We start from the raw sequence: 57,671 nt of genomic DNA on the forward strand, positions 1-57,671 counted from the left end.
GCGCTGACGCGGGGGCGCTGACCCCAGTGCCACCCCGTACAGCCGAAGAGGCCCCACCCGTCCGCGGGTGGGGCCTCTTCGCGCGTCCCGGCCGGTGGAGGTGGCCGGTGAGGGGTCAGCGCGTCGTCCTGGCGAACAGCGGGCGGACGTCGACGTCCGAGCGCAGCCGCCGCCAGAGGTCGGCCTGTGACCGCAGGTCGCCACGCACCTCGTCGGTCGCGCGGAAGTAGCCCGCGGCGTCCTCGTCGGTGGGCTCCCCCGGGCCGAACACGTGCGCGTCGGCGCGTCGGGCCAGGGGCAGCGTGTCGACCGGTCCGTGCAGCGAGCGCGCCTGCTCCAGGCGGGTGGCCCGGGTGGGTGGGCGGTGGCCGTAGGAGCGGGCGCTGGCCATCAGGTCGGCCCAGGCCCACGCCACGCGGGACGCGGTCGGACCCCGGGTGGCGTGCCGGCGGCGGCGCCAGGCCTTGAGCCCACGCACCAGCCAGTAGAGCGCGGTGAGCACCAGCAGTGGCAGCAGCACGTAGAACACGAGCCACCGCAGCCACCACGGCCAGTTGGCGGGGTCGAACAGCTTCTTCGGCGGCTTCTTCAGGTTGGTGGCGTTCTGCGCCTGGTCCGGTCCTTGCAGGACGCTCGGCGGGTTGACGCCGGCGGGCGGCGGCACCAGGGCGCCGACCTTGCGGTCCTCGACCTTGGTCTGCAGCTCCTTGGGCTTCTTGTTGCGGTCGGGCAGGAAGTTGTCGGTGAGGACCGGCAGCCAGGTGCCCTGGCTGTCGCGGACCTCGACCCAGGCGTGCACGTCACGGCCGCGGACCGGCCCGCTGCCCGGGGTGATCGCCCCCATGACGACGCGCGTGGGCACACCGATGCGGTTGCCCATCAGCGCCAGCGTCGCGGCGTACTGCTCGTCGTTGCCGGCGAGCTGGGCCAGGCCCACGAACCGGGACAGCCGCCCGATGCTGTGGCCCGGCAGGTAGTAGCGCTCCACGGAGTTCTTCGTGCCGCCGTCGGTGTAGGCGCCCTCCCCCGACATGACCTTGGCGATCGCCGTGAACTGGGCCCACGGGTCGGCGGCATCGCCGCTGAAGGCGTCGAGCTTGGCATCGAGGAAGCTGGTGTCGACCTCGTTGGTGAGCGAGCTCGAGCGGATGGCCAGCGACCGCGGCATCTTCGCCTGCGTCGGCGGGACGTAGGCGGTGAAGGTGTAGGAGTCGCCCGGCTCCAGGCGGTCCGGGACCAGTGCGGTGTTGGTGTCGATGTTGAGCCACAGGCGGCTGGAGAGCGTGGCGGCACGGGAGCCCCCGAACTTCACGCCGGCGACGGTGCCGGCCGTCGGCAGCCACACGTCGCCGTAGCCGCCCTGCGGGACGCTCACCTTCACCTCGAGCCGGCGGCCCGGGCCCTTGGTCGAGATGCTCTCCCCGACCTGCTGGAACGCCGCCCCGGGGACGACCGTGCCCGTGTTGGCGCGCTCCGAGGCACCCCAGACGGCCCCGTCGTAGGAGTCGAGGGTCGCGAACCGCAGCGGGGTGCCGGCGGGCAGTCCCTCGACCTCGAGCAGCGGGGTGTCCCACAGCTCGGCCGGGTTGGGCTCGGTGTACCTGCGGAACCCGGCGAGCGGGCTGGGGAACGCCGCGACGTCGATGGGCGGCACGACGTGCGAGCGGGCCACGAGCCGGGTGGTCGGCGCCGACCCGCCCAGCAGCGGGCCCGCGAGGTACCCGGCCACCAGGGCGATGCCGACGAGGCCGGCCCCGATGCCGTACCGCGTCCGCTGGCCGGCGCCGTTCTGCAGCGGCGCGCGCGAGCGCGCGGCCCGCGCGACCATCCAGCCGATGGCCAGCACCGCGAAGACCGCACCCTGCGCGGGCAGGGAGGCCGGCTCGAGGGTGCCGAGCCCGATCCCGAGGGCGAGCAGCGCCAGCGGCGCCGGCAGCACCGCGTACGGGCCGGACCACCGGCGGGCGACCGCGTAGGTGACGCAGCCGCCGAGCAGGCCCACGAGCAGGGGCAGGGCGAGCAGGCCGCTGCCGGTGTCGACGGGGGGCAGCAGCGTCACCAGCCGCTTCCACCCGTGCACCGAGGTGTCGGCGAGGTCGAGCAGGGTCTGCCCGCTCGGCAGCACCCCGCCCACGAGGTCGCGACGCACCGCGAGCGGGCCGCCGAGGAGGAAGTAGAGGACCGTCACCACGGCGAGCGGCGCGACCAGCGGGAGCCGGCGGGCCGTGGTGACGTGCGTGGTCACCAGGCCCAGGAGGAGCCCTGCCGCCGCCGGGAGGACCCAGGAGGTGCCCGCGAAGTCGGTGCGGAAGCCCAGCAGTGCGAGGCCGACGAGCAGGACCGTGAAGCCCGCGTCGACGAGGGCTCCCTGGCCGGGTCGCCACACCCCGGCTGCCGAGGTGGCGGCGAGTCGGGCGCGGGTACTCGTCCAGGAGGGGCGGCTGCGGGTGCGCCCGGGTGCCGTCGAGTCGCGGGCGGGACCGGTCGGGTGCCCGTCCCCTGACGGGCGGCCGGAAGAGCCGGGGCGGGGCGCGCTCATACGAGGGCTCCGCTGGCGAGGACGGCGCGCAGGTCCTCGATGCGCCGGATGTTGAGGCGGACGAGCCCTCCGAGGTGCTGGACGCCGGTCTGCTGGGCGGCGTCGATGGTCAGGACGACCTTGGTGACCTCGAGCTCGAACTGCGCGAGCGCCCGCTGCGCCTCGATGAAGGGCCGCCGGGGTCCGGTGACCAGCACGACGATGGAGGTGTCGGGCGCCAGGGCCAGGGCCTCCGTGCACCGGCCGAAGACGTCGGACGACCCGAGCTCCACCCTGGCCAGCGCGTCGAGGGTGAGCGATGCCGTGGTGCGGGAGGCGGTCTGGTCGCGGCACACGACGGTGGTGTCCTGCTCGTCGCGGATGGCGCGCACGGCGACCGACGCGGCAGCGCTGATCCCGGTCTCGGCCTCGTCCTCGCCGCCGTCGTACTGCTCTGGGTCGGCGTCCACCACGAGGCACAGGTGCGAGCGCCGGGTGTCCAGGAACTGGCGCACGAGCAGGCGTCCGGCCTTGGCCGAGGAGCGCCAGTGGATGTAGCGGCGGTCGTCGCCGGGCTGGTACTCGCGCAGCGCGTGGAACGCCAGGTCCGACATCGACAGGTCCTGGGTCGTCTCGCCCTCGAGGTCGCGCAGCAGGCCGGCGCCGAGGCTCTCGAGGGAGACGGTGCGCGGGTGCACGTAGAGGTCGGTGACCTCGGTCCAGCGCTCGGTGCGCCGGACCAGGCCGAGCGGGTCGCCCTGCACGGTGCGGGCCGGCCCCACGGGGATGACGCCGCGGCGGTGGGTCGGGACCACGAAGAGCTCCTCGTGGGCCCTGCCCGACCCCAGCGGGGGAAGCGTGAAGCGGGCGGCGGAGACGCCCACGGGCAGCTCGACGAGCAGCGGCAGCATGCCGCGGCCGGACTCGTTGGTGACCGTGATCCGGCCGGTCGCCGGCTCGCCGACGCTGACGCGCACCGGCTCGAGGTCGGTGGTGACCGTGACGCGGGTGCGCCCGATCGCCAGCAGGACACAGCACAGCACCAGCACCAGGGCCGCGGCGCCGATCATCAGCCACTCGGTCCACCCGGTCCAGCGGCCGACCACCCAGCCGACGACCCCGAGCGTGAGGACCGCCCAGCCCAGCGGGGAGACCCAGCCCAGCAAGCCCGCCACCGGCGCCCACACCGGACGGGTCCGGTCGCGCAGGTCGTGCACCCGCGTCCGGAGGCCCTCGGGCACGGCGGGGGCGGTGAACCGCTCGAAACCCGTGAGGCTGGGGAGGCGCAGGGCCGGCAGCCCCGCCGACACCCGCGGCAGCCCCGCCGACACCCGCGGCAGGGGCCGCGTGCGGCGCCGGCCGCGCTGGGCACGGCGGCCGGCTTCCGGCGCAGCCTGTCGGCCCGAGCGCAGGTCGGCTCGGCGGACGGTCCGCTCCTGCTCGGCAGCGGACCCGTCGTGCGGGGACTCCGGAGTGGACCCGTCCCGCGGGGATCCGGTGGGGGTGCTCATGTCGCGTCGGGCCTCAGGCTGCCCGCTCGGCGGGCGGCGCGACCTCGCCGAGGATCTGGTTGATGACCTGGTCGACGGTGGTGTCGGCGAACTGCGCCTCCGCGGTGAGCAGCAGGCGGTGGCACAGCACCGGGTTGGAGAGCATCTTGATGTCGTCGGGGATGACGTGGGTGCGGCCCTGGCTCGCCGCCCAGGTCTTGGCGCAGCGGACGAACGCGAGGCAGCCGCGGACCGACATCCCGAGCTTGACCGACACGTGCCGCCGGGAGGCCTCGGCGATCTGGGAGACGTAGGCGAGGATCGCCTTGTCGACGTGCACCTCGTCGGCCAGGGCCGCCATGTCGGTGATGACGCTGCTCGTCACGACGGCACCGAGCCCGCCGGCACGGTCGCGGACCTTGGCGTTGGCCAGCACCGCAACGGTGGCCTCGAGGTCGGGGTAGCCCAGCGAGGTCTTCATGAGGAACCGGTCGAGCTGGGCCTCCGGCAGGCGGTAGGTGCCGGCCTGCTCGATGGGGTTCTGGGTGGCGATGACCATGAAGGGGCGCCCCGCCTCGTGGCGCACCCCGTCCACGGTGATGTGCGCCTCCTCCATGACCTCGAGCAGCGCGGACTGCGTCTTGGGCGAGGCTCGGTTGATCTCGTCGGCGAGGACGATGTTCGCGAAGATCGGGCCGGGGTGGAAGTCGAACTTCTGGGTGCTCGGGTCGTAGATCGTCACGCCGGTCACGTCGCTCGGCAGCAGGTCTGGGGTGAACTGGATGCGGGTGTTGGTGCCCTTCACCGTGCCGGCGAGTGCGCGGGCGAGCTGGGTCTTGCCGGTGCCGGGGTAGTCCTCGAGCAGGAGGTGGCCCTCGGAGAGCATGCAGGTCAGGGCGAGGCGGATCACGTGGTCCTTGCCGAGCACGGCCTTCTCGACGTTCTCCACCATCTGGGTGAACGCCTGCTCGAACCACTGGGCCTGCTCTGGGGTGACGGTCATGGGTGTGTGTTGCCTTTCGTTGCTGCTGGGGACTGACGGGGCGGGGCGGGGGGCCGTGGACAGGCCCCCTACCAGGTGATGGAGTCCTTCACCCCGTCACAGATGGCTGTCACGGTGCTGCCCGGTATGCCGTAGAAGTTGTCGCTCTCCTGGTAGGCGTTGCCGCCCATGGACATGTCGCGCCAGCCGCTGACGGTGTTGCCGTCGGCGCGGAAGGTGCAGGTCACGCCACCGTTGAAGTTGGCGGTGCGTACGGCGATCCAGCGGCACGAGGGGCTGGAGCAGGAGCCGTTGCCGGTGTTGCACGAGCGTTCGCCGCACGTCGACCCCTTGACCACCGTGACCGTGGGGTCGGCCGGGATGCTGACCCGGTCGGGTCCCACCCAGCCGGACCAGCCGGCGATGGTGTGCGCCCGGACCTCGAGGCCGTAGGTGCCGCCGGCGTCCCCGGTGAAGGAGACCTGCTGCCGGTCGGAGCTCCACGTCTGGTCGACCGCCCCGCGGACCTGCACCTGGTCGGTGGGGCGGCCGTTGTCGGGCGTGTCCCAGGTCCAGGTGATCGTCTTGCCGTTGCGGCTCCCCCGCAGGTTGGTCGGGGGCTTGGTGGCGCCGTAGGGCGTGAACTGGTCACTGCCCTGCGAGAAGGCGGACCACGAGGTGCCGTTGAAGGCGCGGACCGAGATGGACTGCGCCGTGTTGCCGGTGCCGGAGATGGTGAACTGCTTGCTGGAGCCGTTGGCGCAGGGGCAGTCGACGAAGCCGGAGCTGCCGCTGCTGCGCCACTCCAGGCGGGTGAACCCGGAGGCCCGCGAGCTGCCCAGGCCGACCGTGATGGTGGCCCCGTTGTTGGCCGAGGGGGTGCTCGCCCTCGGCTTGGCCGGCGCCTCGGGGATGCCGATGGAGCTGAACGAGGAGGTGTTGCTCTTCGGCGACTCGTTGTTGGCACCGTTGGTGGCGGTGACGACGTAGGTGTAGGTGCGCCCGTCGTAGACCACGCCGGAGTCGGTGTACTGCTGTGAGCCCGGGGAGACCTGGCCGATCTGGGTCCAGCCGCTGCCGTCCACCTGCCGGTAGACCGTGTAGTGCACGAGGGCGGGACCGTTCGGCGAGACCGGGTTCCACGACACCTGGACGTTGGTGCTGTCGTAGCCGGCGGCCGGCTGCCGCGGCTGGACGTCGGGACGCTCCACGGGGGGCGGCGTCCCGGCCGACTGCAGCTCGACGGCCGGCCCGTAGGGACCCGAACCGAGGCCGTTGGTCGCCCGGACCGAGACCTGCTGGACGTCGTTGTTGGTCAGGCCGCTCACGGTGGCCTGCTCGTTGCCGGCCACGGCCTTGACCGTCTTGACCACACCGGTCGTGGTGTCGGTGAACTTCGCCGTGTAGGACACGACGTCGCTGCCCTTCTTCGGCGGCGGGTCCCACCTCACGGTCAGCGTGCCGTCACCACGGGTGACCATGCTGACCCCGGTGACCGGGTTGGGCGCGGTGTCGGGCACGACCGGGCCGGCCTCGGCGCTGGGGTCGCTGTCGCCGATGCCGTTGACGGCGACGACGGAGAACCAGTACTGCTCACCGTCCTGGAGCCCGGCGATCGTGCACGGCGAGGCCGAGCAGGACGTCGTCGTGGCGCCCGGTCCGCGACCCGTGACGGTGTACCCGGTCACGGGGCTGCCGCCGTCGAAGCTCGGCGGCACCCAGGAGACCCGGGCCGTGCCGCCGTTCACGCGGTCGGGGACGGCGCGGACGCCGGTGGGGGCGAGGGGGCGCCCGAGCACGCTGATCGTGCCACGACCCACGGCGTTGCGGCCGGGGGCGTCGGAGACCGAGACCGTCACCGACCCCGAGCCGGACGAGTTGTCGTCAGCCGACACCGTGAGGACGCAGCCGCTGAAGCTGGACGTCAGCCCCTTGCCGCTCTCGATGCGGGCCGCGCCGATGGAGCACTGCGGCTTGTCCAGCGGCGAGTCGAGGTAGGACCGCAGGTCGACCGTGCGGGAGGACCCGGCCTCGAGCCCGGCGACCGTGAACGGGCGCACCCGCGGCGGTGGGGCGGTCGTCGCCACGGCGTTGCCCTGCTCGTCGAGGACGGGGGCGGTGGACTGGCCGCTGAGGCCGAGCACGCCGACCCTGATGTAGGAGACCTCGTCGGCGCCGCGCGCCTGGATGCGGAGCCGGCCGTTGCTGCTGGTCGGGGCGCCGGCGTCGGCCTTGAGCGTGACCCCGCGCCCCCCGTCGCCGTCCTGCCTCAGGGCGACCCCGCGCGGCTCGGGCTCCCAGCGGACGTCGAAGCGCACGTCGTCGAAGGTCATGCCCGGGGGCAGCCAGGCGTGGCACAGCGTCGGGATGTCGAGGCTGCGGGGCCGGCCTGCCGCCACGAGGCTGACCGAGAAGTCGGGGCAGCTGAGCAGCGGCACCTTGGGGCCGACCTGGACCGGGATCGAGACGTAGGCGGTGCGGAAGTCCTTCTGGTCCACGCTCTCCCGGTCGGTGACCTCGAGCATCACCGCAGCCGGGCCGACGTACCCGTGCGACGACTTCAGCGTCAGGGTGCCCTTGTCCTCGTTGGTGACGCTGAGGTCCTCAGCGGGCGAGGCGCTGAGCGTGTCGGGCGTCGTCAGGGCGATGACCCGGGACCGGGGCGACTTCACGTAGTCGCCCAGCGCGACCGTCTCGGTGGAGTCCTTGCCCATCTCGATGAGCGACCCGCTCACCACGAACGGCAGCCCGTTGTTGCCGGTCGGGACGAAGATCAGCGCCATGGCGGTCTCGCCGTCTGCGTCCCGGATGACGTAGGGCACGGTGTGGGGGTGGTCGAGCACCTTGACCCTGACCTGGTTGCCCTCGATCGTCCCCTCGGGTGACAGCAGCCGGTCGACCACCAGCGAGCTCTGGTCACCGTCGACGTCACGGTCGTTGGCCAGCACGTCGACGAGCACGGTGTCCTCGCCGGCCACGGGCTTGGCCACGTCGTCGACCGCGACGGGACGGTTCTTCCACCCCGGCACCGGCAGCACGGTGATCGCGGCCCGCGACGGGTCGAAGACGCCGTTGTCGATGCCGTAGGTCAGCACCTGCGGTCCGGCCTGCACCTTGGGGACCACGGTGCGGAAGCTGCTGGCCTCGGCGTCGACCCTCCACTTCGCGAGGGTCTGCTCGTCGTTGAGGTCCTTGTACTGGACGTCGATCGCGTCGCCACGGGCGATGAGGTCGTTCTCCGTCGGGTCGAGCGTGACGGTCTTGCCGGGGGCGGCGCGGACCTCGTCCTGCACGGCCACCGGCGGCTGCGGGTCCCCGGGGGCGACGACACCGATGCGCACGAACCCGGTGCTCTTGGCGCCGTACCGGTCGGCGACGGTGTAGTGGAGCACCTCCGTGCCGGTCGCGCGGGGGTAGGCCTCGTACTTGATGGTGGACGTGCCGATGCCGGTGACCCGCCCGAGCGACAGGTCGACGGCGCCGCCGTCCTCGCCCTCGATGCCCTGGACGGTCACGCTGTCCCCGTCGGGGTCCACCCCGGACACGGGCACCGTGACGGTCAGGGGCTCACCCGAGACGACGCTGGCCGAGAAGCTGCGCGCGACGGGTGCCTGGTTGGGATTGCTCGCCCCGGGCAGGGGCTTGACCGTGACCGAGACCCGGCCCGAGCGGGCCTTGGCCTTCTCCCCGATCGGGTACGCGGAGTACTCGATGGTGACGACCTTCTCCACGGTGACGGGCTTGGCGGCATCGGGGACGTAGCGGATGACGTTGCCGGAGGCGAAGGCGTTCTGCGGCTCACCGGCCCCGAGCACCTTGACCGTCTCGGGGTCCAGGACCAGGGGGATGCCCTCGGCCATGGAGTCGTTGTCGAGCACCGGGATGCTGACGCTGTCCTGGGCCCGGACCACGGCGGTGTCGTCCTGGATGATCGGCAGGGCCTTGGGGTCGGTCGGTCGCTGGGTGACCGTCACCTCGCCGGTGGCCGACTTCCTGCCGTCGCTCACGGTGTAGCGGACGGTGCCGGTGCGCGGCTTGGAGCCACCGGTGAACGGGTCGAGCGCCTCGATGCGCACCCACCGCCCCTGGTAGATCGACGGGCGCAGCCAGGAGCTGTCCTTGTCGACCGACACGCTGCGGGTGACCAGGACGTCGGCCCGCGGGGAGTAGTCGTTGGCCAGCACGTCGGCCATGACCGGGGTCTGGTCGCGGACCGTGGCGGCCTCGGGCACGGCGACCGGCGGGGCGTCCGGGTCGGGGTCGTCGATGAGGTCGATGCGCACCCGCCCGGGGGCGACGCCCTGTCCGACCTGCGCCGCGTACGTGAGCTCGTAGGTGCCCTTGGCGACTCCGGTGACGGTCACGACCCCGGTGTCGAGGTCGCTCTCGACCCCGAGCGCACCGGTGGGGCGGACATCGGTGGCCAGCCGCATCTTCGCGTCCGGCTCCTCGGGGTCGGCGCCGGCGATGTCGTTGCCGAGCGGCTCGATCTGCAGCGGCTTGCCGACGACACCGCGTACGACGTCGGGCTGGGTGAGGGGGGCACGGTAGCGGCCGTCCTTGTCGAGGACGGCCAGGGTGACCCGCCCCTGGGTGACGCCGCCGCGGCCGTCGTCGACGGTGTAGGGCACCGCCTGCGAACCGGCCTTCTCGCGAGCCTGCACGACGAGGCGGCCGAGGCCGTCGACGAGGCTGTCGGAGTCGGCGGGCTGCACGATGACCTGGTCGCTCTCGGGGTCGCGCCAGTCACCGACCACGGAGACGGGCAGGCGCCCGCTGGCCACGACCGGGTACGCCGTCTTCGCCAGGGTCGCCGCCCCTTCCCGCAGGAAGGGGGCGCTGTTGACCTGCTCGTCGACGATCGAGACGGTGACCGTCGCCTGCGGGTGCGCGGCGGCGGTGCCGTTGTTGACCTTGTAGGAGAAGGAGAACGACTGCACGTCGGGGTGGCTCGGCACGCTGACGTCGATGGACTGGCCGTCGCCCGCGACGGTCGCGGTGACCCCGGTAGCCGTGGGCTGGGTGACCTCGCTGGGGGCGATGGCCAGGATCGACCCGGCCGTGTCGGTGTCGTTGTCGAGGACGTGCAGCTTCGACGTGCGACCCGGGCGCACCTTGAGGTTGTCGGGCTCGGCTTTCGGCGGCTGCGGCGTCGTCGTGTCGTCGACGACGTTCTTGTCCTTGTTGTCGTTGTTGTCGTCGGTCTTGCTCGGGGGGATGACCGAGTCCCAGTTGTCGATCTTCAGCGGCTTGGAGTCCAGGTCCCAGGCGTCGCCGGTGTCGAGGTCGTTGAGGACGATGAGGTTGCGGTTGGTGCGCAGGGCCATGCCGTCACGCAGCGGGACGTCGCCCGGCTTGTCGAGGGTGCCGGCCGTGACCGTCACGCCCTGCCCGCAGTTGGCGCCGTAGTAGGCCTTGGCCGTCTGGGCCCAGGCCGCGTGGAGGCAGTCGCCGAGCCGGACCGGTCGCGACACCTTGGGCCGCTCCGCCCCCGGGCCCACCTGGCTCGGGAGGCGGACCCCGGCCTGGCCGGGCTCCCCACCGAGGCCGACGACCTTGAGCTCGGTCGTGGTCTCCAGGGCCACCGACCCGGCGTCCGGGCCGGGCTGCTGCAGCGCGGCGTACGCCATGCCCCCCAGCCGGTCGGCGCCACCGGCGACGGGCTTGTCGAGGCCCTGGGCGAAGACCTGGTCCGCCACCGGGTTGTAGACGACCCAGCGCTTGCCGACCGCCGTGATGTCGACGGCGCTCGACTCCAGCTTGATCTTGTCGGTCACCGGCGTGCCGAAGGAACCGCCCACGACCGGGACGGAGACGACCTTGCCGGTGGCCGCCGACACGACGTGCACGCCACCGGAGGTGTCGACGGCCATCGCGGCGACGGCGCCCGCGGTGGCCAGGGGCTTGGCCGAGGTCGACAGCGAGAGCCCGGACAGGGGCGCGGCGGGGTCGACCCGCTGGGCCCAGACCTTGCCGGTCCTGGGGTCGACCATGGCGAGGGTGCCGCCGCGCAGGTCGCCGGTGCCCGGCACGAACTCGGCGCCGACCGGCTTGGCCTTCTGCGGCAGCTGGACGGGGGACGTGGAGTCGATGCGACCGGTCAGCGGGTCGATGGGGACGAGCTGGTTGCCCGAGGTGAGGATGCCCCCGACCGCCGCCCCGTCCTGGAGCACGTCGAGCCCCGCGCCCGGCGTGACGTTGGCCTGGATGCCGGCGTCGAACTGCCGCGCCGCCTTGTTCATCCGCGCGAACTGGCTGTAGTTGGTCGCCGAGACCCAGACGCCGCCGTCGTTGAGGTCGGCCTCGTGGACGGTCTCGCCCTTGGACTGGACCGCGAAGAAGGCGAGGCTGGACGCCGCCACGGCGACGACGACCCCCGACGCCACTCCTGTGCGCCGGCGCGAGACCGATCTCATGTGCTTGGTGCCCCCGTGCTGCTGGTGGTGCTCGTGGTGGTCGTGCCCGTGGTGGTGCCGGTCGTGCTGGTCACCGCGCTGGTCGTGGTCGTGGTGCTCACCCAGCTGGTGCCGACTCCGGGTCCTCGTGGTCGAGCGCATCGAGCAGCGCGAGGTCGGCCTCCGTCACCAGACGGGTCGACAGCGCGTGCTCGACCAGGCGTGCCTTGCGGTTGCTGGCGAGCTTCCCCGGCCCACCGTGCAGTCCACGAGTACCAGCATCCGCGAGCTTTTGACAGACATTGTCCAGTTTTCGGTTGAACTTCGTGACCTTCCAGCCCAGCCGCGCCGCCGCGTCGCCGGACGACGGGATCTGGCCGGGAGCGGAGTACGAGCGCCGGAGCAGCCCTTCGCACAGGGCGACCATGAGCAGCTTCTGGTCGGGGGTGAACGTGACCCGCCCGACCGTGGTCTCCCCGGTGCTCTCGTCCTCGGCGACGTCCTCGGTGCCCGTGGCGGTGAAGGCGGGGGTGTCGACGATGACGTCGAAGTCGTAGGTCGTGGGGCCGGCGGTGAACCACACCGTGAACCGCTCGAGCGCCAGCGGGATCCGCGCGCCGGGGTTGAGCCAGGCCTGGAAGAGCCCCTTCTTGTCCGCGACGGTGGCGGTCAGCGTGGTGCCGACGTTGGTCAGCCACCACAGGCCGCCGTCCTCGACCACCTGCAGGAAGCTGCGGTGCAGGAAGGGGTTGTCGTCGATCTCCACGTCGCCGGTGCGCCCGATGGTCAGCGGCGTCCCCGGCTGCGCGACGAACTCCTCCCCGCAGAACTCCACCGTGACGCTGCCGGTCCTGGTCGCCGTGCTCACTTGGCCCTCCCGCACTGGGGTGTCGAGTAGTCGGAGGTCGGCCCCTCGCGGCTCACCTTGACCTGGCCGCAGACCTGGGTGCCCTTGCGGGCCTTGACGGTGAAGGTGGAGACGTCGAGGGGAGCCCCGTCGATGGCGGTGGCGAGCACCGAGGTCCCGGACCCGGTGCGCAGGAAGAACCGGTCGACCTTCTCGGGCGAGAGGTACTGCCAGGTGAACTTCACGCCGCCTGCGACGCCGACCGCCTCGATCGTCGGGGTGCTGGGGACGGAGAGCGCGAGGTCGCCGCTCTGGCTCGCGACCGTGGTCGGGGCGTCCTGGGGGTCCTCGCCCCCGCGGCCGAGGAGGGTGGAGACACCCACCACCACAGCCACCACGGCGACGGCGATCGCGGCGAAGGTCACCGCGGGGTTCCGTGCCGCCGCGGGTGCCGGTGCGTCCGCCCCGACCTGGCGGGCCGCGAGCCGGTCGCGGCTGACGGTGCCCCCCGCGTCGGCCATGCCTGCACCAGGGCGCTCGTACGCGGTGTGCGTGCCTGCCGCGACCGCGCCCTGGGCGCCGGTCACGGCCGTCGTGCCGCCGACCGATCGGGGCGGGCGCGGTGGGACGGGCGGGGCCTGGCCCTGGACGGCCTGGGGAGCCCGCACGCGGGTGCGGTCGTCCTCGGCCCCGGGCGCCGGGGCGCTCTGGTCGGCGAGCGTGGTCTGCCCCTGCTCGTCGAGGACGACGATGGCGGTGCGGGAGAACCGCTGTTCCTGCTCGATCTCCTGCAGGGCCCGGGCGAACTGCAGCGCCGTCTGCGGCCGGGCGGCAGGGTCCTTGGCCATCGCCTGCGCCAGCAGCCGCTCGAGCGAGACGGGCACGTCGGCCCGGCCGGTCGGCGGCACGGGGGCGGTGCGGATCCGCGGCATGAGGCCGTAGGCGGAGTTGTCGCCACCGGGGACCTCGAACGGCGAGCGCCCCACGAGCAGCTGCCACAGCGTCGCGGCCAGGGAGTAGACGTCGGCCCGGGCGTCGCCGTTGGACTGGCCGAAGAGCACCTCCGGCGGCGCCCACGGCACGCTGACGCCCACGTCGTCATCGTCGTCGTCGGCCGCGCCGTGGCCGAGCTGCCCGGCGATGCCGAAGTCGGTGAGGCCGGGGGCGCCGTACTGGCTGACCAGCACGTTGGCCGGCTTGATGTCGCGGTGGGTGATGCCCGCACGGTGGGCGGTCTCGACCGCGCTCGCGAGCTGGATACCTGTCCGCAGCACGTCCTCGACGCTGAGGCGCTCGGTGCGCGAGCGCACCGCGAGGTTCGGCGGCGGGTAGTACTTCATGACCAGGTAGGGACGGCCGTCCACGGACGTGCCCGAGCGGAACACCTGGACGATGTAGGGGTGGTCGGCGAGCTGGGCCATGGTGTCGGCCTCGTCGCGGAACTGCCGGCGGATCGAGTCCGTGAGCCCCTCGCCCTTGAGCACCTTGACGGCGACGCGCATCCGCGGCATCTGCTGCTCGTAGAGGTAGACGTCGGCGTAGCCGCCCGACCCCACGAGCTCGCGGAAGACCAGCCCGTCCAGCTCCGGCGGGGCCGTCACCGTCACGAGGGCACCTCGTAGGTGAAGGTGGCCTCGTCGGCCAGGCCCACCACGGTCCCGGGCTCGATGACCTGGCTGTCGCTGGGCCGCAGGCGGACGGCCTGCTGCCCGGGCAGCGTGACCGTGGTGCCGTTGGTCGAGCCGAGGTCGCGTACCAGCACGTGCCAGCCCTCGAGGACGATCTCGACATGGTTGCGCGAGATGTCGTTCTCCCGGCTCACGACCCGCACCAGGTGGGGTCGCTGGGCAGGCGGCAGGTCGGCGTTGACCTTGGGCGCACGGCCGAGGAGCACACCGCGGTCGAGGGTCACGACGTCGCCGGTCGAGAGGCGGATCGTGCCGAGCGGCGGCCTGGGCGTCTGGAACGGCTGCTGCGGCGGGATGTCGCGGTCGCAGACCCGGCAGGTGCCCGCGTGCGGCGGGCTGGGGTGGCCGGCGGGGCACAGCACCGCCAGGACGATGGGTCCGCGGGGTATGGAGCCGGTGGCGGTCACCGGGAGGCTCGCCCGGTCGACGGTCGCCGACTCCACTTCGGGCGCGGGGGCCGGCTCGGGCTCCGGGGTGGCGGGCTGAGGCTCTGACCGGGGCACGGACAGAGGCTGGGGCGCGGGGGGAGCAGACGCCGGTACCGGTGAGGGCGTGGTGGGCGCGGGCGCGCTCGGCGCGGCCGGCCCACCGCTCGGGGTGGCGCGGCGCCCGGGCATCTCGGTGGCGGGCGAGGCGGCAGGAGCGCCCCAGCCCTGGACGGCCGCGGGCGGGCTGACCGGTGCAGCGGCGGGCGGCGGCTCGACCGGCGCCGGTGCCGGCGCGGGCGGGGTGACCGGGAGCTGGGTGGTCGGGGTCGCGGGACGGCCCACGTCCTCGGCCGGGGCGACGTTGCTGCCCCCGCGGCGCCAGGGGACCGACTCGATGAGCCCGCTGCCCGCACCGGGCGATGCTGGGGCGGGCGCGGCCGGCGCACCCGCGGGACCGGCGGGCGAGGCGGGACCCGGAGGCGTGGCTGGCGCAGTACCGGTCGGTCGTCCCTGCTGGGTGTGCTGCGGTGGGGGGAGCGTGTGGTCCGAGGGTCGCCCGCCCGGGAGGTCGGCGGCCGTCTCGTCGGCCTTCGCGACAGCCGGATCGGCCGCGCGCTCGACGCCTGCGGCCTCCTCCATCGGGACGCGCCCGATCGGCGGCTCCTGGAGGGTGCCGGTGTCGTGGTTGGGCAGGAACGGCGGCGCCCCGGTCGAGCCCGGCGCCCCGAACAGGTAGTCGTAGCCGGGCACGTCCTGGACGGCCAGCCCGTCGGCGTCAGCCGCAGCGGCAGCGGCGTCGGCAGGCGGGGGGCCGCCTCGGCGCAGGCGTGCGGGCAGCTGCCAGCCCTTGACCGCACCGGGCGAGCCGAGCTCGCCGTCGGGCAGGACCTCCGCGGCCGGCGCTGGCAGCGGCTCTCCGGAGTGCAGCACGAGCTCGGTGGTCCCGTCCGGTGCGTCCTCGTCGGCCCAGGGGCCGCGGCGCGCCGCGTGGATCTCCACGTCGCCGTCCGGACCCGGCACCACGGCGTACGCGGTGCCGCGGGCGACGACGCGCACGGGGTCGCCGTCCTGGACGGCCACGAAGTCGGGGGTGGTGCGGACGCCGTCGCGGGTCAGCGCGTCGAGCAGCTCGTCGAGCTCACCCGACCCGGCCGCCTCACGGGCGCGCACGACGACGTCGTCGGAATCGGTGCCCCGCACGAGGGCGAAGACGCCACCGGCCGAGATGGCGGACCATCCCGGCTGGTCGGGGGCGTGGAAACGGACGTCCGTCACGTCGCAGGCCCCCTGACCTCGCGGCGCGGGGCGGTGTCGACGTCGAGGTCGTCGTCGTCCTCGCGGCGGTCGAGGGCGACGACCACGACGGTGACGTTGTCGCGACCACCGGCGTCGACGGCGGCGTCGACCAGCGCGACCGCTGCCTGCTCGGGGTCGTCGTGGGCGGCGACGACGGCACCGATCTCGTCGTCACCGAGCTCGCCGTTGAGGCCGTCGGAGCAGACGAGGAACCGCTCCCCCACCTGCGGCGGGAACACCCACAGGTCGACGGCGGGCATGGTGTCTGCACCCAGCGAGCGCGTGACGACGTTGCGCAGCGGGTGGCGGGCGGCCTCGGCCTCGGTGATGAGCCCGGCGTCGACGAGCTCGCGCACCTCGGAGTGGTCGACGGTCACCGGCTGCAGGCGCCCGTCGACGAACCGGTAGACGCGCGAGTCGCCCACGTTGAAGACGGCCCAGTGGGTCGAGCCCCCCGCACTGACGACGGCGATGCCGGCCGCCGTGGTCCCCATACCGGTCTGCTCGGGGTGACGTGCCACGGACCGCAGGATGCGGGCATTGGCCTCGGTGAGCGCGGCGACGACGTCGTCCCGCACGAGGACGGTGCGCTCGGACAGCCCGCGCAGGCACTCGACGACGATCGCGCTCGCCACCTCGCCCGCCGCGTGGCCACCCATGCCGTCGGCGACGGCGAAGACCGCACCCTCGGTCGTCAGGTCGTCCTCGTTGTGGTCGCGGACCCGGCCCACGTCGGTCGCCGAGCCGACGCGCAGCGTCAGCCCGGACAGCTGCACCTGCCGGGTGGTCACCGGGTCACCCGGACGGTCTGCATGAGCTCCTGGATGGTGGCGTACTCGTCGGCGACCTCGGGGCCACCCACCGAGCCGGTCACCTGGATCAGGTCGACCACCTGGCCGCGGCGCGCGCCGGCGAACAGGTGCGCCTGGACGACGTCACCGACCTGGTCGTCGGTCCACGACACGTTGACGCCGACGAAGGGCACGGTGTCGATCTCGACCTCGAAGGGCTCGTCCATCTCGCCGTCGGGCCGCTCGCCCACGAACGCCTTGAGCTCGGCGAGCGCCCGGCCGATGGTGAACTCCGCCGAGCGGGTGAACCCGCGGACGACGAGGTTGGGGGCGAACGCGCCGACCTGCTCCGCGCGCCGGGCCGCGAGCAGCGTGCCGGGGACCCGCACCGGCGACCACCCGTCGGGGATGTCGACGGTGACCGAGGGCGGGCCGGGGAACTGCTCGCTCGGGTACTTCAGGGTGGGCATCGGGACCTTTCGGGGGTGCTCGGTGGCCATCGACCTCGCCGGCGACCGCTCCGGCAAGGCTAGGCGCGGCGCAGGCCGGTTCCCATGGGGAGCACTCCCCATCACCCACCCTGCCGACACGGCCGGGCCAAGGCTCCCACACGTGGGCAAACCGGGAAACCTCGACAGACCGGTCAGACCGGGAACCTCAGTCGGCGACACCCTGCAGCGCCGCCAGCGTGGCCGGCACGTCGTCCACGACCACCGCGTCGACGCCGGCCCCCACCAGCTCGGTGGCCACCTGCGCGTCCGGGCACCACGCGACCACCTCGAGACCCGCGTCGTGGGCCACCTGCACCGCGTACTCCGCGGAGCGGAACGTCGGCGAGTGGTCCATGGGGTTGGGCCCGAAGGAGGACCAGTGGGCGGCGACACCGTCGACGCCGAGGTGGGCCGCCGCGGGGATGGCCTTGCGCAGCGGGAACCCGATCCAGGTCAGCAGCGCCCGCGGCACGTCGGGGGCCACCTCGTGCAGGACGAGCAGGGCCGCGGGGTCGAACGACGACACGAGCAGCGGCCGGCGCGCCACCTCGGCGGCGACCACGGGTGCGAGCAGGGCCGCGGTGGTCGAGGACGGCGGGCGGACCGCGTCCTCCAAGGAGGTCTTGAGGTCGAGGTTGACCCCGGTGCCCTCGGGGAGCGCGTCGAGGACCTCGGCCAGCGTCACCGCACCGAGCTCACGTGCGCGGTCGAGGGTGAGGTCGGCGACGAACTCGGCGTCACCGACCGTCGGGTGGTGCCCGACGACCAGCTCGTCGTCACCGGTCCGCCGCACGTCCAGCTCCACCCAGCGCAGCCCGCTGCCGGCGGCGGCGACGATCGACCCGAGCGAGTTCTCCGCGTGCCCGTCGACGGTGTCGCGGCCGAGCCCCCGGTGGCCCAGGACCGTGGGCCTCCCCCCGAAGACCCTCACGCGTCGCCGGCCGCGGCCGACTCGGGCTGCTGCGCCCACCACTGCCGCAGCGCGGCCTCGGCGGCCTCACGGCCGATGGGGCCCTGGTCCAGCCGGACCTCCAACAGGAAGGAGTAGGCGCGCCCCAGGACGGGTCCGGGGCGGATGCCGAGGACCTCGGCGATCTCGTTGCCGTTGAGCTCGGGACGCACCCTGGCCAGCTCCTCGGCCTCCTGCAGCGCCCCGATGCGCACCTCGAGGGCGTCGTACGTGGCTGATAGCCGCGCCGCCTTCCTCGCGTTGCGGGTCGTGGAGTCCGACCGGGTCAGGCGGTGCAGCCGGGGAAGCAGGGGTCCGGCGTCGGTGATGTAGCGACGTACGGCCGAGTCGGTCCACTGCCCGTCGCCGTACCCGTGGAACCGCAGGTGCAGCTCGGTGAGCCGGGCGACGGCCTTGACCGTCTCCTTGTCGAAGCGCAGTGCCTTGAGGCGCTTGGACGCCAGCTTGGCGCCGACGACCTCGTGGTGGTGGAAGGAGACGCCTCCGCCGTCCTCGAACCGCCGCGTCGCGGGCTTGCCGATGTCGTGCAGCAGGGCGGCCAGGCGCAGCCACAGGTCCGGCCCCGGCACCGACTCCGGCGGGCCGCCGGCCGGGCCCTCGAGGGCGATGGCCTGGTCGAGCACGGTGAGCGAGTGCTCGTAGACGTCCTTGTGCCGGTGGTGCTCGTCGATCTCGAGCCGCAGGGCGGGCAGCTCGGGCAGCACGTGGTCGGCCAGCCCGGTGTCCACGAGCAGCCGCAGGCCGGGGCGCGGCGCGGGGGCGAGCAGCAGCTTGGTCAGCTCGTCACGCACCCGCTCGGCCGAGAGGATCCCGATCGAGCCGGCCATCTGCACCATCGCGGCGCGCACCTCCGGCGCCACCTCGACGCCGAGCTGCGCGGTGAACCGGCAGGCGCGCATCATCCGCAGCGGGTCGTCACCGAACGACAGCTCCGGCGCTCCCGGGGTCCGCAGCCGTCGGGCGGCGAGGTCGGCCAGCCCGGCATACGGGTCGACGAACTCCATCGACGGCAGCCGCAGCGCCATCGCGTTGACGGTGAAGTCGCGGCGGACGAGGTCGTCCTCGAGGTTGTCGCCGAAGGCGACCACGGGCTTGCGCGTCTCGCCGTCGTAGGCGTCGGCCCGGTAGGTCGTGACCTCGACGGTGTGCTCGCCGCGCCGGGCGCCGATCGTGCCGAACTCGCGGCCGATGTCCCAGTGCGCGTCCGCCCAGGGCCGCAGGATGGCCTGCGTCTCGTCGGGGGTCGCGCTGGTCGTGAAGTCGAGGTCCGGGGAGGTGCGGCCGAGGAACGCGTCGCGCACCGGGCCGCCGACCAGGGCGAGCTCGTGGCCGGCCGCGGCGAAGAGGCCGCCGAGCTCGGTGAGCAGCGGGACGACCGGCGCGAGGTGGGCGGTGGCCTGTCGCATGAGCTCGGGCAGCAGGGCCGGTGCGGGGTCGGCCTGCGGCTCGCGGGGATCAGCGGTGGACACGAGGGACAAGCCTAGGCGCTCGTTAGAGTGGCCGGGTGAGCTCCCCTGCGCGTGACCCCGAGCGGCTGGTTCCCAGCCGCCCGAGGCTGCCCGCGGTGGAGGAGCGCTCCGCCGGGGGCATCGTCGTCGACATCCACGACGGGGTCGCGCGGATCGCCGTCATCGCCCGCCGCAACCGGGCCGGCCGCGTCGAGTGGTGCCTGCCCAAGGGCCACCGGGAGGGTTCGGAGACCCTGCCCGAGACCGCCGCGCGGGAGGTCGCCGAGGAGACCGGTATCGAGGGCCGCGTGCTCACCGAGCTCGGCACCATCGACTACTGGTTCGCCACCCACGACCACCGCGTGCACAAGTTCGTCCACCACTACCTCCTCGAGGCCACCGGGGGCCGGCTCACCATCGACAACGACCCCGACCACGAGGCCATCGACGTCGCCTGGCTGCCCCTGCGCGAGGCCCATGAGCACCTCACCTTCCCCAACGAGCGCCGCATCGCCCGACAGGCCTGGCACCGTCTGGCCGGAGACGGGTGATGGCCCGGTCCCCCGTATGCCGCGTGCTCGCCGCGGCAGTGCTCGTGCTGCCCGCTCTCGCGGCCGGCTCCGCGACCGGCTCGGTCCCGGGGGCGTCGGCCGACCCGGCGCCCACCGGCGGTGCGGCAGCCGCGGTGCCGGAGATCCGCCCTGCCGCCGACGCCGCCGGCACCACCCTGCAGCTCACCGGCCTGAGCCCTGCCGTCGTCACCCCGGGCGACACGCTGACCGTGAGCGGGACCATCCGCAACGACGGGACCAGGGCGCTGAGCCGACCCCTCGTGCGCATCGTCGCCGGCTCCTACCCCGCCGCCCCCAACGCCCGCCAGGCCGTCCGCGACTGGGCGGCCTCCACCGGCCCGGCGCAGGGCTCGGTCGTCGGCCAGGCGCGGCTGGCCGGCACCGTCGCGCCGGGCACGTCGGCGGCGTTCCGGGTCAAGGTCACCGGTCTCGCCGCGCTGCGCACCGAGGCGACGTACGGCGCGCTGCCCCTGAGCGTGGAGTCGGGGACCGCCGCGGTGCGCACGTTCGCCGGCTACCAGCGGATCAAGCAGTACCAGCCGATGTCGGTGGCGTTCGCGGTCCCGTTGACCCTCGACCCCGACCCCGACCTCTTCGGTGCCACCGGCGTCGCCCGTGAGACGGCCTGGGGCTCGGCCCTCGAGCCCTCGTCCCGGCTGAGCCGGGTGCTGGACGCCACCCAGGACGCCGCGGTGACCTGGGCCGTGGACCCGTCGCTCACCCCGAGCCTGCTGCCCGCCCCGTCCGACGTGGGGGCCACCGGCACCCGGGAGAACGCCCTGCGCACCGCCACCGAGCTGCGGATCACCTCGGCGTCGGCGCAGCACACGCCGTGGGTGCTGCCCGACACCGACGCAGACCTCGGTGCCGTTGCCGGCCAGGGCAGTGCCGAGGGCCTCTTCGAGTCGCTCATCGAGCGCTCCGCCGACGTGGCCGAGCAGCTGCACGGCCGCGCCGACATCGCCTGGCCCGCCGACGGCACCTACACCGTGCGGGCGGAGACCGGGCTGCGCCGGCTGTTCCGGGTGCCTGCGCTGGCCGCCCAGGTGGCCTCCACCAGCGCCCTGCCGCAGGGGCTCGCCGGCCAGACGCCGGGAGCGGCCCAGCGCAGCACCACCGGCCTTCCGCTGCTCGCCTACGACGACTCCCTGAGCACGTTGCTCGGGCACACGCGCTCCGCGCAGGAGGGCCTGCTGAGCACCCAGCAGTTCGTCGCGGAGTCGGCGGCCCTGCTCAACGAGCTCCCCGGCACCTCGGGCCGGGCCGTTTTCGTCACCGCACCGCGGTCGTTCAACCCCGATCCCGCCACGGCCAAGCGGTTCCTCGCGACCGTGTCCGCGATCCCGTGGCTGTCCCCCACCTCCACCGAGGCGGAGCTGGAGGCGGCGCGCCGTACCGCCCCCACACAGGCCGCCCCCGTCACCCGGCCCACCACGCCCGCGGAGGGTGCCACGCGGCCGGTGCTCACCGCCACGCGCATCAGCGACCTCGAGCGCACGTTGCGCACCGTGCGCGGCGTCGCCCAGATCCGCGACGACGGCGACCTCTTCGCCCGCACGTGGACCCGTGCCGCCGAGCAGCTCGCCTCGACCCGGTGGCGCTCGGCCCCCACCGCCTGGAACACCCTCAGCGGCCGCGTGACCACCGCCGCGCGCCAGACGACGACCGCCGTGAAGGTCAGTGCCGGCACCATCAACTTCCTCGCCGACTCCGGCCGCCTCCAGATCACCGTCACCAACGACCTCGACCTGCCGGTGGAGAACGTCAAGCTCACCGTGGAGGCGTCCAACCCACGCCTGCGCATCGACAGCCAGCCCTCGGTGCTGCGCATCGGCCCGCACAGCCGGGCCACCGTCAGTGTCAGCGTCACCGCCCTGGCCGCCGGCCTCGTGCCGCTGCGCACCACCCTGACCACCCCCGACGGCACCGTGGTCGGGCAGGGCGCCGACGTGATGGTGCGCGTGACCCCCACCGGCAACTGGGTGTACGCCGCGCTGGGTGGCCTCGCGGCGCTCGTCCTGGCCCTCGGTATCGTGCGCACCGTCCGGCGCCGGCCGGGCCGCGACGACCACCCCACCCCCGACACCCACCCCGTGGAGGCTTCCGGATGAGCGACACCGCGCCGGAGGGGAGGGCCGAGCACGAAGCCGAGGCCCCCGAGGGCAGCCTCGCCCGGTCCAGCGCAGTGATGGCGGCCGGCACGATCGTGTCGCGCCTGCTCGGGTTCGCCCGGGCCGCGCTGCTCGCCTCGGCGGTCGGCATCGGCCTCGCCGCCGACACGTTCCAGGTGGCCAACACCCTGCCCAACCAGTTCTACCTGCTGCTCGCGGGCGGGGTGCTCAACGCCGTCCTGGTCCCGCAGATCACCAAGGCCTCGACCCACGCCGACGGCGGCGACCGGTTCGTCAACCGCCTCATCACCCTGTCGCTGGCCCTGCTGCTCGGCGCGACCCTGGTCGTCACCGCCGCCGCCCCGCTGCTGGTGCGGCTGTTCTCCCAGAACTGGAGCTCGACCGCCCTCGGGCTTGCCACCGCCTTCGCGCTCATCTGCCTGCCCCAGGTCTTCTTCTACGGGCTCTACACGCTGCTCGGCCAGGTCCTCAACGCGCGCGGCAAGTTCGCGGCCTACATGTGGGCCCCGGTGCTGGCCAACCTCGTCGCCATCGTCGGGCTCGTCTTCTTCCGCCTGGCCCACGCCAAGAACATCCCGGTCGCGGACTGGACCCCGTCCATGGTCTGGCTGCTCGCCGGCACGGCCACCCTCGGCGTGGTGGCCCAGGCCGTGGCGCTGTGGCTGCCGCTGCGCAGGATCGGGTTCCGGTACCGGCCCGTGTGGGGCTTCCGTGGCGTCGGCCTCGGTTCCGCCTCGCGCGTCGCGGTGTGGACGTTCGCCGCCGTCGCCGTGAGCCAGCTCGGGTTCATCGTGACGTCCAAGGTGATGACCCGCGCGGGAGACCTGCTCGACGAGCGCCACGAGGTCGGGGCCGGCATCGCGGCCTACGGCTTCGCCTTCCTGCTCTTCATGCTCCCCCACTCGCTGTTCACCGTCAGCCTCGTCACCGCCCTGTTCACGCGGCTGTCGCAGTCGGCGCACCGCGGCGACGACGCGGAGGTCGTCTCCGACCTCGGGCGCGGCCTGCGGATGCCGGCCGTCCTGCTCCTGCCCGCCACCGTGGCCGTGACCGTGCTCGGCCCCCAGGTCGCGCGGGTGGCCTTCCCCGGCAACTCCCACGAGCAGACCCTGGCCATCGCCGGTGTCATGGTCGCGATGATGACCGGGCTCGTGCCCTTCGGCTGGCTCTACCTCGTGCAGCGCGTCTTCTACGCCTACGAGGACGCGAAGACGCCGTTCCGCCTCCAGGTGCTCGTGACCGTCGTCGCCTCGGCCGTCAACCTCACGGCCCTGCTCGCGGCCCCGGGGCGCGCCGGCGTCATCGTCGGCCTGGGGCAGACCGTGAGCAACCTCGTCGCCGCGCTGGTGGGGTTCGCCCTGCTGCGCCGCCGGCTGGGCTCCCTGCACCTGTCCCCGGCCGTGCGCGTCTACGTGCGGCTCGCCGTGGCCTCCCTCGTCGCGGCCGTGCCGACCCTCGTCCTGCTCTGGCTGCTCGGCCGCCTGGGCGTCGAGGCCGAGCGCTGGTCGGGCGCCGCGGTCGAGCTCGCCCTCGGCGGCGCGGTCTTCGTGGCCGTCGCCCTCGGGGTGGCCCACGCCCTGCGCGTCGAGGAGGTCGGGCAGCTGCTGGACCCCGTGACGCGACGGCTGCGTCGTCGCCCGGCCTGAGGCCAGACCCTAGGATGACAGCGCAGCGCAGCGGCGACTCACCAGGAGGCAGTGTGCACGGGGTTGGGCCTTCGACGGTGCTGGGCGGCCGGTATGCCGTGCAGCGCCGGCTCGAGCAGCTGCCGAGGGCCGAGCGGTGGTCCGCGCACGACCTCACCCTCGAGCGCGACGTCGTCGTGGTCTGCTTCGGTGAGGACGAGGGCCACGCCGCCGCGACGCTCGACGCCGCACGCCGTGCAGCCGGCCTCGACAACCACCGCCTCGTGCGGGTCCTGGACGTCGGCCGCTCCGAGGGCATCTCGTTCTTCGTCGAGGAGGCCATCCCCGAGGCCCACACCCTCGCCCAGGTCCTCGAGCAGGGCGGGCTGCCCGCCGAGGAGGCGCGCCGCATCGCCGGAGAGTCCGCCACCGGCCTCGAGGCCGCTCGGGCGCGCGGGCTGCACCACCTGCGCCTGACCCCCCACTCGGTCCTGCGCGCGTCCGACGGCACCATCAAGGTGCGCGGCGTCGCGACCGCCGCCGCGATGGCCTCCGAGGAGGACGTCCCCTCCGCCGAGGCCGCCCGGCTCGACGCCGTGGGCGTCGTCGCCATCACGTATGCCGCCCTGACCAGCCGCTGGCCCCTGCCCGGCGCCGTACCCGGCCTGGAGCAGGCCCCGCACGTGGTCGGTGGGGTCCCCGCCCCGTCGGAGATCGCGGCCGGCGTCCCGGGTGACCTCGACGCGCTGTGCCGCCTCACGCTCAACGACGACCAGGGCCCGCTCACCCCGGGCGACTTCGCCGCCCAGATCGCGCCCTGGGCCCCGACCCAGGTCGTCGGGCTCGGGGGCAGCGCACCGCGGGAGGCCGACGACGGCCTCGCCCGCACGGTGGCGCTTCCCGTCGCCGGCCTCGAGCGCAGCGGGCTGCGACCCGACCGAGGTGACAGCCAGGCATCCCCCTCCACGGCAGCAGCAGGTGCAGCGGCGGGTGCGGGCGCACCGTACGACCAGGCCACCCAGGTGGTCCCCGCCCCGGGCGGGGCCCCGGGTCCCGGTCACCCCACCCCGGGCACGGCACAGCCGGGCGAGGAGCACGCCGAGGGCGGTGCGGGCGCTGGTGCCGCCGCCACGGCAGCCGCCGTCGGGACGGCCATAGGTGCCGCAGGGCACGCCGCCGGCCACGCCGCGGGGGCCGCAGCCCACCGCGTCGGGTCGTTCGCGAAGGCGGCCGCCGACAAGGCCGCCGAGCGCCGCGCCGCCCGCGAGGCCGCCGAGCGCCGCGCCGAGCAGCACCGGATCAGCCTCGACGAGGCGTTCGTCGACGGCGCCGACCCGCTCGACCCGCCGCTGCCGATGCTGCCGCCGGAGACGGCCGAGGCCCCGACCCGCGACCAGTCCAAGATCGTGCTGGCGATCATGGCGGCGTTCCTCGTGATCGTCACCGTGTTCGGCTTCTGGGGTGCCTCCCGGATCGGCTCGAAGTCCAACTTCGGCCTCGGCACCAACACCCCCCGCAACACGGTGACCGTCACGGCGCCCACGGCCACCGTGGCCCCGAGCTCCGGCACCAGCTCGCCGAGCTCCAGCGGCAGCGCCGGGGAGCCCTTCGCGATCCTCAGCGCCACCGGCTTCGACCCCGAGGGTGACAACGCGGAGCGCAACAGCGAGGCGCCGCGGGTCTTCGACGGCAAGCCCGACACGTTCTGGAGCTCCGAGGGCTACGCCAGCGCCAACCTCGGCGGCCTGAAGAAGGGGGTGGGTGTCCGCGTCGACCTCGGCCAGGTCCACAAGATCTCGGAGGTCGACCTGGTCCTGCCCGACGTCTCGGACGTCACCGTGTTCGTCGGCCAGGACCGCACCCGCGACAACACCACCGTCATCGGCACCTCGCAGGGCAAGAAGGGGGAGATCTCGCTCAAGGCCGACAAGCCGGTCGACGGCCAGTACGTGTTCGTCTGGTTCACCTCGGTGTCGAAGGTGTCCGACGGCCGGTTCCGCGCCACGCTGGCCGAGGTCACCGTCCGCTAGCCGTCCGCGGCGAGCAGGCGGCACACCCATGAACCCCCGGCCACTGCAGGAGCGTGACGACCGCGAGCTCGTCAGGCTGCACGTCGAGGGCGACCCCGATGCGTTCGGCGAGCTCTTCCGGCGCCACCGCGACCGCATGTGGGCGGTGGCCCTGCGCACCACCGGCAACCGCGAGCTCGCCTCCGACTGCGTCCAGGACGCCTTCATCTCGGCGTTCCGCCGCGCCGGCTCCTACCGCGGTGAGGCCGCGGTGACGACCTGGCTGCACCGCATCGTCGTCAACGCCTGCCTCGACCGCCTGCGCCGTGACAAGCCGACCTCCCAGCTGCCCGAGCGCGAGCTGTCCGACGGCCGGGACGCGCACTCCTCGGTGGACACCCGTCTCGACGTGCGGGAGGCGCTCGACCGGCTGCCGGAGGGCCAGCGCCTCGCCCTCGTCCTGGTCGACATGCACGGCCTGTCGGTCGCCGAGGCGGCGGCGGTGCTCGACGTGGCGGAGGGCACCGTGAAGTCGCGGTGCAGCCGCGGCCGAGAGGCTCTCGCGGCGATGCTGCGGGAACGATCGGGGCAGCCGTGACGTCCTACCCATGGAGCCACCGCCGAGCCCACCGGCCGGCCCCGTCCTCATCCCCCGTCCCGCCGAGGAGGTTGTCGTGGTGAGCACCCCGGCCGTGCCGCCTCGAGGACCCGACGACCCCGGGCGCGACCCCGACCTGGACGACCCCACGGGCGTCCGCGCCCTGCTGGCCGGCCTGGGCGACCCCGGTCCGATGCCCGCCGACCTCGTCGACCGCATCAACGCCTCGATCGCCGCGGAGCAGGCGGCCCGCGAGCGCGGTGACGCGACCGTGGTCCCCCTGCACCGTCCCCTGCCCGGATGGCAGCGCTACGGCCTGGTCGCCGCAGCGGTCGCGGGTCTCGCCGTCGGCGTCCCCGCCCTGCTCGGCGCGGGGCCGCAGGACGTCATGGCCTCCCTCAGCCGCTCCTCCAACGACTCCGCGGGGGCGGCGAGCTCGGCACAGGAGCTCCAGCCGCCCATCGCCTCCTTCACCCCGCCCGTGCCCGGATCCTCCGGCACCGCCGGCTCGGGCGGTCGGGCGAGCAGCCCCGTCGGGCAGGTCACCATGCTGGCCACCGGCACGGGGTACACGGCCTCGCACCTCGCGGAGCAGGCCCGCACCACGATGCTCGGGCCGTTCGACGGGTCGTCGTCGAGCTCGATGACCGGCCCCGCGTCCGGTGCCCAGGACGCGGAGGGCCTGCGCGAGTGCCTCACCGCGATGGGGGTCCCCGCGTGGATGCCGGCCGTCGGCGACGTGGCGACGTACGACGGCGGCAGGGCCGTCGTCGTCGTGGTCAGCAGCGACACCGGGCAGGACGTCTACGCCGTACCCACCTGGTGCGACGCCACGCACGCCCGGGCCCTCGCCGGCCCCGTGCCGATCCGCTGACCCGCACCGGCCTGCCGCACGCCGGTCCGGAACATCCAGGCCCTACGATCGGTTGCAGACATCAGCACCGTATGTAGCGGTGCACCGCCTTCCCGACCACAAGGGGCTGTAGCCGCGTGAGCACCACCGCACCTGCCGACATCCGCAGTCTGATCATCATCGGCTCCGGGCCGGCCGGGTACACCGCTGCCGTGTACGCCGCCCGGGCCAACCTCCAGCCGCTGCTCTTCGAGGGCGCCGTCACCGCTGGTGGCGCGCTGATGAACACCACCGAGGTCGAGAACTTCCCCGGCTTCCGCGACGGCATCATGGGGCCCGACCTCATGGACAACATGCGTGCGCAGGCCGAGCGGTTCGGCGCCGAGATCATCACCGACGACGTCGAGTCGGTCGACCTCGCGGGCGACGTCAAGACCGTGGTCGACGCCGAGGGCAACACCTACCGCGCCCGCGCGGTCATCCTCGCGATGGGCTCGGCCTACCGCGAGCTCGGGCTCCCCGACGAGAAGCGCCTCTCCGGGCACGGCGTGAGCTGGTGTGCGACCTGTGACGGCTTCTTCTTCCGCGACCAGGACATCGTGGTCGTCGGGGGCGGCGACTCCGCCGTCGAGGAGGCCACGTTCCTCACCAAGTTCGCCCGGACCGTGACCATCGTCCACCGCCGCGACGAGCTGCGCGCCTCCAAGATCATGGCCGAGCGCGCCCTGTCCAACGACAAGATCCGCTTCGCCTGGAACTCCGCCGTCGACGCCATCCACGGCGAGGACAAGCTCACCGGCGTCACGCTGCGCGACACGGTCACCGGCGAGACCCGCGAGCTGCCCGTCACGGGACTGTTCGTCGCCATCGGCCACGACCCGCGCAACGAGCTGGTCAAGGGTGTTGTCGACCTCGACGACGAGGGCTACGTGCTCGTCCAGGGCCGCAGCACCCTCACCAACCTGGCCGGTGTCTTCGCCGCCGGCGACCTGGTCGACCACACCTACCGCCAGGCCATCACCGCGGCCGGCTCCGGCTGTGCCGCGGCGCTGGACGCCGAGCGGTTCCTCGCCGACCTCGAGGCGGCCGGGGCGCCGTTCGAGGACGCGGCACCGCTGCAGGAGCCTGCCGGCATCTACTGAGCCCTGTCAGCCCCGCTGCCACGCTGGCAGCACCCACTTCACCGCACCACTTCCCCAGCACCACCTCAACCAGCAGCACCACCGAAAGGAGCCCCCGAGTGGGAGCCATCAAGGACACCACGGACGCCACCTTCGAGGCGGACGTCCTCAAGAACGACAAGCCCGTCCTCGTCGACTTCTGGGCGCCCTGGTGCGGCCCGTGCCGTGCGGTCGCCCCCGTCCTGGAGGAGCTCGCCGCCGCGCACGCGGACAAGATCGACATCGTCAAGCTCAACACCGACGAGAACGTCCAGGTGAGCTCGCGCTACGGCATCACCGGCATCCCGACGCTCAACGTCTACGTCAACGGTGAGGTCGTCAAGACCCTCGTCGGCGCGATGCCCAAGCCCAAGCTCGTCCGCGAGCTGGCCGACTACCTCGGCTGACCGACTTGTCCATGCCGTGCGTGCCGGTCGTCCCTCGGGGCGGCCGGCACGCACGTATGAGCGCTGGGCCACCCCCATCCACCTGACGTGCTGCGGTTGGATGAACCGGGGAGCCTGACCTAGGCTCGTCCTCTGCACGCGCGCAGGGCCGCCGCGTGAGAACCCCCTGACCTGCACGAACGTCCCTGTCCCCCTTGGAGGCTGCGTGTCCGACAGCAAGAACGGTCTGCTCGGCCTCGGCAGCCGCGGCGCCGCCGTCCTCGACGTGCGCACGCGCCTGGCTGCCCTCGCCTCGGACGACCTGCCAGAGCTGCGCGGACTGCTCGACGCCCCTGTGGACGACGCTGTGGACAACCCGCACGAGGTGTACGACGTGGCGCTCGAGCGTGCGGTGCGCGCCTTCCAGCAGCACAAGGGCCTCATCGTCGACGGGGTCGTCGGCGTCGAGACCTTCGGTGCCATCGACGGGGCCCGCTGGACCCTCGGTGACCGCATCCTCGTGCACACCCCGGGCCACCTGCAGCGCGGCGAGGACGTCGCCAGCCTCCAGGAGCGGCTCAACACCCTCGGCTTCGCCGCCGGCCGCGCCGACGGGCGCTTCGGCCCGGAGACCGAGCGGGCGGTGCGCGGCTTCCAGCGCGCCTACGGCCTGCCCGGGGACGGGTCGGTGGGCCCCGAGACGCTGCGCGCGTTCGAGGACCTGCGCCGCTCGGTGTCGGGTGGCTCGTCGACGGTGCTGCGCGAGCGTGAGCGCGTACGCCGCGCCGGCCACAACCTCAGCGGCCGCACCGTCGTGCTCGACCCCGGTCACGGCGGCAGCGACAGCGGTGCCGCCGCCCACGGGCTGGTCGAGTCCGACCTGGTCATGGACCTCGCCCGGAGGATCGAGGGGCGGCTCACCGCCATCGGTGTCGCGGTGGTCTACACCCGCACCCCGCACGGGAGCCCCAGCGAGGAGGAGCGGGCAGCCACCGCCAACGGCGCCGGCGCCGACCTGCTGCTCTCGCTGCACTGCGACTCCCACGACGCCGCCGACGCCAGCGGTGTCGCCACCTTCTTCTTCGGCCGCGACCGCCGGACCTCGTGGTCGGCGATCGGCGAGCACCTGGCCGACCTCGTGCTGCGCGAGATCGTCGCCCGCACCGGACTGGCCAACTGCCGCTCGCACGGACGGTCCTGGGCTCTGCTCCAGCAGACCACGATGCCCGCCGTGCGCATCGAGGCCGGGTACCTCTCCCACCCCGAGGACGCCGCGCGCCTGGCCGACCCCGCCTTCCGCGACACCATCGCCGAGGCCGTCCTGGTCAGCCTGCAGCGCCTCTACCTCGGCGACGACGACACGGCCACGACCGGCGTCCTGCAGCTCGGTGACCTGCGGGCCTACCTCGCTGCGCACTCCTGAGGCTGCCCACTCCTGAGCCGCTGTCGCATGGGGCTTCCGTCCCCTCCCGGAGGCAGGCGTGCCGTCACTACTGGCGTCCGAATCACCGTGCGGCGCAACGGTTTCCAGCATGTGAGCTGAGCCCTCGTGGCTGGTGGTCCCGACCGCGCTGACTGACGCCGCAGCGTCACGGAGCCCGATGTTTCACGGGAAACGTCGGGTCAGGCGCTGCGGTCGACGCCCAGCAGGTCGACGATGCGGTTGAGGTCCTCGACCGAGGCGAACTCCACCGTGAGCTTGCCCTTGCGCTGGCCCAGGGCGATGTTGACGCGGGTGTCGAAGCGGTCCGAGAGCCGAGCGGCCAGGTCGTCCAGCTGCGGGTGGCGGTTGCCGGCCCGGGGCCGCCGCGGTGCCGGGCGCTCCTGGTCCTCGCCGAGCGCGACGATCTCCTCGACGCTGCGCACCGAGAGCCCCTCTGCCACGATCCGCTGGGCCAGGCGCTCCATGGCCGCCCCGTCCTCGAGGGACAGCAGGGCCCGCGCGTGACCGGCTGACAGGACGCCGGCTGCGACGCGACGGGCCACCAGCGGCGGGAGCTTGAGCAGTCGCAGAGTGTTGGAGATCTGCGGACGCGACCGGCCGATGCGGCCGGCGAGCTCGTCGTGCGTGCAGCCGAAGTCCTCGAGCAGCTGCTGGTAGGCCGCGGCCTCCTCGAGCGCGTTGAGCTGGCTGCGGTGGAGGTTCTCCAGGAGGGCGTCACGGAGGAGGTCGTCGTCGTCGGTCTCCTTGACGATCGCGGGGATCGTCGACTTGCCCGCCTCCTGCGAGGCGCGCCACCGACGCTCACCCATGATGAGCTCGTAGCGCACGCCTTCGGGCGCACTGTCGAGGTCATCAGGCCCCTGACCTGCGGGAATGGGGCGCACCACGATCGGCTGAAGCACCCCGATCTCGCGGATCGAGTGCACCAACTCGGCCATGTCGTCCTCGTCGAACACGGCCCGGGGCTGCTTCGGGTTGGGCCGGATCGACAAGATCGGCAGGTCGCCGTACGACGCACCGGGGACCGGGGCGAGCTCCTCGCGATCCGAGGCGGCTTCGTCATCGTTGGACCCGCCGGCGTCGACGGCGGCATTCGCGCCGTCCGCGCCGCCCGCGGTGACAGCGTCTGCTGCGGGAACCACCTGGGTCTCGCCGGTGCCGTCAGCGGGGATGTCGGCGGTGCCGTCGGCGCTGCCATCGGTGTCAGCTGGCGGCTCTGGCGTAGCGGGCTGAATGCGCTGGTCTGGGAAGAACACGTCCACCGGGCGACCCGACGCAGAGGTGGGGGCGTTGGGGATGAGGGCACCCAGGCCCCGGCCGAGGGCGCGGCGCTTCTCGCTCATGTGGTCGTCCTTCTCGTCTCTGCGTGGTCGGTGGTGGGGAAGGCTGGGCTGTTCAGGCGCCTGCAGGCGCGACGCCACGGTCGGCGAGCTCTGCGGCGGCACCGAGGTAGGACAGGGCGCCGCTGGAGTTCGGGTCGTAGGTCATCACGGTCTGGCCGTGGCTCGGCGCCTCGGAGATGCGCACCGAGCGAGGGACGGTGTTGCGCAGCACCTGCTCGGGGAAGTGGTTGCGCACCTCCTCGGCGACCTGCGCCGACAGGCGGGTGCGACCGTCGTACATCGTGAGCAGGATGGTGGACACGTGCAACGTCGGGTTGAGGTGGTTGCGGATCAGCTCGATGTTCTTCAGGAGCTGTGAGAGGCCCTCCAGCGCGTAGTACTCGCACTGGATGGGGATGAACACCTCCTGCGCCGCGACGAAGGCGTTGACGGTGAGCAGGCCCAGGCTCGGGGGGCAGTCGACCAGCACGTAGTCGGGGGCCGGCACGTCGGACGTCGCCGTGTGCTGCAGGTAGGCCGTGATCGCGCGCTGTAGCCGCGTCTCACGAGCCACCAACGACACCAGCTCGATCTCCGCGCCGGCCAGGTCGATCGTCGCCGGGGCGCACCACAGCCCGGGGATGTCCGGACACTCCTGCACCACGTCCGCCATGGGGGTGCCGTCCACGAGCACGTCGTAGATGCTCGGCACCTCCGCGTGGTGGTCGATCCCCAGGGCAGTGCTGGCGTTTCCCTGCGGGTCGATGTCGATGACCAGCACGGTGAGACCGGCTTGGGCCAGCGCCGCTGCCACGTTCACCGTGGTGGTCGTCTTGCCCACGCCACCCTTCTGGTTGGCCACGGTGAGCACCCGCGTCGCCGTCGGCTTGGGGAAGACCCGACCGGTCAGGGCGATGCGCTTCCGCGCGTCCTCCGCCACGGCGCGAGCCAAGGGAGTGTCATGGTCTGCAGTCGGCAGGGACGAAGCGAGCTCCTCGCGCTCCTCCGTTTCACGTGAAACGACCGCAGCGAGCGCATCAGCCGCGGCGTCGACGTCGATGCTGTGACCATCGTGAGCATCGCGGTCGTCGCCGTCGCCGTCGTGGCTGTCGTCAGTGTCTCCGTCAGGCGCAGTTTCACGTGAAACGGTCTCCGCTACCGGTTCGGGGCCGGGCCATCCCACCGGTGCCTCGGTGGTGCCGGGGCGACGGGGCCACCCCAGCCCCGGATGGATCTCCAGCGGGGCGGAAGTCACGCGGTCACCTCGTTGGCCATGGGCATCATCCAACCCTACGCGGACCATCCGTCACAAACCGGTGAGCACGCCGGAGCGGGCGAACCCGACTGCTGCTGGGCGGTGGTCAGCGTCGCTTCCGCCGGTCCTTCTTCTGACGGCCCACTCCTGCGCCCACGGTGATCTCCAGGGTCAGCGTGGCCACCTCGAGGAGGTCGGCTCCGTGCTGGCGGACGGTCGCGCCGGTCATCCCCAGTCGCCGCAGCACCGCCGTCGCCGCATCGAGCTCCGCCTGCGCGCTGCATCCCTTGAGGGCCACCAAGGTGCCGCCCTCAGTCAGGAGGGGGAACGTCCAGCGGGCCAGCTTGTCGATGCGAGCCACCGCGCGGGCAGTCGCCCAGGGCAGCCGCAGCACCCCGTCGAACTCCTCGGCCCGGCCCCGGTGCACCGTGCAGTTGTCCAGTCCCAGCTCCGCGATGGTGTCGCTGAGCCACGTGGTGCGGCGCAGCATGGGTTCGACGAGGTGGAGCTCGAGGTCTGGTCGGGCAATGGCGAGGGCGAGACCCGGAAGCCCGGCTCCCGAGCCGACGTCGACGACCGCGGCGCCATGGGGGAAGGAGTCCTGTGCCACGGCACAGTTCAGGATGTGGCGCTCCCACAGGATGGGTACCTCGCGCGGACCGATCAGCCCGTGCGAGACCCCCGTGTCGGCCAGGATCTCGGAGAACCGCTCGCCCAGTCCCAGTCGCGCACCGAAGACCGCGGCTGCGGCCGACGGGGCCACGGGTGCCGGTACGGGAGTCTGGGTGATGGGGCTGCCGGCGTCAGGGCTGCCGGCGTCGGGGCCGTCGGCGGGGAGGGTCATGGCCACCTCGGGGGTCGGTCACCGTCACGCGCTCTGCGCCGGCGTCTGCGGGAGATCAGCCTAGGGCCTCGTAGGCACGGCGCTGTACCCGACGACGACCGCCCTGACGAGCGATATGACGAAGGGCGCAGGACCAGTGGTCCTGCGCCCTTCGGGCTGGCACCAGCAGGTGCCGTTTCACGTGAAACAGGTCAGGCGGGCAGCACCACGACGAAGCGACGCGGCTCCACGCCGTCGGACTCTGAGGAGAGGCCGGCGGCCAGCACCTCGTCGTGCACGACCTTGCGCTCGAAAGCGGTCATCGGCTCCAACGAGGCCTTCTCACCCGTGGCGCGCACATCGGCAATGGCCTTCTGCGCGATGGTGACCAGGGACGCGCGACGCTCGGCGCGGTGACCCGCGACATCCAGCATCAGGCGGGAGCGCTCACCGGTCGCCGACTGCACAGCGAGCCGGGTGAGCTCCTGCAGCGCGTCGAGCACCTTGCCGTCCTGGCCCACGAGGCGACGGGGCACCCGGCCCTCCTCGGAGTCGACGATGGACACGGCAGCACGATCGCCGTCCACGTCCACGTCGATGTCGCCGTCGAGGTCGGCGATGTCCAGCAGCGTCTCCAGGAAGTCGGCCGCCACCTCGCCCTCGCGCTCGAGGTCGGCGGTCTTGGCCGGTCGCCGGCGCACGGCTCCCTCGCGGGGAGCGTCGGCCCCTGCCTCGTCGCCGTCCGTGGCGAGGTCCGTGTCGAGGTCCTCGGCGTCGGCGTCGAGGGTCTCGGCGCCCATCGGCTCCGTGGCTGCGGCGTCCTCCTCGGTGTTGTCCACCGTCTCGGAGACGAGGGTGTCGTCGGTGGCGGCGGGCGGCGGCTCGCTGCTGGTCGGGGCGGCGTCGGCGATCTGGTCGCCGTCCACGGCGGTGTGGTGCTGCTCAGTCATGGTGATGGCTCTCAGTTGTCGGTCAGTTGTCGGTGGTCGACGTGGTCTCGGTGGCCGGGCGCGAGGTGGTCGAGCCGGAAGTGCTCGTCCGCGGCTTGGCCTGGCCGCCCTTCTTCTTCTTGTTGCGGGTGGGCTGCTGACGCTGGCCTGTGGGCTTGGGTGCTTCCTCAGTGTCCGACTTGTCGCTCTTGTCCAGTCCCTTGACCGTGAACTCCTGGACCGGCTTCCCGCGCTTGGCCCGGCGCTGCTGCATGGCCTTCTCCGCCGGCGAGCCGGGCGCCGGCATGCGGCGGATCACGTAGAACTGCTGGCACATGGACCACACGTTGGTGGTGAGCCAGTAGAGCAGGACACCGATGGGGAAGTTGACGCCGGAGATCGCGAAGAACAGGGGCATCAGGTAGAGCAGCATCTTCTGCTGCTTGGCGAACGGGTTGTCGAGCGCCGACGCCGGCATGTTCTTCATCATCAGCTGGCGCTGGGTGGTGAACGTGCTGGCGGACATCAGGACGATGAGCAGGACCGTGACGATCTTGGTGGTCAGGGTGTCCGCGCCCATGAACTTGTCGGACAGCTGCGCCCCGAAGAGCGTGGACTGCTCGGCCTGGCCGGCCAGCGTCCGTGTGATCGGGCCGATCGGCGGCGTCTCCCCGGAGGCGATCTTCTGCAGGCCGTTGAGCACGCGGAAGAGGCCGAAGAAGAACGGCGACTGCAGCAGGATCGGCAGGCACGAGCTGAACGGGTTGGTCCCGGTCCGCTTGTACAGGTCCATCGTCTCCTGCGTCATGGCCTGACGGGAGTCGGGGTCGGTCTTGCCCTTGTACTTGGCCTGGATCTTCTGCATCTCCGGCTGGATGAGCTGCATCCGCCTCGAGGCGTGGATCTGCTTGACGAACAGCGGGATCATCGCTGCCCGCATGACGACGACGAGGCCGATGATGGACAGCACCCACGCGACACCGGACGCTCCGGGGATCCCGATCGCGGTGAACAGGGAGTGCCATCCCCACAGGATCCACGAGACGATCCATTCGAACGGGTAGATCAGGTCACTGAAGCTCATGCTGTCCTCAATCTGGTGGCGCGACGTCGGGGCGACGCCTCACCGGTGGTTCCGGTTGCTCGGCGTACGCCGAGCGGCCGGGAGGGAGGTGGCCCTACCGCTGGTGGGCGGCCGGGGCGGGCGGTGCGGGATGGGTCTGTGGGGTCGCCCTGGTCGTGCTGTCGGAGGTGCTGTGCGGAGTGCGCTCCGGGACGTGGTCCACGCCGCCCGGGGTCCAGGGATGACACCTGCCCAACCGCTTCAGTGCCAGCCAGGTTCCCTTGACGGGACCGAAGCGGCGCAGGGCGGTCACGGCATACGCCGAGCAGGACGGGTAGTAACGGCAGGTCGGGGGCCGCATCGGGGACACGAAGCGCTGGTAGAGCACGATCGCGCCGATGACCGGGGCGGTGACCACCCGCCCCACCGCGCTCACGGCTGCCTCACCGGGACGGTGGAGGGCTGAGCTGCAGCTGCAAGGGCGCTCACCTTGGCGGTCACCCGCGGCAGGAGGCGGTCCAGCTCGATGGCCAGCTCGGCCGAGGTGGCCGACGCCGCGGTGGGGTTGGTCCGCACGACGACGTCGACCCCGTCCGGCACCTGGGCGATCCTCGCCGCGACCAGGGCCCGCAGGCGGCGCTTCGTGCGGTTGCGCACCACGGCGTTGCCCACCCGCTTGGAGACGACAAAACCGACCCGCGGCGGGAGTCCCGCACGCGCGTCGGTCTGGCCGGCGTGGACCACGATCAGCGTGGAGCCTGCTCGGGCTCCCCTGGGTCCCCTCAGGGCCGCCGCGAAGTCCGAGCTCGCACGGAGCCGGTGCCCCGCGGGCAGCACTGGGTTCGCCTCAGGCGGAGAGCTCGGAGCGGCCCTTGGCGCGACGAGCCGAGAGGATGGCGCGACCCGCACGGGTACGCATCCGCAGGCGGAAGCCGTGGGTCTTGGCCCGGCGGCGGTTGTTCGGCTGGAAAGTACGCTTGCTCACGAGGGATCTCCGTTACTGGTCAGGCGGGCGCCTGCTGAGTGCTGGTCTGCGGCCCCCCAGCCGCAATCGGAAACCCGCGACCGGGGCCACCGAGGTGGCATCCGGGGGATTCACGGGCATGCGAAAACGGCCGACAGGCCTGCTCCACGGTACGCGAGCGCCATCCACAGGGTCAAACCAGCGGGGGGCCCGTGGCGCAGGCAGGCGCGATACCCTCCACTAGCACCGCCTCGCGGCGCCCGCACGCCGGACACGCCGCCCGATGCGAAACATTTGGCAGTTCGGGACCCGATTTTCGGGGTTTGGCTTGCTCCACGGCACCTCGCCTTGTTAGCGTCCACCCTCGTCCCATTCCCATACCCACAGGTTGTGGATAAGTGTGTGGACAAGGCACCATGACCCTGCGACAGGGCAGCGACCGCGGACACCGTCGAAAGGGATGTGGGACCAGTGAGTGATGCCGATCTGGACTTTGCTCAGATCTGGCAGAACACCATCTCCACCCTCGACGCCGACGGGCTCCCCGCGCGTGAACGCGCCTTCCTCGCCCTGGCCCGCCTCTCCGGTCTCCTTGACGGCACCGCCCTGGTCAAGGTGCCCAACGACTACACCAAGGACGTCGTCGAGCAGCGGGTGCGCGACGCCGTGACCCGGGCGCTGTCCAGCCAGCTCGGCGAGCCCGTCCACCTCGCCGTGTCGGTCGACCCGTCGCTCGACGAGGACCACTACGCCGAGGACACGGTCGGCCTCGTCGAGGAGCCCCGCGGCACCGGCGGCCACGCCTTCGACGACACCGCCTTCTCGGTCGACCGCGACGGGCCGGCGCCCGTCAACCACTCGTCCGACCACCCGGGCGGCCACTCGTCGAACCACTCGGGCACGGTCCCCGCCCCCCACCTGGCGCAGCCCCCGACCGCGCCCCCGCAGCGACGTCCGCGCGACGAGGTCCCGAGCATCACCGACGAGTCGGCCACCAGGCTGAACCCGAAGTACACCTTCGACACCTTCGTCATCGGGGCCAGCAACCGGTTCGCCCACGCGGCTGCGGTCGCGGTCGCCGAGGCGCCGGCCAAGGCGTACAACCCCCTGTTCGTCTACGGCGAGTCCGGACTGGGCAAGACCCACCTGCTGCACGCGATCGGGCACTACGCGCGCAACCTGTACCCGCACGTCAAGGTGCGCTACGTGAACTCCGAGGAGTTCACCAACGACTTCATCAACAGCATCCGCGACGACAAGGCGAGCAACTTCCAGCGCCGCTACCGCGACGTCGACGTGCTGCTCATCGACGACATCCAGTTCCTGCAGGGCAAGGTGCAGACGCAGGAGGAGTTCTTCCACACGTTCAACACCCTGCACAACGCCAACAAGCAGGTCGTGATCACCAGTGACCTGCCGCCCAAGCTGCTGTCCGGCTTCGAGGAGCGGATGCGCAGCCGGTTCGAGTGGGGCCTGCTCACCGACGTGCAGCCGCCCGACCTCGAGACCCGCATCGCCATCCTGCGCAAGAAGGCGATCCAGGAGCGGATGAGCGCCCCGGACGAGGTGCTGGAGTTCATCGCGAGCCGCATCTCGACCAACATCCGCGAGCTCGAGGGCGCGCTCATCCGCGTGACGGCCTTCGCGAGCCTCAACCGCCAGAGCGTCGACATGGGCCTGGCCGAGATCGTGCTCAAGGACCTCATCCCCAACGAGCAGGGCAGCCAGATCACCAGCGCGACGATCATGGCGCAGACGGCGGCGTACTTCGGCCTCACCATCGAGGACCTCTGCGGCACCTCCCGCTCCCGGGTGCTGGTGACGGCCCGCCAGATCGCGATGTACCTGTGCCGTGAGCTGACCGACCTGTCGCTGCCGAAGATCGGCCAGCAGTTCGGCGGCCGTGACCACACCACGGTGATGCACGCCGACAAGAAGATCCGCCAGCTCATGGCCGAGCGGCGTGCGATCTACAACCAGGTCACCGAGCTCACCAACCGGATCAAGCAGCAGTCCCGCTGACCGCCGGCGCGGGCTGTGGTCAGTCGCGACGGGGTACGACCGGTGACGGCTGGTCGGCGCCGGCTCCTTGCGTCCTCGTGACGCAGACCCCCTACGCCGTTGTCCACAGGACCATCCACAGCTGTGCGTTCGCGTTCACCACTCTGTTACTCGACGGCCGCGGTGTCGGCCCGGTGCAGATTCGGACGGTACGCAGCACGACGGGGTCCGCGGCGGGGCACGGGCCGGCGACGAATACGGACAATCGACGCACAACCCCCGTGGTCCACACCTGTGGACAACTCTGTGGGTATGTGCGCCGCGTCCACCGCCATCCCTCGAACGGATGATCTTTCTGCACACCCGTGGACAACCTGTGGACAACCCGTGCACGACACCCCGTCAGGGTGGGGACGAGCTCGGCGTGTCGTGTGGAGCGCCTGTGGGCGCCCAGGCGCCGTCCACAGCGCGACGGGACGCTTCCCACGGCTCCTCCCCGCGTCGTGCACAGCCCTCCGAGTCCGCTGACCTGCACCGATGCGCGTGGTCCACAGGATCCACACCCCCTACAACGATGACTACCCCTCTCAACTCATGGATCCAGCCCCGAGGACCAACCCTGCCGACAGCCCTGCCTGAATGACAGGAAATGACAGGCCGAGCAATCCGACGATCCGGGTTGGCCGCACCCACACCGGGCACTAGGGTCAGTCCGCAATCACATTTGTGGGGTTCGAGGACGCGGCACGGCCGCACGCGAAGGGCAGGTACGACGGTGAAGTTCCGGGTCGAACGTGAGGTCCTCGCCGACGCCGTGACCTGGGTGGCCCGTGGGCTGCCGGCACGTCCTCCGGTTCCCGTGCTGGCCGGAGTGCTCATCGTCGCCGACGAGGAGGGCACGCTGACCCTGTCGGCGTTCGACTACGAGGTCTCGGCCAAGATCACCGTCGCGGCCGACGTCGCCGAGGGCGGCACCGTCCTGGTGCTGGGTCGCCTGCTCGCCGACATCTCCCGCAACCTGCCCAACAAGCCGGTCGACGTCGCCACCGACGGCAACAAGGTCGCGGTCACCTGCGGGTCCTCGCGCTTCAGCCTCATGCAGATGCCGGCCGACGACTACCCCACGCTGCCCACCTCGCCCACCGCGACCGGCCACGTCGACGGTGCCCTGTTCACCCAGGCCGTCGCCCAGGTCTCCATCGCCGCCGACCGCGGCGACACCCTGCCGATCCTCACCGGCGTCCGGGTCGAGATCAACGGTGACACGATGACCCTCCTCGCGACCGACCGCTACCGCCTGGCGATGCGCGAGCTCAACTGGAACCCCAACGCCACCGACGCCACCCACCTGGCGCTGGTCCCGGCCCGCACGCTGTCCGAGACCGCCAAGGCGCTCGGCGCCTCCGGCTCGATCGAGATCGCCCTCGGCTCGTCGGCCGGTGGTGACGGGCTCGTCGGCTTCGAGGCCGGCCAGCGCCGCACCACGACCCGGCTGCTCGACGGCGAGTACCCCAAGGTCACCTCGATCTTCCCCACCAGCGTCGACACCGAGGCGGTCATCAAGACCTCCGAGCTGGTCGAGGCGGTCAAGCGCGTGGCCCTGGTGGCCGAGCGCAACACCCCGGTGCGCCTGCGGTTCACCGACGGCCAGGTCGCGATCGAGGCCGGCACCGGCGACGACGCCCAGGCGTCCGAGGCCGTCGAGTCGACCCTCACCGGGCCCGAGATCGAGATCGCGTTCAACCCCCAGTTCCTCCTCGACGGCCTCGGCGCCGTCGGCACCGAGTACTCGCGGCTGTCGTTCACCCAGCCCTCCCGGCCGGCCGTGCTCTCGGGCCAGGCCGAGCAGGACGGCGAGGCCGACACCTCCTACCGCTACGTGCTCATGCCGGTTCGCTTCGCGAGCTGACCACAGCCGGGCGTAGCCTGAGCCTGCGCCCGGCGCGGTCTGCCGCGCGCAGGGTTGTCGTCGCGGTGATGCCGGACGGCCCCGGCCCACCCCCTGCGGGATCCCCCTACGAAAGGCGTCGTCACATGCAGCTCGGTCTGATCGGCCTCGGCAAGATGGGCGGCAACATGCGCGAGCGCATCCGCCGCGCGGGCCACGAGGTGGTGGGCTTCGACAACAACCCCGCCGTCTCCGACGTCAAGACCCTCGCCGCGCTGGTCAAGAAGCTCGACGCCCCCCGGACCGTCTGGGTCATGGTCCCCTCGGGCCAGCCGACGCGCGCCACGGTGGCCAAGCTGGCCGAGCTCCTCGACAAGGGCGACATGGTGATCGACGGCGGCAACAGCCGCTTCACCGACGACTTCGAGAACGAGGCGCTGCTCAGGACCAAGGGCATCGGCTACCTCGACTGCGGTGTCAGCGGCGGCATCTGGGGCCTGGAGAACGGCTACGGCCTCATGGTCGGCGGGTCCGCGGCCAACGTGAAGAAGGCCATGCCGATCTTCGACGCGCTGCGCCCCGAGGGTCCGCGCGAGGAGGGCTTCGTCCACGCGGGCAAGGTCGGCGCCGGCCACTACACGAAGATGGTCCACAACGGCATCGAGTACGGCCTCATGGCGGCCTACGCCGAGGGGTACGAGCTGCTCGAGGCCAAGGACATCGTCACCGACGTGCCGGGTGCGTTCAAGGCCTGGACCCGCGGCACCGTCGTGCGCTCCTGGCTGCTCGACCTGCTGGTCGACGCGCTGGAGAAGAACCCGCACCTCGAGGACGTCTCCGGCTACACCGTCGACTCTGGTGAGGGCCGCTGGACGGTCGAGGAGGCCATCGCCAACTCGGTGCCCATGCCCGTCATCTCGGCGTCGCTGTTCTCCCGGTTCGCCTCGCGCCAGCAGGAGTCCCCCACGATGCAGGCTGTGGCCGCGCTGCGTGGGGGGTTCGGCGGCCACCAGGTGATGTCGGTCGCCGAGGGCGAGAAGCTGCGCGCCGAGGGTGCCCCCAAGCACGAGAAGGCAGTGGCCGCCAAGGTCACGCCCAAGGAGAAGCCCACCAAGAGCGCGGCGAAGGCTGCCGCCAAGGGTCGCAAGGCCGCTGCGGCCGGTCCGTCCTCCGGCAGCGGCTCCACCGGTGGCTCGGGCGCGACCTCGGGGTCGGGGTCGACCCGCAAGCGCGCGAAGTGACCGCCGGCCCCGGCGCCGGCTGAACGGCAGGGTCAGTGCACGTCCGTCACCTGACCGTCTCCGACTTCCGCAGCTACCCGGCGGCCGAGCTGCCGCTCGAGCCCGGGGTGACGACGCTGGTCGGGCTCAACGGCCAGGGCAAGACCAACCTCGTCGAGGCGATCGGCTACCTCGCCACGCTCTCGAGCCACCGGGTCGCCACCGACCAGCCGCTGGTGCGGTTCGGGGCCGAGCAGGCGGTGATCCGGGGCGCGGTGGTGCGCGACGGCCGCGAGACCCTGGTCGAGCTCGAGATCAACCCCGGCCGGGCCAACCGGGCCAGGCTGGGCCGGGCACCGGCCGGGCGGCCCCGCGACGTGCTCGGCACCCTGCGGACCGTCCTCTTCGCTCCCGAGGACCTGGCCCTGGTCAAGGGCGACCCCTCCGAGCGCCGCAAGTTCCTCGACGACCTGCTCGTGTCGAGACAACCGCGGTGGGCCAGCGTGCGCGGCGACTACGACAAGGTCCTCAAGCAGCGCAACGCCCTGCTCAAGTCGGCCGCGCCCGTGCTCCGCCGTGGCCAGCGGCGCACCCCGCGTCCGGGCGACGGGCCGGTCGAGGACGCCCGCGCCTCGGCGCTGCACACCCTCGACATCTGGAACGAGCACCTCGCCTCCGTCGGGTCGCAGCTGCTCTACGCGCGGCTGCGGCTGCTGCGTGACCTCGGGCCCTACCTCGCCAAGGCGTATGACGAGGTCAGCGCCGGGCAGTCCGACGCGCGGGTGTCCTACAAGAGCTCGCTGCGCGAGGCGGCGTCCGCGTCCATCGCCGCTGGTGAGGTGCCGGACATCGACCAGCTCCGGACCGAGATCCTGGCCACCCTCGCCGAGCTGCGTGACCGCGAGGTCGAGCGCGGCATGTCGCTGGCCGGTCCCCACCGCGACGACCTCGTGCTGTCCCTCGGCGACCTGCCGGCCAAGGGCTATGCCAGCCACGGCGAGAGCTGGTCGTTCGCGCTGGGACTCAAGCTCGCGGCATACCAGCTGCTGCGGCACGACCTCGGCGACGACCCCGTGCTCATCCTCGACGACGTCTTCGCCGAGCTCGACTCGGGCCGCCGCGAGCGGCTCGCCGCGATGGTGGCCGACTGCGACCAGGTCCTCATCACCGCGGCGGTCGACGCCGACGTGCCGACCACGCTGACCGGGCGCACGTATGCCGTGAGCCTGGGTGAGGTGGCGCTGCGTGGCTGACGAGCGCGACGAGGGTGCCGAGGCCGGGCTCCCCAGCGACGAGGAGGGCGCCACCGACGACACGTCCGAGGACTCGTCCGCGCTCTCGCCGGGGGGATCGCCGGACGTCTCGGTCGACGAGCTGGTGGCTGCGGCGGAGGACGCGGCGGCTGCCGCGCTGCAGAGGGCGCGGGCCGCTGCGGGCGAGAAGGGGCTGCGCCCGGGCCTGAAGCCGATGCGCCGGCGACGGCCGGGTGAGCCGGCGAAGGTCCGCCGCGACGGCCGTGACCCGCTGCTGCTCGGCGACCAGCTCGACCGGCTGCTCAGCGACCGCGGCTGGAAGGTCGACGTCGCGGTCGGCTCGGTCATGGGCCGGTGGGCGCAGATCGTCGGTGACGAGGTGGCCCAGCACTGCACGCCGGTGACGTTCGAGCTCGGGGTGCTGACCGTGCGGGCGGACTCCACCGCCTGGACCACGCAGCTGCGCCTGCTGGAGGCCTCGATCATGGGCCGCCTGGAGAACGAGGTGGGCAAGGGCACCGTCGCTTCGCTCAAGATCGTCGGACCGAGCGCGCCCTCGTGGTCCAAGGGCCCGCGGCGCAGCCAGGGCCCCGGCCCGCGCGACACCTACGGCTGACCGGCTGCCGGTGAGCAGTCGGCCGGTGCCGACCGGCCGCTGTCCCTAGGATCGAGGGATGACGGCCGACGACGACCGCTCGCTGACCCGCGACCACTTCGACCACGTGGTCCGCGTGACCACGCGGTGGTCGGACAACGACATGTACGGCCACCTCAACAACGCCGTCTACTACGAGCTGTTCGACTCGGCCATCAACGGCTGGCTCATCAGCGGGGCCCAGGTCGACGTCCTGGCGCTGCCGGAGCTGGGGGTCGTCGCCGAGTCGGGCTGCCGCTTCTTCCGCGAGCTGGAGTACCCGCACGCGCTGGACGTCGGGGTGCGCGTCGAACGGCTGGGCCGCAGCAGCATCACCTACGCACTGGGCCTGTTCGGTGCCGACACCGAGCAGGTGGCGGCCCTCGGGCACTGGGTCCACGTCTACATCGACCGCACGACCCGCGGGACGGTCCCGATCCCGACCGCGGTGCGTGAGCTGCTCGAGGACGCCGTGCAGGACCGCGGGTGAGGATCACCGGTGCCGTCCTCGAGGAGGTCGGCCGGCCCGGGCCCTGGGCGACCACCCGCCCGCTCACGGTGGGTGGGCTCGACCTCGCGAAGCCCGGTCCGGGTGAGGTCCTCGTGGCCGTCGAGGCGGCCGGGGTGTGCCACTCCGACCTCTCGGTGGTCGACGGCAACCGGCCGCGCCCCGTCCCGATGCTGCTCGGCCACGAGGCGGCCGGCCGGGTGCTCGAGCTCGGCCCGGGGGTCACCGACCTGGCCCCGGGCAGTCGCGTGGTCATGACCTTCCTGCCCCGGTGCGGCGAGTGCGCGAACTGCGCCACGGGCGGCCGGGTGCCCTGCGTCGCCGGCTCGGCGAGCAACTCCGCGGGCGAGCTGCTCGGCGGCGGCCGACGCCTCTCCCGGGACGGCTCCCCCGTGCACCACCACCTCGGCGTGTCCGGGTTCGCCACCCACGCGGTGGTCGACACGCGTTCGGTCGTGGCCGTGCCCGACGACGTCCCCCCGGACGTCGCGGCCGTGCTCGGCTGCGCCGTGCTCACCGGCGGTGGCGCCCTGCTCAACGCCGCTCCCCCGGCACCCGGGGAGTCCGTGCTGGTCGTGGGGCTCGGCGGCGTGGGTATGGCGGCGCTGCTCACCGCCGTTGCACTGGGCACGGGTCCGGTGACCGCCGTCGACGGTGTCGCCGCCAAGCGTGAGCTCGCCCTGGAGCTCGGGGCCGCGCAGGCGCTCGACCCCGCACAGCTCGCCGCCACCGGCCTGCGGGCCGAGGTCGTCGTCGAGGCGGCCGGCAGCGCGCCTGCCTTCGAGGCGGCCCTCGCGGCGACGGCCCCGGGTGGTCGCACGGTGACGGTGGGGCTGCCGCACCCCGACGCCCGCGCCAGCGTCTCGCCGCTGCAGCTCGTCGCCGAGGCCCGGACGGTCATCGGCAGCTACCTCGGGTCGGCCGTGCCGGCGCGCGACATCCCCGTCCTGGCGCAGTGGTGGCGCGAGGGGCGGCTCCCGGTCGAGGCGCTGGTCTCCTCGCGCATCGCCCTGGACGACCTCAACCACGCGATGGACGAGCTGGCTGCCGGCCGCGCCGTACGCCAGGTCGTCGAGCTGTGACGCGGGAGGTGGGTGGCTCTGCCGGCCTGCGCCTCCGCCTGCGGCGCACCGGTGGCCTGGCTGGCGCACCCCTGACCAGGACCCTTGACGTGGGCGAGCTGCCCGACAGTGACGCCGAGCAGTGGTGCGCGATCCTGGCCGGCGACGGTCCGCGCGGGCTGGAGCCGGTCGTCCCGGGGCGCACCGTCCCGGACTCGTACGCCTACCACCTGGCCTCCCCACCCGAGGGCGAGGAGGTCACCCTCGCCGAGCACGACCTGTCCGGGCCGGTGCGCGACCTGTTCGAGCGGACCCTCTCGGAGTGAGCGCCCCAGACCCGGTCGCCAAACGCGAGAATCCGGCGCTGAGGGGCGGGGTGACGTATGGGGAGTCGGACAGGGGGACTTTTTTGGCTCGAATCCCGGCTCACGGGCCTCCAGAGGGCTGCCTGACACCGCTGACCGGTAGACTGTGAGGTGAAATCGCGGCCAGCTGGTCTCCAGACTGGTCGCGTGTCATGAGCAGGGTGCAGCGACGTGCCGGGGCCACCCCGAGCGGCGTGCCCCACCGGAGAAGGAGCACCGTGTCCGAGTCTGACCAGACACCGCACGAGAGCACGCCCATCCCCGAGACCTCCGAGAACCTCACCGCCGAGCAGGCCGAGGCTGCCCGCCTGCGTGCCGAGGCCGAGCTCGCCGGGGTCCCCGAGGGTGTCGACTACGACGCGAGCGCGATCACCGTGCTCGAGGGGCTCGAGGCCGTGCGCAAGCGCCCGGGCATGTACATCGGGTCGACCGGTGAGCGGGGCCTGCACCACCTGGTCTGGGAGATCGTCGACAACTCCGTCGACGAGGCGCTCGCCGGCTACGCCGACACCATCGACGTCACCCTCCTCGCCGACGGCGGCGTGCGCGTGACCGACAACGGCCGCGGCATCCCCACGGGCATGAACGACGCGTACGGCGTGTCCACCGTCGAGCTCGTGCTCACCCAGCTGCACGCCGGCGGCAAGTTCGGTGGCGGCGGCTACAAGGTGTCCGGTGGCCTGCACGGCGTGGGCTCCTCGGTCGTCAACGCCCTGTCGACCCGGCTCGACGCCGAGGTCTGCCAGAAGGGCCACGCCTTCCGGATGTCCTTCGACCACGGTGTCGCCACGGCGCCGCTGGAGCAGATGGAGGCCTCGGACCGCACCGGCACCACGATCACCTTCTGGGCGGACGGCGACATCTTCGAGACCACCCAGTACGACTTCGAGACGATCCGCGCGCGGTTCCAGCAGATGGCGTTCCTCAACAAGGGCCTGACCATCAACCTCGTCGACGAGCGCGTCCAGGAGACCGAGGCCGAGGAGGCCGAGACGGTCGACGCCGCGGAGAAGAAGCCGCGGCAGGTCAGCTACACCTACGCCAACGGCCTGGTCGACTACGTCACCCACCTGGTCGGGTCCAAGAAGGCCGAGCCGGTCCACGCGGAGATCATCTCGATCGAGTCCGAGGACACCGAGCGCCAGCTCAGCCTCGAGCTCGCGATGCAGTGGACCACCGCCTACTCCGAGTCGGTCCACACCTACGCCAACACCATCAACACCCACGAGGGCGGCACCCACGAGGAGGGCTTCCGCGCGGCGATGACCAAGCTCATCAACGACTTCGCGCGCAAGCAGAACATCCTCAAGGACAAGGACGACAACCTCACCGGCGACGACATCCGCGAGGGCCTGACCGCCGTCGTGTCGGTCAAGCTCGGCGAGCCGCAGTTCGAGGGCCAGACCAAGACCAAGCTCGGCAACTCCGAGGTCAAGGGGTTCGTCCAGCGCGCCATGACCGACGAGTTCGGCCACTGGCTGGAGGCGCACCCCAGCGAGGGGCGCGACATCGTCCGCAAGTCGGTGCAGGCGGCCGCCGCCCGCATGGCGGCGCGCAAGGCCCGCGAGGCCACCCGTCGCAAGGGCCTGCTCGAGTCCGGTGGCCTGCCGGGCAAGCTGCGTGACTGCCAGAGCAAGGACCCCTCGATCTCCGAGGTGTTCATCGTCGAGGGTGACTCCGCCGGCGGCTCGGCCGTGCGTGGTCGCAACCCGCACAACCAGGCGATCCTCCCGATCCGCGGCAAGATCCTCAACGTCGAGAAGGCGCGCATCGACAAGGTGCTCGCCAACAACGAGGTCCAGGCGCTCATCTCGGCGTTCGGCACCGGCATCGGCGAGGACTTCGACAAGTCCAAGGCGCGCTACCACAAGATCGTGCTCATGGCCGACGCCGACGTCGACGGCCTGCACATCCGCACGCTGCTGCTGACGCTGCTCTTCCGGTTCATGCGCCCCCTCATCGAGGAGGGCTACGTCTACCTCGCGCAGCCGCCGCTCTACCGCCTCAAGTGGAGCAACCACGCCCACGAGTTCGCCTACTCCGACCGTGAGCGCGACGCCATGGTCCAGGCCGGGCAGTCCCAGGGCTGGCGCCTGCCGAAGGACGCGGGCATCCAGCGCTACAAGGGTCTCGGCGAGATGGACTACCAGGAGCTGTGGGAGACCACGATGGACCCCGACCACCGGGTGCTCCTGCAGGTGACCCTCGACGACGCCGCCGCGGCCGACGAGATCTTCGCCGTGCTGATGGGCGAGGATGTCGAGAGCCGTCGCGGCTTCATCCAGCGCAACGCGCGCGACGTCCGGTTCCTGGACATCTAGGTACGAGGCAAGGCCGGCAGGTTTCACGTGGAACCCGGCCAGAGCCACACCTCCGAATCGTTGAAGTGCTGATCTTCTGAAGTGCATTGAGGGACAAGGGAATTCATGACTGAGATACCGCCCGTCGAGTACGACCGGACCGAGGCGATCGACCTCAACGCGGAGATGCAGCGCAGCTACATCGACTACGCCATGACGGTCATCGTCAGCCGCGCGCTGCCCGATGTCCGTGACGGCCTCAAGCCGGTGCACCGCCGCGTCGTCTATGCCATGTACGACGGCGGCTACCGCCCCGACCGCGGCTACAACAAGTGCAGCCGCGTCGTCGGTGAGGTGATGGGCCAGTACCACCCGCACGGTGACTCCTCGATCTACGACGCCCTCGTCCGCCTCGTGCAGGACTGGTCGCTGCGCTACCCGCTCGTCGACGGGCAGGGCAACTTCGGCTCCCCGGGCGACGACCCGGCCGCCGCCCCGCGGTACACCGAGTGCCGGATGGCGCAGCTGGCCATGGAGATGGTCCGCGACATCCACGAGGACACCGTCGACTTCCGCGACAACTACGACGGCAAGACACAGGAGCCGTCCGTCCTGCCGAGCCGCTTTCCCAACCTGCTCGTCAACGGCAGCTCCGGCATCGCCGTCGGCATGGCGACCAACATCCCGCCGCACAACCTGCGTGAGGTCGCCGACGCCGCCCAGTGGTACCTCGCCAACCCCGAGGCCGACCGTGAGCAGTTCCTCGACGCGGTCCTGGCCCGCATCTCCGGCCCCGACTTCCCCACGGGCGCGCTCATCCTCGGCCGCAAGGGCATCGAGGACGCCTACCGCACCGGGCGAGGCTCGGTCATCATGCGCGCGGTCGTGGAGGTCGAGGAGATCCAGGGCCGGCAGTGCCTCGTCGTCACCGAGCTGCCCTACCAGGTCAACCCCGACACCCTGGCCCAGAAGATCGCCGAGCTGACCAAGGAGGGTCGCCTGTCGGGCATCGCCGACATCCGCGACGAGACCTCCGGCCGCACCGGCCAGCGCCTGGTCATCGTGCTCAAGCGCGACGCCGTGGCCAAGGTCGTGCTCAACAACCTCTACAAGCACACCCAGCTGCAGACCAACTTCGGCGCCAACATGTTGGCCCTGGTCGACGGCGTGCCGCGCACGCTGCCGATCGACGCGTTCATCCGCCACTGGGTCGAGCACCAGGTCGAGGTCATCCAGCGCCGGACGCGGTTCCGCCTGCGCAAGGCCGAGAACGAGATCCACATCCTGCGTGGCCTGCTCAAGGCGCTCGACGCCCTCGACGAGGTCATCGCCCTCATCCGCCGGTCGCAGACCGTGGAGGCGGCGCGTGACGGCCTCATCGAGCTGTTGGAGATCGACGAGATCCAGGCCCGCGCCATCCTCGAGATGCAGCTGCGCCGACTGGCCGCCCTCGAGCGCCAGAAGATCATCGACGAGCACGACCGCCTCGAGGCGCTCATCAAGGACTACGAGGACATCCTCGCCAAGCCCGAGCGCCAGCGGAACATCGTGTCCGAGGAGCTCGGTGAGCTCGTCGACAAGTACGGCGACGACCGCCGCACCCGGATCGAGCTCATCGACGGCGACATGTCGATGGAGGACCTCATCCCCGAGGAGGACGTGGTCGTCACCATCACGCGCGGCGGCTACGCCAAGCGCACCCGCGTCGACGCGTACCGGTCGCAGGGCCGTGGCGGCAAGGGCGTCCGCGGCGCCTCCCTGCGCGGTGACGACATGGTCGACCACTTCTTCACCACGACGTCCCACCACTGGCTGCTCTTCTTCACCAACCTGGGTCGGGTCTACCGGGTCAAGGCCTACGAGCTGCCCGACTCCGGTCGTGACGCCAAGGGCCAGCACGTCGCCAACCTGCTCGCGTTCCAGCCGGACGAGAAGATCGCCCAGGTCCTCGACGTCCGCGACTACGAGCAGCAGCCCTACCTCGTGCTCGCGACCAAGAACGGCCTGGTCAAGAAGACGCGCCTCGCCGACTACGACTCCCCCCGCAGCGGTGGCCTGATCGCGGTCAACCTGCGCGACGGCGACGAGCTCGTGGCCGCCGACCTCGCCTCGCAGACCGACGACCTGCTGCTCGTCTCGCGCAAGGCCCAGTCGGTGCGCTTCCATGCCACCGACGAGCAGCTGCGCCCGATGGGCCGCGCCACCAGTGGCGTGACCGGTATGCGGTTCCGCGGCGACGACTCGCTGCTGTCGCTCAGCGTCATCCACGAGGGCGAGGACCCCGACGTGTTCGTGGTCTTCGAGAACGGCATGGCCAAGCGCAGCCCGTCCTCTGACTGGAACGCCAAGGGCCGTGGTGGCCTGGGTGTCGCGGTCGCGAAGATCACCGAGCGCAACGGCGACCTCGTCGGTGCCCTGACGGTCGACGAGGACGACGAGGTGCTGGTCATCTTCGAGAAGGGCAACATCGTCCGGTCGCGCGTCGACGGGGTCCGCCTCACGGGCCGCAACACCATGGGTGTGCAGTTCGCCAAGGCGGGCAAGGGCGACTCGGTCGTGGCGGTGGCCAGGAACCCCGAGCGTTCCGAGGATGAGAGCGACCTGAGCACGGACGGGAGTGCCGCAGGCGACTCAGCGGTCACCGATGCCGTACCGTCGTCCGTGAACGAGCAGGTCGTCGACGGCGCTGAGGGTGATCAGACTCCCCCGGCCCCCGAGGCGACCGAGACCGACTCCACCGGAGGTAACGAGTGAGCACGGCAGGCCACACGAGCACGTCGTCGCGTCCGGGAGGACCGGAGGCTGGGCGGATGAACCGCGGCGCCGAGCAGGTCGGCACGGTTCGCCCGGGAGCGCCCGCGCGCCCGGCCGGGGCTGCTGCCGCCGCCGGCCGCGCCCGTCGGGTCAAACTCACCGTCTCGCGGGTCGACCCCTGGTCGGCGATGAAGATGTCGTTCCTCATCTCCGTGGCCCTCGGCATCGCCGGCGTGGTCATGGTCGCCGTGCTCTGGATGATCCTGTCGGGCATGGGGGTCTTCTCCGAGGTCAACCGCCTGGTGGGCACGATCTTCAACGACAGCGAGAACCCGTTCGACATCATGGACTTCCTCGGCTTCGGTCGGGTGCTGTCCCTGAGCATCGTCATCGGGGTCATCGACGTCATCCTGCTGACCGCCCTGTCGACCCTCGGCGCGTTCCTCTACAACATCTGCTCGGCCCTCGTGGGCGGCCTCCAGCTGACCCTCACCGACGACTGAGAAGCGGCCCCGCGCCGTACCTCGACCGCCCGTCCTCCGACTCCGGAGGGCGGGCGGTATCCGTTTTGGTGGGCAGCCCTACCGTCATGTAACCTCGGGTCTCGCGCCACCACCGTGGCGCAGCGGAGATTGGGCTCACGGGCCTATAGCTCAGACGGTTAGAGCGCTTCCCTGATAAGGAAGAGGCCACAGGTTCAAGTCCTGTTAGGCCCACCAATCCCGATCCCCGCGGGTTCTCTGCGAGGGAAGGCGGACCACCGATGAAGAAGCTCCTGTTTCTCGTCGTGACCGCAGTCGGCGCTGCCGCGATCCAGAAGAAGCTCAAGGCCCAGCAGGCCGAGAAGGACCTCTGGGCCCAGGCGACCGACTCCCCTTCCTGACACAGGAACCTGGGGTCGACTCCCCACTCGGGGGCCATGGCGCAATTGGTAGCGCACCTGCTTTGCAAGCAGGGGGTTAGGGGTTCGAGTCCCCTTGGCTCCACCAGTTCTCGACAGGCCCTTTCCGCTCGTCGGAGAGGGCCTTTTGTTTGCTCGAGACGGTCAGGGAGCGAGCAGGGCGAGGGGCACGCGGCAGCTGACGCCGACGTCGTTGAGCCGATCCAGCAGTGGGGTCCCCTCGACGGTGGGCAGCCGCATCGGCCTGGGGTGACCGGCGGCGAGGGAGCGGGCGTAGTCGTCCCGCGCCGTGACGAGCCGTTGCCAGTCCTCGACCCAGCGGGAGCTTGGCGGGTCGGACGCGAGGACGGACGGACCCAACGAGCGCAGGGCGACGACCATCTCGGTGACGGCGTCGTTCTGGGCGTTGATCGCCCCGACCCGCTGCTGGATCGACGCTGAGGTGCCCACGGCTGCGGCTGCCGTCGCGTCACGCATGGCGGCGCAGTGCGAGGTGGCCGTCCGGACGATCGCAGACCGCTCGATGACGGCAGGGTTGTCGACGTGGGCGAACGACCAGAGCTGCAGGAGCACGACCGCGACCACCCCGCCGGCGACGACGACCGCCACCCGGGCGGCCCAGACCCGCCATCGCGCGCCGGAGCCGCCCACGGGTGGGGCTACCCGTCGACCTCGACGGTCGGCGCGCCGGCGGCGTTGGTCTGGACCGACTTGATGCCGTTCTCGGCCGCGGCCTTGGACTCGTACGCCTCACCCGTCGCGATGACCTGGCCGTTGCTGGCCTTGAGGCGGAAGCGGTACTTCCCGGCCTTGTCCTTGTAGAGCTCGAACTTCCCTGCCATGACGCACCTCCGTGAGTGGACCCGCCAGAACGCTTGGCAGCCTAAGGGCGGTGATCCGCCTCGTACAGAGCCGTTGGTGGGAGAAGCTGGCCAGCCCTACGCGGAGGTGCGCTGCTCGGCGAGGCGCTTCAGGGAGGTCATGGCGTCGAGCGTCTGCTTCGGCAGCTGGCGCTTGATGACCGGCCCGAAGGCACGGCCGAAGCCCTTGGTGGCGATGTCGATGGTGTGGGTCAGGGTCGTCCCCACCCCGTCGGAGGCCGCGACGAAGTCGACGGTGACGTCCATCATCCGGTCGGTGAACTTCATGGCGAAGTGACGGTCGGGCTCGCGGGCGACGATCTGTCCGTCCATGACACCGGTGCGCCGACCGTCGGCGTAGTGGTAGCGCAGCCGGGTGCCGACGTCGTTGGTCCCCGGGTCGAGCTTGTCGATGCCGGTGCACCGGGACAGCCACGTCGGCGTCTGGCTCACGTCGTCGACGATGGCGAAGATCGCAGAGGGTGGAGCGCTGACGGAGAGGGTGTGGGCGAAGCGAGGCATGACATCTCCGAACGCCGGGGAGCGGGGGGTGGGCACACCGTACTCCCGCCCCCGAGGTCGAGGGACCGCTTCGCGACGGGGCTCAGGGACCGGTCCGGGACACCTCGAGCGCGACGGACAGGCTGGGTGGGGCCGGGAGCGGGCGACGTGGTTCACGGACGCCGGTCGGGCCGCCGTCGGACCCGGGCCCGGACCCGGACCACAGGCCGACGAAGCGGCGACCGCGGAGACGACGGTGCCGGTACACGGCGTACACGGTCGCGCCGCCCTGGCCCGGTGCCATGGCGCGGACCCGGGCGACCGCCTCGCTCGCGTCGCCGGCGGCCACCCGGCACGTGCCCCGGCCGCGCCCGCGCGAGTCGCGCTGGGTCACCTCGAACGTCCTCATCCCGCAAGGGTGCTCTCGCGGTGGCGGTGGTGACAAGACCCGGTGCAGCGCAGCCGGGACCGCCCTCGCCTACGCTGGCTCCGGCCGCCGCGACGACAGGAGAGCGCATGCCATCGCCACAGCCCGACGCCCAGGACGTGCGTCGCCTGGTGCCCCGCACCGACGCCGTCCTGGCCGACCCGGAGGTGCAGGCGGCGGTGGCTCGCCTGGGGCGCGACACGGTGCGAGCAGCGGTGAACGGGGCCCAGGGACGGGCGAGGGCAGGACAGATCGCCCCCGACGAGGTCGTCGAGGCGGCCCTCGCCGCCCTCCCCGCTCGCGCGACCACGCTGACCCCGGTCATCAACGCGACTGGTGTCGTCATCCACACCAACCTGGGCCGGGCACCGCTGTCTGAGGCGGCGGTCGAGGCGATGGCCGCGGCCGCCGGCACGGTCGACGTCGAGCTGGACCTGCGCACGGGCAAGCGGTCGAAGCGCGGCCGCGGGACCCTGGCCGCCCTGCTCGAGGTGCTGCCCGAGGCCGGCGGGGCGCTGGTGGTCAACAACGGTGCCGCGGCCCTGGTGCTCGCCACGACGGCCCTGGCCGCGGGGCGTGAGGTCGTCGTCAGCCGCGGCGAGATGGTCGAGATCGGTGACGGGTTCCGGCTCCCCGACCTCATCGCCAGCACCGGTGCCCGCCTGCGCGAGGTCGGCACGACGAACCGGACCACGCTGGCCGACTACGCCGCCGCCGTGGGTCCCGACACCGGCTGCATCCTCAAGGTCCACCCCAGCAACTTCCGGGTCGAGGGTTTCACGGCGTCCGCGTCGGTCGTCGACCTCGCCGGGCTCGGCGTCCCGGTCGTGCACGACATCGGCAGTGGCCTGCTGAGGCCGCACCCGCTGCTGCCCGACGAGCCGGACGCCGCGTCGGCGCTCGCGGAGGGTGCTGCCATCGTGACCTGCAGCGGCGACAAGCTGCTCGGCGGTCCCCAGGCCGGCCTCGTCCTCGGCGACGCCGCCACGGTGGAGACGCTGCGCCGACACCCCCTCGCCCGGGCGCTGCGCGCAGACAAGACCACCCTGGCCGGGCTCGAGGCCACCGTGCGCGGGCCCCGTCCGCCCGTCTGGGACGCCCTCGAGGCCGACCCGGACCGGCTTCGCGCACGGTGCGCCGCGCTGGTCGCCACCCTGCCGACCGGGTCGGGGGCAACGGTGGTGGCCGCCGACGGCGTCGTCGGTGGCGGCGGTGCCCCCGGGAGACCCCTGCCCGGCTGGGCCGTGGCCCTACCCGAGGCGTGTGCCGAGCTGCTGCGCGGGCTGGACGAGCCGGTGCTCGCGCGGGTCGAGCGCGGCCGGTGCCTCGTCGACCCGCGCTGCGTCCCCGAGTCCCTCGACAGGACACTCACCGAGGCCGTGCGCGAGGTACTCGGCCGCCTCGCCTGAGCGCGGCGCCGAGCCCGGCCCCGCGCACCGGGCCCCAACGCACGCGGCCCCAACGCACCCGGCCCCGCGCACCGGGGCGGTGCGTCAGGCCGTGATCGTCCCGCCCTCGAACGTGCAGGTGAGCTTGCCGTCCACGGTCGTGGTGTCCGTGACCGGGTAGCCGTAGCTGCCGGCGGCCCCGCCCTGCGCCTTCCACTCGGTGAGCACCGCACCGAGCACCCGGAAGGGCTTGTCGAGGGCCCAGAGCTCACCTTGCTGGAAGTCCTGGTGCCAGCCGCCGCGGACCTGTCCGGAGACCCGGTTGCCCTTGGGGTACCCGAGCTCGCCGGTCTCGCGGCCACCGGCGACCCACGAGGTGAGGGCGTCGCCGTAGATGCACTTGGTGGACGTGCTGGCCGAGTCGATGACGATGCCGCGCTGGAACTCCTGGCGCCAGCCGCCGTCCGTCATGCCGGAGATGCGGTTGGTCGTCGGGTAGCCGAGGACGCCGGTCTCGCGTCCGGTGCCCTTCCACGCCGTGAACGCGTCGCCGTAGATCGTCTTGACCGGCGTGCTCGCCGAGTCGATGACGACGCCCTTCTGGAACTCCTGGCGCCAGCCGCCGTCGGTCATGCCCGAGATGCGGTTGGTCGTCGGGTAGCCGAGGAGACCGCTCTCGCTACCGGTGCCGGTCCACTGCGTGTACGCCGTGCCGTAGACGATCTTCGTCGTGGTGTCCGGGGAGTCGGTGATGGCGCCGTGCTCGTAGGTCTGGACCCAGCCGCCGTTGACGCGCCCGGTCAGCCACTCGCTCGTGGGGTACCCGAGCAGGCCACGGGGGCCGTCGACGGACGCCCACACCGACTTCACCGAGTTGGGCACGCCGTGCGCCCCCGTCGTCTTGGTGTGGTAGATCGAGCCGCCCTGGTAGACGACGTAGGTGCCACGGCCGTCGCCCACGAGGACCCCGGGCGTGGTCGACGCCTTGAGGTAGGAGCCCTGCGCGCCCATGTCGCGTTCCTTCTGGGAGATCGCCCCCCAGCCCGGCAGGCACGGCGCGCTGTGCTCGGCGGTGCGGTCGTCCACCAGCGAGGTGGTGGTGCAGGAGGCCCACTTGTACGGCGCGACGCAGCTCACCACGCGGCAGTGGACGCCGCCGCTGCACTTGACCTGGGTGTTGCACTGGCCGTAGCGGAACGCGTTGCAGCACACGCGTCGCTGGTCGCAGGTCCGGCTCGACCCGGTGCCGCACGAGCAGCTCCAGCACTTGCTGTCGCAGATGCCGTCGGTGCAGCCGGTCGAGCACTTCGAGCACGACGCGTTGCAGTCGACGATGTAGCGGTAGCCCGCACCGCACCACGAGGAGTCGGCGGCCTTCCACCAGCCAGCGGCGAAGCTGCCGGGCGGGCAGGCGTTGACGCCCTTGTTGACCGTGCAGCAGAACACGGTCCAGCCGCTGCTGGCGGTGTTGCCGGGGCCGCAGATCGTGGCGTAGGCCGGCTGCGGGCGCAGGACGTAGTTCTTGGGGCTGGTGGCCAGGGCCGACCCGGCGACGGCGGCACCGACGAACAGGTCGCGGCGGGAGACGGGCCGCAGCCGGCGCGACAACGAGGACACGAAGCCGGCCATCCCCCCGGGTCCGGCGTTGAGGTCGTCGAGGGTGCTCACGGGTGGCCTCCCAGTCGGGCCAGCGTCGCCCGGTCGGTGATGTGCAGCGAGTTGACGAGCGTCATGGCCCGCGGGACGGACGCCATGCGCCGGGCATGGCTGCCGAGCACGGTGAACAGGCAGAACGCCCGGCCGCCGTGGCTGAAGAACTGCTGGCTGGCGCTCATGCCGGGCAGCGGCCGCTGGAGCCGGTTCGGCGCGAAGTGCGACGGGGCGAGCCGGGGCAGTCCCTGCTTCTCGAACAACCCCTGGTCGGCGACCTCGGACCCGTAGTCGACCAGCGCCACGAACACGTCGTCGGGCCCGAGCAGGTCGACGACCCCGGTCCCGAAGTCTCCGCGGAGCTCGGGCAGCGGCCGGGTGCAGGCGTGCAGCACCGGTCGGGTGACGTCCTGGTCCTCGACCACCCCTCTCGCGCGGGCGTCCGGCGCCACAGGAGTCGCCCCGGGGCGCCGGGTCACGGCGACGTGCCACCCCCGCGGCGCGTCGGCCTTGAGGCCATAGGTGTCTGCCATCTGTTCAGCTCCCAACTGCGACGGCCAGGAGCGCGGCTGCCGCGACCCCCAGCGTCACCCTAGCGACGATTCGTGCGGATCTGGCCCATCTCTCGACGCGGCCGAAGACGGTGTGCAGGGCGGCGCGGTCGGCCACACCACCCATGAGGAGCGACGGCAGGGCCCGGACGACCCCGAAGGTCGCCCCGATCGCCAGCCCCACGCGCAGGTCGCCACCGAGCGCGGCGAGGAGCACGACGGCGTACGTCGTGGCACTGGTGATGATCGTGACGAGGCCGAACCCGAGCTGTGCCCCGAAGCCCACGCCGTACACCCAGCCGCGGTAGCGGGTGAGCCACTGCTCGTCGACCTGCCGCCGCCACGACGGCAGGTCGAGCCGGCCACGCTGGGAGTCGAAGCCCAGCCCCACGAGGAGCAGCACGGCGACGAGGGCCAGCGACCACGACGAGCTGCGTACCGGGTCGGGCACGAGGCCGCCGAGCAGCGAGGCGAGGGCGCCGAGGGCGAGTCCCCCGACGGCCGAGCCGAGGAGGTATGCCGCGGTGGTCACCCACCAGCGGGAGGCACGGGCCCGCTCACCGAGCGGGCTGATGCTGGACAGCATCGACTCGCCTCAAGGGGACCAGGTCGCCCGCACGGCCGCGACGGTGGCCATGGGCAGGCCGAGCGCGAGCGCGAGGGTGGCGACGGACACGGGACCGGTCAGTGCTGGTGGTGGTCGGACGCCGAGGTGTGCTCGTGCTCGTGACCGTGGTCGTGCCCATCGTGCGCGTGCTCGTCGTGGTGGTGCGCGTGGTCGTGACCGTGCTCGTCGGTCGCAGGACCGGCGAGGTCGGGCGAGGTGTACAGGCTCGGGTCGCCCGGGCGGATCCCAGCCGCGAGCAGCTCGTCATCCATGCGCGGCACGCTGTCGCGCTCCCCGCGGCCCAGGGCCTCGCCGACCAGCTG

49 protein-coding genes and 2 tRNA genes (1 of these 51 only partly in view) are annotated in these 57,671 nt (G+C 72.4%); 24 read left to right on the top strand and 27 right to left on the bottom strand.

The features are described from left to right. Window positions 1-115 precede the first annotated feature (115 nt). The 11 genes from ASG70_RS04980 to ASG70_RS05030 form a co-directional block, all read right to left on the bottom strand. The gene (locus tag ASG70_RS04980; RefSeq protein ID WP_082590141.1) at window positions 116-2,539 is read right to left on the bottom strand and encodes a transglutaminase-like domain-containing protein; all 2,424 of its coding nucleotides are present in this window, start codon (window positions 2,537-2,539) and stop codon (window positions 116-118) included. Next, window positions 2,536-4,029, bottom strand: a complete 1,494-nt coding sequence (locus tag ASG70_RS04985) for a DUF58 domain-containing protein (RefSeq protein WP_056882774.1) — start codon at window positions 4,027-4,029, stop codon at window positions 2,536-2,538. The genes ASG70_RS04980 and ASG70_RS04985 overlap by 4 nt, the downstream gene beginning before the upstream one ends. Window positions 4,030-4,042: 13 nt before the next feature. Then, window positions 4,043-5,011, bottom strand: a complete 969-nt coding sequence (locus tag ASG70_RS04990) for a MoxR family ATPase (protein WP_056882775.1) — start codon at window positions 5,009-5,011, stop codon at window positions 4,043-4,045. A gap of 68 nt (window positions 5,012-5,079) precedes the next feature. Further along, complete coding sequence (locus ASG70_RS04995; RefSeq protein WP_056882776.1) at window positions 5,080-11,547, bottom strand: Ig-like domain-containing protein; 6,468 nt, start codon at window positions 11,545-11,547, stop codon at window positions 5,080-5,082. Continuing rightward, window positions 11,504-12,253, bottom strand: coding sequence for a hypothetical protein (locus tag ASG70_RS05000; protein WP_056882777.1), 750 nt, complete (start codon window positions 12,251-12,253; stop codon window positions 11,504-11,506). Before ASG70_RS05000 ends, ASG70_RS04995 begins: the two co-directional genes overlap by 44 nt. Then, window positions 12,250-13,839, bottom strand: coding sequence for a serine/threonine-protein kinase (locus ASG70_RS05005; protein ID WP_056882778.1), 1,590 nt, complete (start codon window positions 13,837-13,839; stop codon window positions 12,250-12,252). The genes ASG70_RS05000 and ASG70_RS05005 overlap by 4 nt, the downstream gene beginning before the upstream one ends. Continuing rightward, window positions 13,836-15,623 carry an FHA domain-containing protein gene (locus ASG70_RS05010; protein WP_056882779.1) on the bottom strand — a complete coding sequence of 596 codons (1,788 nt, stop codon included), beginning with the start codon at window positions 15,621-15,623 and terminating at the stop codon, window positions 13,836-13,838. Before ASG70_RS05010 ends, ASG70_RS05005 begins: the two co-directional genes overlap by 4 nt. Beyond that, window positions 15,620-16,435, bottom strand: coding sequence for a PP2C family serine/threonine-protein phosphatase (locus ASG70_RS05015; RefSeq protein WP_056882780.1), 816 nt, complete (start codon window positions 16,433-16,435; stop codon window positions 15,620-15,622). The genes ASG70_RS05010 and ASG70_RS05015 overlap by 4 nt, the downstream gene beginning before the upstream one ends. Beyond that, window positions 16,432-16,905: a hypothetical protein gene (locus ASG70_RS05020; RefSeq protein WP_156399826.1), complete on the bottom strand. Its 474-nt coding sequence runs from the start codon at window positions 16,903-16,905 to the stop codon at window positions 16,432-16,434. Before ASG70_RS05020 ends, ASG70_RS05015 begins: the two co-directional genes overlap by 4 nt. Before the next feature lie 187 nt (window positions 16,906-17,092). Next, window positions 17,093-17,857: a glycerophosphodiester phosphodiesterase gene (locus ASG70_RS05025; RefSeq protein WP_056883212.1), complete on the bottom strand. Its 765-nt coding sequence runs from the start codon at window positions 17,855-17,857 to the stop codon at window positions 17,093-17,095. Further along, window positions 17,854-19,302 (bottom strand): CCA tRNA nucleotidyltransferase, encoded by a 1,449-nt coding sequence (locus ASG70_RS05030; RefSeq protein WP_056883213.1) that lies wholly within the window; start codon window positions 19,300-19,302, stop codon window positions 17,854-17,856. Before ASG70_RS05030 ends, ASG70_RS05025 begins: the two co-directional genes overlap by 4 nt. A gap of 98 nt (window positions 19,303-19,400) precedes the next feature. Between ASG70_RS05030 and ASG70_RS05035 the strand changes: the two genes are divergently transcribed. From ASG70_RS05035 to ASG70_RS05075, 9 genes are all read left to right on the top strand, one after another. Then, a complete protein-coding gene (locus ASG70_RS05035) occupies window positions 19,401-19,895 on the top strand; it encodes an NUDIX hydrolase (RefSeq protein ID WP_056882782.1) in 495 nt (164 codons plus the stop codon). A gap of 23 nt (window positions 19,896-19,918) precedes the next feature. Continuing rightward, on the top strand, window positions 19,919-22,027 hold the full coding sequence (locus ASG70_RS05040; protein ID WP_056882783.1) for a DUF6049 family protein: 2,109 nt from the start codon (window positions 19,919-19,921) through the stop codon (window positions 22,025-22,027). After that, window positions 22,024-23,694: a murein biosynthesis integral membrane protein MurJ gene (gene murJ, locus ASG70_RS05045; RefSeq protein WP_056882784.1), complete on the top strand. Its 1,671-nt coding sequence runs from the start codon at window positions 22,024-22,026 to the stop codon at window positions 23,692-23,694. The genes ASG70_RS05040 and murJ overlap by 4 nt, the downstream gene beginning before the upstream one ends. 53 nt (window positions 23,695-23,747) lie before the next feature. After that, window positions 23,748-25,703 (top strand): protein kinase family protein, encoded by a 1,956-nt coding sequence (locus ASG70_RS05050; protein WP_156399828.1) that lies wholly within the window; start codon window positions 23,748-23,750, stop codon window positions 25,701-25,703. 28 nt (window positions 25,704-25,731) lie between these two features. After that, window positions 25,732-26,280, top strand: coding sequence for an RNA polymerase sigma factor SigM (gene sigM / locus ASG70_RS05055; protein ID WP_056882786.1), 549 nt, complete (start codon window positions 25,732-25,734; stop codon window positions 26,278-26,280). A gap of 79 nt (window positions 26,281-26,359) precedes the next feature. Then, complete coding sequence (locus ASG70_RS05060) at window positions 26,360-27,154, top strand: hypothetical protein (RefSeq protein WP_235531348.1); 795 nt, start codon at window positions 26,360-26,362, stop codon at window positions 27,152-27,154. 116 nt (window positions 27,155-27,270) lie between these two features. After that, window positions 27,271-28,275, top strand: a complete 1,005-nt coding sequence (gene trxB / locus ASG70_RS05065; protein WP_056882788.1) for a thioredoxin-disulfide reductase — start codon at window positions 27,271-27,273, stop codon at window positions 28,273-28,275. Between the two features lie 98 nt (window positions 28,276-28,373). After that, complete coding sequence (gene trxA / locus ASG70_RS05070) at window positions 28,374-28,700, top strand: thioredoxin (protein ID WP_056882789.1); 327 nt, start codon at window positions 28,374-28,376, stop codon at window positions 28,698-28,700. A 205-nt stretch (window positions 28,701-28,905) separates the two neighbouring features. Beyond that, a complete protein-coding gene (locus ASG70_RS05075; protein WP_200949200.1) occupies window positions 28,906-30,102 on the top strand; it encodes an N-acetylmuramoyl-L-alanine amidase in 1,197 nt (398 codons plus the stop codon). A gap of 200 nt (window positions 30,103-30,302) precedes the next feature. Here the strand turns inward: ASG70_RS05075 and ASG70_RS05080 are convergent, their stop codons facing one another. The 8 genes from ASG70_RS05080 to rpmH form a co-directional block, all read right to left on the bottom strand. Next, window positions 30,303-31,466 carry a ParB/RepB/Spo0J family partition protein gene (locus ASG70_RS05080; protein WP_056882790.1) on the bottom strand — a complete coding sequence of 388 codons (1,164 nt, stop codon included), beginning with the start codon at window positions 31,464-31,466 and terminating at the stop codon, window positions 30,303-30,305. 52 nt (window positions 31,467-31,518) lie between these two features. Continuing rightward, entirely contained in the window at window positions 31,519-32,628 is a 1,110-nt protein-coding gene (locus ASG70_RS05085) for a ParA family protein (RefSeq protein ID WP_369818884.1), read from the bottom strand. 178 nt (window positions 32,629-32,806) lie between these two features. Then, complete coding sequence (gene rsmG, locus ASG70_RS05090) at window positions 32,807-33,544, bottom strand: 16S rRNA (guanine(527)-N(7))-methyltransferase RsmG (RefSeq protein ID WP_082590143.1); 738 nt, start codon at window positions 33,542-33,544, stop codon at window positions 32,807-32,809. A 191-nt stretch (window positions 33,545-33,735) separates the two neighbouring features. Beyond that, window positions 33,736-34,473: a protein jag gene (locus ASG70_RS05095; protein ID WP_369818872.1), complete on the bottom strand. Its 738-nt coding sequence runs from the start codon at window positions 34,471-34,473 to the stop codon at window positions 33,736-33,738. A gap of 22 nt (window positions 34,474-34,495) precedes the next feature. After that, window positions 34,496-35,536, bottom strand: coding sequence for a membrane protein insertase YidC (gene yidC / locus ASG70_RS05100; RefSeq protein WP_056882791.1), 1,041 nt, complete (start codon window positions 35,534-35,536; stop codon window positions 34,496-34,498). Between the two features lie 94 nt (window positions 35,537-35,630). Continuing rightward, window positions 35,631-35,951, bottom strand: coding sequence for a membrane protein insertion efficiency factor YidD (yidD, locus tag ASG70_RS05105; protein ID WP_056882792.1), 321 nt, complete (start codon window positions 35,949-35,951; stop codon window positions 35,631-35,633). Further along, window positions 35,948-36,352: a ribonuclease P protein component gene (gene rnpA, locus ASG70_RS05110; protein WP_056882793.1), complete on the bottom strand. Its 405-nt coding sequence runs from the start codon at window positions 36,350-36,352 to the stop codon at window positions 35,948-35,950. Before rnpA ends, yidD begins: the two co-directional genes overlap by 4 nt. A 10-nt stretch (window positions 36,353-36,362) precedes the next feature. After that, complete coding sequence (gene rpmH / locus ASG70_RS05115) at window positions 36,363-36,500, bottom strand: 50S ribosomal protein L34 (RefSeq protein WP_056882794.1); 138 nt, start codon at window positions 36,498-36,500, stop codon at window positions 36,363-36,365. Between the two features lie 450 nt (window positions 36,501-36,950). Between rpmH and dnaA the strand changes: the two genes are divergently transcribed. From dnaA to ASG70_RS05180, 14 genes are all read left to right on the top strand, one after another. Next, a complete protein-coding gene (gene dnaA, locus ASG70_RS05120) occupies window positions 36,951-38,501 on the top strand; it encodes a chromosomal replication initiator protein DnaA (protein ID WP_056882795.1) in 1,551 nt (516 codons plus the stop codon). A 754-nt stretch (window positions 38,502-39,255) separates the two neighbouring features. Continuing rightward, window positions 39,256-40,389 (top strand): DNA polymerase III subunit beta, encoded by a 1,134-nt coding sequence (gene dnaN / locus ASG70_RS05125; protein ID WP_056882796.1) that lies wholly within the window; start codon window positions 39,256-39,258, stop codon window positions 40,387-40,389. A 125-nt stretch (window positions 40,390-40,514) separates the two neighbouring features. Continuing rightward, on the top strand, window positions 40,515-41,609 hold the full coding sequence (gene gnd, locus ASG70_RS05130; RefSeq protein WP_056882797.1) for a phosphogluconate dehydrogenase (NAD(+)-dependent, decarboxylating): 1,095 nt from the start codon (window positions 40,515-40,517) through the stop codon (window positions 41,607-41,609). A gap of 35 nt (window positions 41,610-41,644) precedes the next feature. Continuing rightward, window positions 41,645-42,841 (top strand): DNA replication/repair protein RecF, encoded by a 1,197-nt coding sequence (gene recF, locus ASG70_RS05135; protein ID WP_056882798.1) that lies wholly within the window; start codon window positions 41,645-41,647, stop codon window positions 42,839-42,841. Window positions 42,842-42,962: 121 nt separating this feature from the next. After that, on the top strand, window positions 42,963-43,457 hold the full coding sequence (locus ASG70_RS19170; RefSeq protein ID WP_056883218.1) for a DUF721 domain-containing protein: 495 nt from the start codon (window positions 42,963-42,965) through the stop codon (window positions 43,455-43,457). A 58-nt stretch (window positions 43,458-43,515) separates the two neighbouring features. Continuing rightward, window positions 43,516-43,965 carry a thioesterase family protein gene (locus ASG70_RS05145; RefSeq protein WP_056882799.1) on the top strand — a complete coding sequence of 150 codons (450 nt, stop codon included), beginning with the start codon at window positions 43,516-43,518 and terminating at the stop codon, window positions 43,963-43,965. Then, window positions 43,962-45,065, top strand: coding sequence for an alcohol dehydrogenase catalytic domain-containing protein (locus tag ASG70_RS05150; protein WP_056882800.1), 1,104 nt, complete (start codon window positions 43,962-43,964; stop codon window positions 45,063-45,065). Before ASG70_RS05145 ends, ASG70_RS05150 begins: the two co-directional genes overlap by 4 nt. A gap of 8 nt (window positions 45,066-45,073) precedes the next feature. After that, window positions 45,074-45,370: a protealysin inhibitor emfourin gene (locus ASG70_RS05155; RefSeq protein WP_369818885.1), complete on the top strand. Its 297-nt coding sequence runs from the start codon at window positions 45,074-45,076 to the stop codon at window positions 45,368-45,370. Between the two features lie 347 nt (window positions 45,371-45,717). Then, window positions 45,718-47,730, top strand: coding sequence for a DNA topoisomerase (ATP-hydrolyzing) subunit B (gene gyrB, locus ASG70_RS05160; protein WP_056883219.1), 2,013 nt, complete (start codon window positions 45,718-45,720; stop codon window positions 47,728-47,730). 105 nt (window positions 47,731-47,835) lie between these two features. Continuing rightward, window positions 47,836-50,463, top strand: a complete 2,628-nt coding sequence (gene gyrA / locus ASG70_RS05165; protein WP_056882802.1) for a DNA gyrase subunit A — start codon at window positions 47,836-47,838, stop codon at window positions 50,461-50,463. A 56-nt stretch (window positions 50,464-50,519) separates the two neighbouring features. After that, entirely contained in the window at window positions 50,520-50,966 is a 447-nt protein-coding gene (locus ASG70_RS05170; protein WP_056882803.1) for a DUF3566 domain-containing protein, read from the top strand. Between the two features lie 139 nt (window positions 50,967-51,105). Then, window positions 51,106-51,182, top strand: a tRNA-Ile gene (locus ASG70_RS05175). A 44-nt stretch (window positions 51,183-51,226) separates the two neighbouring features. Continuing rightward, window positions 51,227-51,346 carry a DLW-39 family protein gene (locus ASG70_RS19840; RefSeq protein ID WP_235531349.1) on the top strand — a complete coding sequence of 40 codons (120 nt, stop codon included), beginning with the start codon at window positions 51,227-51,229 and terminating at the stop codon, window positions 51,344-51,346. Between the two features lie 30 nt (window positions 51,347-51,376). Continuing rightward, window positions 51,377-51,452: transfer RNA gene (locus ASG70_RS05180), tRNA-Ala, on the top strand. A 56-nt stretch (window positions 51,453-51,508) separates the two neighbouring features. Here ASG70_RS05180 and ASG70_RS05185 read toward each other — a convergent pair. From ASG70_RS05185 to ASG70_RS05200, 4 genes are all read right to left on the bottom strand, one after another. Continuing rightward, entirely contained in the window at window positions 51,509-52,015 is a 507-nt protein-coding gene (locus tag ASG70_RS05185) for a hypothetical protein (protein WP_056882804.1), read from the bottom strand. An 8-nt stretch (window positions 52,016-52,023) separates the two neighbouring features. Next, window positions 52,024-52,206, bottom strand: a complete 183-nt coding sequence (locus ASG70_RS05190; protein ID WP_056882805.1) for a YegP family protein — start codon at window positions 52,204-52,206, stop codon at window positions 52,024-52,026. A gap of 96 nt (window positions 52,207-52,302) precedes the next feature. After that, window positions 52,303-52,746: an SRPBCC family protein gene (locus ASG70_RS05195; RefSeq protein WP_056882806.1), complete on the bottom strand. Its 444-nt coding sequence runs from the start codon at window positions 52,744-52,746 to the stop codon at window positions 52,303-52,305. 82 nt (window positions 52,747-52,828) lie between these two features. After that, entirely contained in the window at window positions 52,829-53,134 is a 306-nt protein-coding gene (locus ASG70_RS05200) for a hypothetical protein (RefSeq protein ID WP_156399830.1), read from the bottom strand. A gap of 107 nt (window positions 53,135-53,241) precedes the next feature. Here ASG70_RS05200 and selA point away from each other — a divergent pair, with 107 nt between their 5' ends. Continuing rightward, on the top strand, window positions 53,242-54,561 hold the full coding sequence (selA, locus tag ASG70_RS05205) for an L-seryl-tRNA(Sec) selenium transferase (RefSeq protein WP_056882808.1): 1,320 nt from the start codon (window positions 53,242-53,244) through the stop codon (window positions 54,559-54,561). A gap of 84 nt (window positions 54,562-54,645) precedes the next feature. On the opposite strand, the gene ASG70_RS05210 is transcribed toward selA, so the two are convergent. The 4 genes from ASG70_RS05210 to ASG70_RS19595 form a co-directional block, all read right to left on the bottom strand. Next, a complete protein-coding gene (locus ASG70_RS05210; RefSeq protein WP_056882809.1) occupies window positions 54,646-56,208 on the bottom strand; it encodes an LGFP repeat-containing protein in 1,563 nt (520 codons plus the stop codon). Further along, window positions 56,205-56,723: a hypothetical protein gene (locus tag ASG70_RS05215; protein WP_156399831.1), complete on the bottom strand. Its 519-nt coding sequence runs from the start codon at window positions 56,721-56,723 to the stop codon at window positions 56,205-56,207. The genes ASG70_RS05210 and ASG70_RS05215 overlap by 4 nt, the downstream gene beginning before the upstream one ends. A 4-nt stretch (window positions 56,724-56,727) precedes the next feature. After that, window positions 56,728-57,327, bottom strand: coding sequence for a hypothetical protein (locus ASG70_RS05220; RefSeq protein ID WP_056882811.1), 600 nt, complete (start codon window positions 57,325-57,327; stop codon window positions 56,728-56,730). A gap of 98 nt (window positions 57,328-57,425) precedes the next feature. Continuing rightward, window positions 57,426-57,671, bottom strand: the final stretch of a protein-coding gene (locus tag ASG70_RS19595) for a hypothetical protein (RefSeq protein WP_056882812.1). 666 nt of this gene lie beyond the right edge of the window; 246 of the gene's 912 nt are visible here — the last part of the coding sequence; its start codon lies off the right edge, out of view; the stop codon is at window positions 57,426-57,428.

Origin of the sequence: Phycicoccus sp. Soil748, assembly GCF_001428025.1 — a bacterium.
Classification (GTDB): domain Bacteria; phylum Actinomycetota; class Actinomycetes; order Actinomycetales; family Dermatophilaceae; genus Pedococcus.

Excerpts from the sequence above, each read along its gene's own strand:
- ASG70_RS04995 (WP_056882776.1), bottom strand. The coding sequence starts at position 11,547 with ATGCGCTCGACCACGAGGACCCGGAGTCGGCACCAGCTGGGTGAGCAC.
- gnd (WP_056882797.1), top strand. The coding sequence starts at position 40,515 with ATGCAGCTCGGTCTGATCGGCCTCGGCAAGATGGGCGGCAACATGCGC.
- ASG70_RS05030 (WP_056883213.1), bottom strand. The coding sequence starts at position 19,302 with ATGCGACAGGCCACCGCCCACCTCGCGCCGGTCGTCCCGCTGCTCACC.
- gyrA (WP_056882802.1), top strand. The coding sequence starts at position 47,836 with ATGACTGAGATACCGCCCGTCGAGTACGACCGGACCGAGGCGATCGAC.
- ASG70_RS05145 (WP_056882799.1), top strand. The coding sequence starts at position 43,516 with ATGACGGCCGACGACGACCGCTCGCTGACCCGCGACCACTTCGACCAC.
- ASG70_RS04980 (WP_082590141.1), bottom strand. The coding sequence starts at position 2,539 with ATGAGCGCGCCCCGCCCCGGCTCTTCCGGCCGCCCGTCAGGGGACGGG.
- ASG70_RS05190 (WP_056882805.1), bottom strand. The coding sequence starts at position 52,206 with ATGGCAGGGAAGTTCGAGCTCTACAAGGACAAGGCCGGGAAGTACCGC.
- ASG70_RS05170 (WP_056882803.1), top strand. The coding sequence starts at position 50,520 with ATGAACCGCGGCGCCGAGCAGGTCGGCACGGTTCGCCCGGGAGCGCCC.
- ASG70_RS05095 (WP_369818872.1), bottom strand. The coding sequence starts at position 34,473 with ATGACTGAGCAGCACCACACCGCCGTGGACGGCGACCAGATCGCCGAC.
- ASG70_RS05020 (WP_156399826.1), bottom strand. The coding sequence starts at position 16,905 with ATGCCCACCCTGAAGTACCCGAGCGAGCAGTTCCCCGGCCCGCCCTCG.
- sigM (WP_056882786.1), top strand. The coding sequence starts at position 25,732 with ATGAACCCCCGGCCACTGCAGGAGCGTGACGACCGCGAGCTCGTCAGG.
- ASG70_RS05220 (WP_056882811.1), bottom strand. The coding sequence starts at position 57,327 with ATGCTGTCCAGCATCAGCCCGCTCGGTGAGCGGGCCCGTGCCTCCCGC.
- murJ (WP_056882784.1), top strand. The coding sequence starts at position 22,024 with ATGAGCGACACCGCGCCGGAGGGGAGGGCCGAGCACGAAGCCGAGGCC.
- ASG70_RS05080 (WP_056882790.1), bottom strand. The coding sequence starts at position 31,466 with ATGAGCGAGAAGCGCCGCGCCCTCGGCCGGGGCCTGGGTGCCCTCATC.
- yidC (WP_056882791.1), bottom strand. The coding sequence starts at position 35,536 with ATGAGCTTCAGTGACCTGATCTACCCGTTCGAATGGATCGTCTCGTGG.
- ASG70_RS05200 (WP_156399830.1), bottom strand. The coding sequence starts at position 53,134 with ATGAGGACGTTCGAGGTGACCCAGCGCGACTCGCGCGGGCGCGGCCGG.
- rsmG (WP_082590143.1), bottom strand. The coding sequence starts at position 33,544 with ATGACCCTCCCCGCCGACGGCCCCGACGCCGGCAGCCCTGACGCCGGC.
- ASG70_RS04990 (WP_056882775.1), bottom strand. The coding sequence starts at position 5,011 with ATGACCGTCACCCCAGAGCAGGCCCAGTGGTTCGAGCAGGCGTTCACC.
- ASG70_RS04985 (WP_056882774.1), bottom strand. The coding sequence starts at position 4,029 with ATGAGCACCCCCACCGGATCCCCGCGGGACGGGTCCACTCCGGAGTCC.
- selA (WP_056882808.1), top strand. The coding sequence starts at position 53,242 with ATGCCATCGCCACAGCCCGACGCCCAGGACGTGCGTCGCCTGGTGCCC.
- ASG70_RS19840 (WP_235531349.1), top strand. The coding sequence starts at position 51,227 with ATGAAGAAGCTCCTGTTTCTCGTCGTGACCGCAGTCGGCGCTGCCGCG.
- ASG70_RS05215 (WP_156399831.1), bottom strand. The coding sequence starts at position 56,723 with ATGGCAGACACCTATGGCCTCAAGGCCGACGCGCCGCGGGGGTGGCAC.
- ASG70_RS05195 (WP_056882806.1), bottom strand. The coding sequence starts at position 52,746 with ATGCCTCGCTTCGCCCACACCCTCTCCGTCAGCGCTCCACCCTCTGCG.